The 47742-nt window shown below is 54.6% G+C and carries 45 protein-coding genes; 21 read left to right on the top strand and 24 right to left on the bottom strand.

Features of this window, described 5'->3' with window-relative positions; genetic code table 11:
• Nucleotides 1–226 precede the first annotated feature (226 nt).
• A complete protein-coding gene (locus tag HY788_00410) occupies nucleotides 227–1669 on the top strand; it encodes a purine/pyrimidine permease (GenBank protein ID MBI4772636.1) in 1443 nt (480 codons plus the stop codon).
• Here the strand turns inward: HY788_00410 and HY788_00415 are convergent.
• The 9 genes from HY788_00415 to HY788_00455 all read right to left on the bottom strand — a co-directional run bounded on the left by HY788_00415 (nucleotide 1614) and on the right by HY788_00455 (nucleotide 8722).
• On the bottom strand, nucleotides 1614–2144 hold the full coding sequence (locus HY788_00415; protein ID MBI4772637.1) for a Slp family lipoprotein: 531 nt from the start codon (nucleotides 2142–2144) through the stop codon (nucleotides 1614–1616). The two genes, HY788_00410 and HY788_00415, sit on opposite strands and share 56 nt — an antisense overlap.
• 8 nt (nucleotides 2145–2152) lie before the next feature.
• Nucleotides 2153–2674 (bottom strand): Slp family lipoprotein, encoded by a 522-nt coding sequence (locus tag HY788_00420; GenBank protein MBI4772638.1) that lies wholly within the window; start codon nucleotides 2672–2674, stop codon nucleotides 2153–2155.
• Between the two features lie 65 nt (nucleotides 2675–2739).
• Nucleotides 2740–3300, bottom strand: coding sequence for an HDIG domain-containing protein (locus HY788_00425; protein ID MBI4772639.1), 561 nt, complete (start codon nucleotides 3298–3300; stop codon nucleotides 2740–2742).
• Nucleotides 3301–3307: 7 nt separating this feature from the next.
• Complete coding sequence (locus tag HY788_00430; protein ID MBI4772640.1) at nucleotides 3308–3643, bottom strand: transcription termination factor Rho; 336 nt, start codon at nucleotides 3641–3643, stop codon at nucleotides 3308–3310.
• Between the two features lie 62 nt (nucleotides 3644–3705).
• A complete protein-coding gene (locus HY788_00435; GenBank protein MBI4772641.1) occupies nucleotides 3706–4467 on the bottom strand; it encodes a slipin family protein in 762 nt (253 codons plus the stop codon).
• A gap of 161 nt (nucleotides 4468–4628) precedes the next feature.
• The gene (locus HY788_00440; GenBank protein ID MBI4772642.1) at nucleotides 4629–5954 is read right to left on the bottom strand and encodes a nodulation protein NfeD; all 1326 of its coding nucleotides are present in this window, start codon (nucleotides 5952–5954) and stop codon (nucleotides 4629–4631) included.
• Nucleotides 5951–6655, bottom strand: a complete 705-nt coding sequence (locus HY788_00445; GenBank protein MBI4772643.1) for a uracil-DNA glycosylase — start codon at nucleotides 6653–6655, stop codon at nucleotides 5951–5953. The genes HY788_00440 and HY788_00445 overlap by 4 nt, the downstream gene beginning before the upstream one ends.
• A 144-nt stretch (nucleotides 6656–6799) precedes the next feature.
• Nucleotides 6800–8020, bottom strand: coding sequence for a bifunctional phosphopantothenoylcysteine decarboxylase/phosphopantothenate--cysteine ligase CoaBC (gene coaBC, locus HY788_00450; protein ID MBI4772644.1), 1221 nt, complete (start codon nucleotides 8018–8020; stop codon nucleotides 6800–6802).
• A 3-nt stretch (nucleotides 8021–8023) separates the two neighbouring features.
• On the bottom strand, nucleotides 8024–8722 hold the full coding sequence (locus tag HY788_00455; protein ID MBI4772645.1) for a potassium transporter: 699 nt from the start codon (nucleotides 8720–8722) through the stop codon (nucleotides 8024–8026).
• A 103-nt stretch (nucleotides 8723–8825) separates the two neighbouring features.
• On the opposite strand from HY788_00455, the gene HY788_00460 reads away from it, so the two are divergent.
• From HY788_00460 to HY788_00475, 4 genes are all read left to right on the top strand, one after another.
• Nucleotides 8826–9824, top strand: a complete 999-nt coding sequence (locus tag HY788_00460) for a ParB/RepB/Spo0J family partition protein (GenBank protein MBI4772646.1) — start codon at nucleotides 8826–8828, stop codon at nucleotides 9822–9824.
• 156 nt (nucleotides 9825–9980) lie between these two features.
• A complete protein-coding gene (locus HY788_00465; protein MBI4772647.1) occupies nucleotides 9981–11111 on the top strand; it encodes a radical SAM protein in 1131 nt (376 codons plus the stop codon).
• A 39-nt stretch (nucleotides 11112–11150) separates the two neighbouring features.
• Nucleotides 11151–11708, top strand: coding sequence for a flavodoxin family protein (locus HY788_00470; protein MBI4772648.1), 558 nt, complete (start codon nucleotides 11151–11153; stop codon nucleotides 11706–11708).
• 1230 nt (nucleotides 11709–12938) lie between these two features.
• Complete coding sequence (locus tag HY788_00475) at nucleotides 12939–13289, top strand: hypothetical protein (GenBank protein ID MBI4772649.1); 351 nt, start codon at nucleotides 12939–12941, stop codon at nucleotides 13287–13289.
• A 176-nt stretch (nucleotides 13290–13465) separates the two neighbouring features.
• On the opposite strand, the gene HY788_00480 is transcribed toward HY788_00475, so the two are convergent.
• From HY788_00480 to HY788_00490, 3 genes are all read right to left on the bottom strand, one after another.
• Nucleotides 13466–13693, bottom strand: coding sequence for a hypothetical protein (locus HY788_00480; protein MBI4772650.1), 228 nt, complete (start codon nucleotides 13691–13693; stop codon nucleotides 13466–13468).
• 439 nt (nucleotides 13694–14132) lie between these two features.
• A complete protein-coding gene (locus HY788_00485; GenBank protein ID MBI4772651.1) occupies nucleotides 14133–14477 on the bottom strand; it encodes a HigA family addiction module antidote protein in 345 nt (114 codons plus the stop codon).
• 163 nt (nucleotides 14478–14640) lie between these two features.
• The gene (locus HY788_00490; protein MBI4772652.1) at nucleotides 14641–15063 is read right to left on the bottom strand and encodes a MaoC family dehydratase N-terminal domain-containing protein; all 423 of its coding nucleotides are present in this window, start codon (nucleotides 15061–15063) and stop codon (nucleotides 14641–14643) included.
• Between the two features lie 433 nt (nucleotides 15064–15496).
• Between HY788_00490 and HY788_00495 the strand changes: the two genes are divergently transcribed.
• The 3 genes from HY788_00495 to HY788_00505 are packed head-to-tail and all read left to right on the top strand — an operon-like array spanning nucleotide 15497 to nucleotide 17196.
• Complete coding sequence (locus tag HY788_00495; protein MBI4772653.1) at nucleotides 15497–16060, top strand: DoxX family protein; 564 nt, start codon at nucleotides 15497–15499, stop codon at nucleotides 16058–16060.
• Nucleotides 16061–16062: 2 nt separating this feature from the next.
• A complete protein-coding gene (locus tag HY788_00500; protein ID MBI4772654.1) occupies nucleotides 16063–16599 on the top strand; it encodes a rhodanese-like domain-containing protein in 537 nt (178 codons plus the stop codon).
• A 42-nt stretch (nucleotides 16600–16641) separates the two neighbouring features.
• Nucleotides 16642–17196: a C_GCAxxG_C_C family protein gene (locus HY788_00505; protein MBI4772655.1), complete on the top strand. Its 555-nt coding sequence runs from the start codon at nucleotides 16642–16644 to the stop codon at nucleotides 17194–17196.
• A gap of 206 nt (nucleotides 17197–17402) precedes the next feature.
• Here the strand turns inward: HY788_00505 and HY788_00510 are convergent, their stop codons facing one another.
• Together HY788_00510 and HY788_00515 are read right to left on the bottom strand one after the other, a co-directional pair.
• Nucleotides 17403–20195 (bottom strand): hypothetical protein, encoded by a 2793-nt coding sequence (locus HY788_00510; GenBank protein MBI4772656.1) that lies wholly within the window; start codon nucleotides 20193–20195, stop codon nucleotides 17403–17405.
• A gap of 414 nt (nucleotides 20196–20609) precedes the next feature.
• Nucleotides 20610–22187 carry an ABC transporter substrate-binding protein gene (locus HY788_00515; GenBank protein ID MBI4772657.1) on the bottom strand — a complete coding sequence of 526 codons (1578 nt, stop codon included), beginning with the start codon at nucleotides 22185–22187 and terminating at the stop codon, nucleotides 20610–20612.
• Between the two features lie 331 nt (nucleotides 22188–22518).
• On the opposite strand from HY788_00515, the gene HY788_00520 reads away from it, so the two are divergent.
• The 4 genes from HY788_00520 (at nucleotide 22519) to HY788_00535 (ending at nucleotide 26550) form a co-directional block, all read left to right on the top strand.
• Nucleotides 22519–23634, top strand: coding sequence for a PAS domain-containing sensor histidine kinase (locus tag HY788_00520; protein ID MBI4772658.1), 1116 nt, complete (start codon nucleotides 22519–22521; stop codon nucleotides 23632–23634).
• A 434-nt stretch (nucleotides 23635–24068) separates the two neighbouring features.
• Entirely contained in the window at nucleotides 24069–24689 is a 621-nt protein-coding gene (locus HY788_00525) for a hypothetical protein (GenBank protein ID MBI4772659.1), read from the top strand.
• Between the two features lie 72 nt (nucleotides 24690–24761).
• Complete coding sequence (locus HY788_00530; protein MBI4772660.1) at nucleotides 24762–25370, top strand: isoprenylcysteine carboxylmethyltransferase family protein; 609 nt, start codon at nucleotides 24762–24764, stop codon at nucleotides 25368–25370.
• A 397-nt stretch (nucleotides 25371–25767) separates the two neighbouring features.
• Entirely contained in the window at nucleotides 25768–26550 is a 783-nt protein-coding gene (locus tag HY788_00535) for an enoyl-CoA hydratase/isomerase family protein (GenBank protein ID MBI4772661.1), read from the top strand.
• Nucleotides 26551–26602: 52 nt separating this feature from the next.
• On the opposite strand, the gene HY788_00540 is transcribed toward HY788_00535, so the two are convergent.
• The 7 genes from HY788_00540 to HY788_00570 all read right to left on the bottom strand — a co-directional run bounded on the left by HY788_00540 (nucleotide 26603) and on the right by HY788_00570 (nucleotide 31494).
• Nucleotides 26603–26983: a hypothetical protein gene (locus tag HY788_00540; GenBank protein MBI4772662.1), complete on the bottom strand. Its 381-nt coding sequence runs from the start codon at nucleotides 26981–26983 to the stop codon at nucleotides 26603–26605.
• Nucleotides 26984–27040: 57 nt separating this feature from the next.
• Complete coding sequence (locus HY788_00545; GenBank protein ID MBI4772663.1) at nucleotides 27041–27328, bottom strand: hypothetical protein; 288 nt, start codon at nucleotides 27326–27328, stop codon at nucleotides 27041–27043.
• Entirely contained in the window at nucleotides 27325–28458 is a 1134-nt protein-coding gene (locus tag HY788_00550) for an aminotransferase class V-fold PLP-dependent enzyme (protein MBI4772664.1), read from the bottom strand. Before HY788_00550 ends, HY788_00545 begins: the two co-directional genes overlap by 4 nt.
• Before the next feature lie 34 nt (nucleotides 28459–28492).
• Entirely contained in the window at nucleotides 28493–28855 is a 363-nt protein-coding gene (locus tag HY788_00555; protein ID MBI4772665.1) for a roadblock/LC7 domain-containing protein, read from the bottom strand.
• 79 nt (nucleotides 28856–28934) lie between these two features.
• A complete protein-coding gene (locus HY788_00560; GenBank protein MBI4772666.1) occupies nucleotides 28935–29513 on the bottom strand; it encodes a hypothetical protein in 579 nt (192 codons plus the stop codon).
• 12 nt (nucleotides 29514–29525) lie between these two features.
• On the bottom strand, nucleotides 29526–30041 hold the full coding sequence (locus HY788_00565; protein ID MBI4772667.1) for a hypothetical protein: 516 nt from the start codon (nucleotides 30039–30041) through the stop codon (nucleotides 29526–29528).
• 70 nt (nucleotides 30042–30111) lie between these two features.
• Nucleotides 30112–31494, bottom strand: a complete 1383-nt coding sequence (locus HY788_00570; GenBank protein ID MBI4772668.1) for a response regulator — start codon at nucleotides 31492–31494, stop codon at nucleotides 30112–30114.
• A 1332-nt stretch (nucleotides 31495–32826) separates the two neighbouring features.
• Between HY788_00570 and HY788_00575 the strand changes: the two genes are divergently transcribed.
• The 5 genes from HY788_00575 (at nucleotide 32827) to rnhA (ending at nucleotide 38990) form a co-directional block, all read left to right on the top strand.
• The gene (locus HY788_00575) at nucleotides 32827–33768 is read left to right on the top strand and encodes a universal stress protein (GenBank protein MBI4772669.1); all 942 of its coding nucleotides are present in this window, start codon (nucleotides 32827–32829) and stop codon (nucleotides 33766–33768) included.
• 43 nt (nucleotides 33769–33811) lie between these two features.
• Nucleotides 33812–34495, top strand: a complete 684-nt coding sequence (locus HY788_00580) for a CBS domain-containing protein (protein ID MBI4772670.1) — start codon at nucleotides 33812–33814, stop codon at nucleotides 34493–34495.
• Between the two features lie 155 nt (nucleotides 34496–34650).
• On the top strand, nucleotides 34651–37320 hold the full coding sequence (locus HY788_00585; protein MBI4772671.1) for a bifunctional acetate--CoA ligase family protein/GNAT family N-acetyltransferase: 2670 nt from the start codon (nucleotides 34651–34653) through the stop codon (nucleotides 37318–37320).
• A 324-nt stretch (nucleotides 37321–37644) separates the two neighbouring features.
• On the top strand, nucleotides 37645–38220 hold the full coding sequence (locus HY788_00590) for an amino acid synthesis family protein (protein MBI4772672.1): 576 nt from the start codon (nucleotides 37645–37647) through the stop codon (nucleotides 38218–38220).
• 335 nt (nucleotides 38221–38555) lie between these two features.
• Nucleotides 38556–38990 carry a ribonuclease HI gene (gene rnhA / locus HY788_00595; GenBank protein ID MBI4772673.1) on the top strand — a complete coding sequence of 145 codons (435 nt, stop codon included), beginning with the start codon at nucleotides 38556–38558 and terminating at the stop codon, nucleotides 38988–38990.
• A 101-nt stretch (nucleotides 38991–39091) separates the two neighbouring features.
• On the opposite strand, the gene queC is transcribed toward rnhA, so the two are convergent.
• The 3 genes from queC to polA all read right to left on the bottom strand — a co-directional run bounded on the left by queC (nucleotide 39092) and on the right by polA (nucleotide 43267).
• Nucleotides 39092–39790 carry a 7-cyano-7-deazaguanine synthase QueC gene (gene queC / locus HY788_00600; GenBank protein ID MBI4772674.1) on the bottom strand — a complete coding sequence of 233 codons (699 nt, stop codon included), beginning with the start codon at nucleotides 39788–39790 and terminating at the stop codon, nucleotides 39092–39094.
• 37 nt (nucleotides 39791–39827) lie between these two features.
• Nucleotides 39828–40247, bottom strand: a complete 420-nt coding sequence (locus HY788_00605) for a pyridoxamine 5'-phosphate oxidase family protein (GenBank protein MBI4772675.1) — start codon at nucleotides 40245–40247, stop codon at nucleotides 39828–39830.
• A 332-nt stretch (nucleotides 40248–40579) separates the two neighbouring features.
• A complete protein-coding gene (gene polA / locus HY788_00610) occupies nucleotides 40580–43267 on the bottom strand; it encodes a DNA polymerase I (GenBank protein MBI4772676.1) in 2688 nt (895 codons plus the stop codon).
• Between the two features lie 332 nt (nucleotides 43268–43599).
• Between polA and HY788_00615 the strand changes: the two genes are divergently transcribed.
• From HY788_00615 to HY788_00630, 4 genes are all read left to right on the top strand, one after another.
• Entirely contained in the window at nucleotides 43600–44955 is a 1356-nt protein-coding gene (locus tag HY788_00615; protein MBI4772677.1) for a sigma-54-dependent Fis family transcriptional regulator, read from the top strand.
• 269 nt (nucleotides 44956–45224) lie between these two features.
• The gene (locus HY788_00620) at nucleotides 45225–45842 is read left to right on the top strand and encodes a response regulator (protein ID MBI4772678.1); all 618 of its coding nucleotides are present in this window, start codon (nucleotides 45225–45227) and stop codon (nucleotides 45840–45842) included.
• A gap of 259 nt (nucleotides 45843–46101) precedes the next feature.
• Entirely contained in the window at nucleotides 46102–47529 is a 1428-nt protein-coding gene (gatB, locus tag HY788_00625) for an Asp-tRNA(Asn)/Glu-tRNA(Gln) amidotransferase subunit GatB (protein ID MBI4772679.1), read from the top strand.
• A 39-nt stretch (nucleotides 47530–47568) separates the two neighbouring features.
• Nucleotides 47569–47742, top strand: a 174-nt coding sequence (locus HY788_00630; GenBank protein MBI4772680.1) for an S-methyl-5-thioribose-1-phosphate isomerase, incomplete at its 3' end; no start/stop codon positions are given.

Raw genomic sequence — 47742 nt, forward strand, 5'->3', positions numbered from 1 at the left:
ATAATGATCGGCATGCGCTGCATCACCGGGCCCGAGGGAGAAACGACCTGATGGAAGTATCCGGCGCCGGCGGCGGGGACCGGGAAGTGGGATGCAAAGGGCAGACACTCCTTTTGTTTCGTGGTAATAAGGAACGTCGCTATGCGGCCGAAGGGAGGCCCAACGTCTTCCGCCGGTGCGCCCAAGAGTTGTCAGCACGCCACGTCCGTCCCCTTGGAGCAGATGGTTGGCAGAGAACCGAAAAATGGCCTTTCATGACTGTAGTCAGCTCGATACCGCGAAACGCCCATCCGGCAAGTATGAACTTCTATTTGGCCTGGAAGACCGACCGCCTCTTCTAAAGATGTTGCTGTATGGCGCGCAGTGGGCCCTGCTGTTTCTGCCCATGATCACGGTATCGGCCGGTGTCGTTTCTTCTTATCTGGGATTCGGCCCCGCGGAAGAGACGGCTTTCTTGGGACGCATTCTTCTCATATCCGGTGGAATTATGGTCCTGCAGACCTTGTTCGGCCATCGACTTCCGTTGTTGGATGGACCATCATCGGTCATCATGCTGGTGCTCATCGCGCTCGCCCCGCTGGGGCTTGCGTCGATTTCCGGCGGATTCATTTGTGGTGGCATCCTTACGGCGCTTTTGGGGTTTCTGGGATTGTTCAGATACATCAAGAACCTGTTTACCGACCTTGTGGTCGGTGTGATCACTTCCCTGATAGCCCTTTCCCTGATCCCCTTCATGCTGCCTCTGATCCTGGGTCGAAGCAGCGGACATCCCCACGGGGATCCGTCTGTGTTGCTGGTCTCGGCGCTGATCATGGCGACTATGATATTGTTCACCTACAGATTGAAAACGATTCACCGAACCTATTCTTTCTTATGGGCCATTGTCCTGGGCGCCGCACTCATGATGGCGATTGGAAAGTTCTCTCTGCCGGATACGGCTTCCCAGACCTGGTTCCGTTTTCCCCGACCGTTCTGGGGCCCGAAACCTGAACTCGATGCCGTAAGTATTGCCACGTTTATGATCGCTTATCTTGCGGTGGTGGCGAACGAGGTGGGCAGCATTTACAGTATCGCTGAAGTGGTGGGCAACGAAAATCTTGAGAGCAAGTTGCATCGAGGTATCGGATTCACCGGATTGGGAGGGGCTGTTTCCGGAGTGGTTCCAACCTTGGGCACGGTGAGTTATGCTCTCAGTCCCGGGGTCGTGTTCGCAACCCGAGTCGGTAGTCGATTTGCGCTGACCGCATGCGGGGGGATCGTCCTGGTGGCGGCTTTGTGCGAAAAGCTTAACGCGTTCCTGGCGGCCATTCCCCTTCCCGTGGTCGGGGCGGCTTTGATGGTGGCCATGGGGTCGCAATTGATGGTGGGCATGTCTATCGTATTTCGAAAAAAGGGCGAGCTATCATCACGCGATTACTATGTAGCAGGAGTCCCACTGATTCTGGGGACCGCGGCGTCCATTTTGCCTCAGCCGTTTCTTGACTTGCTTCCGCTTTGGTTGCGAGTGATGGTCGGCAACGGAATGGTGGTAGGGATTGTTTCCGTGTTGCTGTTGGAGCATGTGCTGCTGCGAAATGGGAAGGAACACCGGCGGACGGAGGGGGAAATCCCCGTCAAAACCGGTACGGCGGGTAATAAAACGGATAAAGATCAAAATAGTAAGGTATGAAAGGTCCTTCGTAGTACCGCTCCCTGAGCCGAGTGTAGTCCGGGTGCAGAACGATCTGTTCCCCGCTTATGAGAGGAACCACTAGCGTCCGGGTTCCCACCTCCACTTGCCGGCTCCCCAGAACGCTCCCCGCCGCTGTCACAAGCCGATCCTTTGCGTAGATCTCCGGATCCAGGTACCTGTCGCTCCGGACAATGAATCGACCGCGAGACTGATCCCGGTCGCCGGGCAGGTCGGAAATATCGAGCGGAGTCTGAAGGACATGTATATAAGAATGCGTGGCCGTGATTTCGGTCTCGATAATATATCCGCCCAAGATGACCGTCCTACCGATATAACGATCGGGTTCGCTTTTCAGTGCCTCGAAATCGACCCTGGGCTCGGCTTCCTGCCGATACTCCCTGGACACCGAGGAGCAAGCCGCAATCAACAGAAGCACGAAAAGCAGTCCGCAACGGGTCACACCGGAAGGCATGACGTCTCCTAAAATTGGGTGCCAAAGCCGAAACCGAAGTGGAACATGGGTGTTGCATCCTGTTTCGGTTCCCAGACTTTTACCTCTTTCGGCTCGATCACCGGGTAGATATACTCGCGTTCCCCGATGTTGGACACCTCCCCGTCCATCAGGGTCCCCACAACGCTGACCATCAGGTCTTTGTTGAATACCGCCGGGTCTAAGAGTTCCGGCGACCGGACGATAAACCGGCCGAGGTAGTCGTCGGAAGAGAGAGGCCTGTCATCCAAGTCCAGCGGCTGTTGCAGAACATAAACATCCGTACGCTCCTTGAGAACCCGGGTTTCGATGATTCGACCGCCCCACAACACTACTCTTCCCATGAATTCTTTTGGCGATTGTTGTACGTCCAAAGCCGTACCGTCATAGTCCACCAGAGACTTCGCATCCCTGCTCAAGCCGTGGGCGCAAGCCACTGCGCCCGCCAAAAGAAACACACACAAGACCGTTTTCCACTGTGCGCCCGAGTGGTTCACCCTGGTCTCATACACGCAAAGATCCGCTGTTTTCATATAATTGGGGTGAGGGTACGTCGTATGTCGATACGGTTCCGGAGTTACAGACCCAGATCGTCGGAGATCCCGTTCATCGCTTGCACGCTTAACTGCGCGAACTCGTTCAGGGGAATGCCGATTCGCTCGCACAGTCGTATATGGTCCCGATTCACACTACGGGCGAACTGCTTTTCTTTCATGCGCTTGATGACGGATTTCGGATTCACGCTCCGGATCTTTTTATCCGGATACACGAGCGTTGCGGCAATGACCATTCCCGTCATGGTTTCCGCGCAGGTAAGGGCCAAAGCCATTTTCGTATCCCGAGCGATTCCCAGCGCTTCCGCATTATGAGCTTTTACGGCCTGGATCATTTCATCATCCACTCCGGCATCCCGAAGGATCGGCTCAGCCACCAGCGTATGCTTTTCAGGACGGTCTTTCGTCTGGTCGTAGTCCACATCGTGAAGCAAACCGGCCATGCCCCAGCGTTCCGGGTCTTCGCCCAGACGCTCCGCCAAGGCGCGCATGATGGCCTCCGAGGCCAACGCGTGCTTGAGCAGGTTCTCCTCGCTGGTGTGTTGCTTCAGCAAATCAAGGGCCTGTTGTCGGTCGATGGCCATCGCCGCCTCACGCCGCTCTTCGTGTCTTTTTCCTCAACTTGTTGATTTTTCTACGTATAATATTGACTTTCTTTCTGTCGTTGGCGGTGCGTGCTTCTTCCTTCCGTCCCTGCAATTCCCTGATCCTGGCTTTGAGCTTCCGGTTCGTTTGAGACCGGTACTCGTTCGGGGTCGTTACATCCTCGATCCCCTTGATCTCTTTAATGGCTTTCAGCAGTTCATCTTTTTTCATCGCATGAACGCCTGTGATGCCACCGATCTGAAGCGCAAGGTTTCGCAAGTCCTTGACGGTCATCTTTTCGAGCGAACTTACGTCCGTCGCTTGTTTGGTTTCTTCAGCCATTCTTTCCTCCCTGTCACGTTCAAATTCGATAGACCCTGCCACGGGTCCTCATGGACCGCTTATTAGTCCTTTTTGTTTCGATCTTCAACCATTTTAATAAAAGGCGTCAGCAGATCGATGGGAATCGGAAACAGCGTAGTGGAGTTGTTCTCCGCTGAAATCTCCTTCAATGTTTGCAGGTAGCGAAGTTGAAGCGCTATGGGATGTTCCGCGATGATCGCCGCCGCCTCGGTCAGTTTGGCGGATGCCTGGAACTCGCCTTCGGCCGCGATGATCTTCGCGCGTCGCTCGCGCTCCGCTTCGGCCTGTCTCGCCATTGCGCGCTGCATCTCCGTTGGCAGGTCGATATGTTTTACTTCAACGTTGGAGACCTTGATGCCCCATGGATCCGTGTGTTTGTCGAGTATACTCTGCAGTTCCTGATTGATTTTCTCCCGCTCGGCCAGAAGTTCGTCGAGCATCGCCTGACCGCAAACGCTCCTCAAGGTGGTTTGCGCCAATTGAGACGTTGCGAAGAGAAAGTCCTCCACTTCGACGATCGCCTTGTTCGAATCCATGACCCTGAAGTAAACCACTGCATTGACCTTCACGGAAACATTGTCCCGGGTGATCACGTCCTGCGGCGGCACATCCATGGCCACCAAGCGAAGGCTGACTCTTACCATGCGGTCGATAACCGGAATCAGAATGATCAAGCCGGGTCCTTTGGAAGCGATGAGCCGTCCGAGTCGAAAAATGACGCCGCGCTCGTACTCCCGCAATACCCTCAGGGCCGAACTGAGAAACATAATCACGAGGACAAGAATCAGAATCAACGCATACATGTTCATGGCAACCTCCCAACGCGGGCAACCGGGGTCCGGTCCGCTCGTTTTATCGACTTAGGAGAAACGTTTGGCGGTCACCCGTCGGATTCCCGGCTTTCCGCCATGGAAAACAGGTGAAGCCCCCAAAAGGACCTCACTACAATGAATGGTTCGTAAACTCAGTCCCCCTGTGATCGTACGGCCTTCTTCACTTGAAGAAAAAATTGCTTTTTCCCGACTACCCGGATCCGATCGCCCAACTCGAGCCTCTCATCGCTTTCCGCGTTCCAGGTCTCTCCATGTACGAACACTTTGATTTCGCCCGAATCCGCCAGTTGCGTTACCTGGCCTTCTTCTCCGAGCAAGCCTTCTAAACCCGTGGTGGGTTTGTGCAGCATGGCTTTGACGATCAACCCAAGAACGACCGTGAAGAACAGAGTTACAACAGCCACCGTAGGCACGAGCACCTGCCAGGACACGCGAACCAAACCCAGGCTGTCACTATGAAATAGAAACATGGATCCCAAAACAAGACAAGTCAGTCCTCCGATCGTGAGCATCCCGTAGCTGGCGATTTTGATCTCCAGGATAAAGAGGATGAGGCCGAGGATAATCAACAGGACGCCCGCGTAATTGACCGGCAAGGTCTGAAACGCATAAAAGGAGAGGATGAGCGATATGGCTCCTACGATTCCGGGAAAAACCGCGCCGGGGTTCGCCAGCTCGAAATAGAGTCCGACCATTCCCAGCATCATCAGGATATAAGCGATGTTCGGGTTCGCTATAGTACGCAGAATCTTCTCCCGAAGGCTCTCCTCCTCATACGTCACGGTCGCGCCGGCGACGTCTATCACCCGTTGCTTCCCTTTGACGAGCACGGTGCGCCCATTGATTTTCGGCAGCAATTCCTCGATGTTGCCGGCTACAAGATCGACAACCTTGTTTTTCAAGGCCTCATCTGCCGTGATCGACACGCTTTCACGTACGGCCTTTTCAGCCCAGTCCGCGTTTCGTCCCCTCTCGTCGGCAATGCTTCTGGCGTAGGCTACCATGTCGTTTTCCACTTTTTTGGCCATGGCGCCCTCGATTTCCTTACCCATGGCCACCGGATGCGCAGCGCCGATGTTCGTGCCGGGAGCCATGGCGGCCACGTGGGCTGCAATGGTTATGATCACGCCTGCGCTGGCCGCTCTGGCTCCGCTCGGGGCCACGTATACGACCACCGGCACATCGGATTCCATAATGGATTTGACAATCGAACGCATGGAGTCGGCGAGTCCTCCGGGCGTGTCCAGCTGGATTACGAGGCACTCATCGTCGGCTACGTGAGCGTCCTTGATGGTCCGCTCGATAAAAAGAGCCACCCCTGGGTTGATGCTGCTGTCCACTGTGGCGACTCGGACCGTTTTACCAAGTGCATAGGAGGTCGAGAAGAGAGTGCATAAAAAGACCAAGATAAAACAAGCCGGAAAGGCTCGGCTCGTGTACACGCAGGTGCCGTTCATGCTGAACTCCGTGGCGATGTTTTTTTCATCAGGTCCAACGCCCCCATGATCTGCTTCATGTCGTCCCAGACATCCTTTTTCTTCGATGGATTTCTGAGCAGGTAGGCCGGATGATACGTGGGCATGACCCTGATCTCGCCCATGGAATGAAACCGGCCCCGTAGAATGGAGATGGGGGCGGCTGACTGCAAAAGGGTTTGCGCCGCGGCCAGGCCAAGGGCGCAGATGATCTTCGGCCTGATGATCCTGATCTGGCTCCTCAAACACGGATTGCAGGTTTCGATTTCTTCAGGGAACGGGGTGCGGTTTCGGGGGGGGCGGCATTTGACCACGTTTGTTATGTATATCTCTTCGCGCAACAAATCCATGGCCCGTATGATCTTAGTGAGCAGTTCCCCCGCCAATCCCACGAAGGGCCGGCCAAGACGATCTTCATCCCTGCCCGGACCTTCTCCCACGAACATAAGATCCGCGGTTTCGTTTCCTTCACCGAACACAAGCAGGTGACGATTCTCGGAGAGATTGCAGCGGGTACAACCGGCCCATTCCTGTTGCAACGCGCCCAAGGTCTCGGGCCTGCCCGGAGAATTTTTTCGCACGGAACCAGGTCCGAGGGCGTCCGCAAGATCGGGAGGAACAAAGATCTCCCGAATTCCGATGGATCTGTAAAAATGTAAAAGGCGATTCAGCTTTGGGTCCATATATCCCGCGCCAAAGGTCCGGGCGCATCCCTCATACGTCAATTGCCTTGTGGCGTCTCCGGCAGGCCGGCGCCGGCCTGAAAGTTCTTGAAGGGGCGCCGGGAAAAAGCTCAAAGAATAGCGCCGGTGAATCATTGCCGTGAATTAAGGGTTCATTCCGGATGCGTCTCTTTCCAGGATCCAGGTTCGCACGCGATCCAGCACCATATGGGCCGTCTCGATCTTTTCCAGAAACGGGATATCATCGACCCGACCGTCCCTGTGAATGATCTTTACTTTGTTTGTGGAACACCTGAATCCGCAGCCGTCCTGGGTTATGTCGTTCGCAACGATGAAATCGAGGTTCTTGTTCTTCATCTTCCGGTTTGCATGCATCAAAAGGGCTTCCGATTCCGCGGCAAAGCCGACCAGACACTGGTGCGTCTTCTTCTGGCCCAATTCCCGGAGTATGTCCGGATTTTCCGTGAGCCGGATCTCCGGCTCCGTGGCCTCCCGCTTTATCTTCTGGGCCTTCGGCTCCCTGGCGGGCCTGAAGTCCGAAACGGCCGCCGTTTTGATCACCACCTGACTCGCTTCGTACTCGGCCAGCATGGCCTCTCTCATCTCGCGGGCGCTGACCACTCGAATCGTTCGAACCCCTTTTATATCCGCTTCCTCCGACGGTCCCGTAACCAGACAAACCTCTCCGCCTCTTCGAAGGGCGGCCTTTGCCACGGCGAACCCCATGCGGCCTGAGGAACGGTTTGTCAGGCAGCGAACCGGGTCCAGATACTCCTCCGTCCGGCTGGCGCTGATCAGAAAGCGGATGCCTTGAAAGTCCTTGGGAGAAAGAAGATGCTCGATTTCGGCCAATATGTCCTCAACTTCGGCCAACCTGCCGGGTCCTTCGGTTTTGCAGGCCAAATCGCCCGTGCCCGAAGGAAGAATCGAGTATCCGAGAGCGATCAGCGCGTTCAGGTTCTTCTGCACGGCCGGATGCAACAGCATGTTCGAGTTCATGGCCGGGCAAACCAGCAGTTTGGCCCGTGTGGCCAGAGCGAGTGTGGTCAGGAAGTCGTCCGCAATGCCGTTGGCCAATTTCCCGATGATATTGGCGGTGGCCGGAACAACGGCGACCAAATCGGCCCACTCGGCCATGGCCACGTGCAGAACGTATCCCACGGTCTCCTGGAAGGTGTCCGTTATCACTTCCTCCCCGGACAAGGTCTGAAACGTCAACGGGGTCACAAACTTCTGGGCCGCCGATGTCATGGCGACCTTGACCAGGGCGCCCCTTTTCATCAATTCCCGCAGGAGAAAAGCCGACTTATACGCGGCAATGCCTCCGGAAACTCCTAACAGTATTCGTTTCCCTTTGATGTGCACAAGTTACTCCGCCGGATGGGATGTTTCATCGTTGCCGGACGTCTTCCCCCGGGCCGGTTGAATGCGTTCGAAAGGGGTCAGAACGCCGTGACAGCGGCATGCCGTACCGATGAACAGGCGGCCTCGAGCGTTCTCGACCCGGGACAACAGTTCGAACAGAGCCGCCGGCCGGTATCCTCCTACACCGGGGCCGAGTTGGTGGCTCCGAATGACCAGCGCTTCGAGATCGGGTAAACGGATTTCGCCGAGCAGGTCGAACATGTTGCGTTGCCTTGGCTTTTGTGTCACCGTACACAGGTTCGCGGGTTCGGGACAGTGGTCCGGACACCGGAAATCGGCATGGCTGACATATATATTTCCGTTGGAGCCACGGATGGGGTGGGGCAATAACGGCTCGATATCGGACGAAAACGTGATTCGACGCAGTCTATTCGGGCCAAGCCGGCCCAGAACCCACTCCGCGGCCAGATGAACGGGCACTGCGGGAATGATCCAGTCGGGACCCCGATCGTGCTCGAGATGCTCGAGCACGAAGGCCACTCCGTCACCGGGATGCAGCGTACGGTTGGGCCCCCGGCCCTTGTCCAACTGTTCCTGAAGGGGGTCGATCAGCACAAAGTGCGCGTCCGTTCGGCTGGAAGACAGACTCCGAAGGGCGTGTAGACCGAATTGGCCTATTCCAATGATCCAAATCGTTTCCATAAATTTAAGTATACCATATTGCCATCTTGGGCACCAACGGATTAGAATCCCGGAGCAACTGATTCGTAACCATAAACCATACGTTTCGTCTTGAAAGAAGAACATGAGTTCGCCCCTATCCGATGATTTCGTACATGCGTCCACGGAATCCGTGCCTCTATCCCGGCTGGATCTCTCGGAACGTTCTCACTGCCTGTCGTTTGGACGGGATTTGGAACCCTTGCTTCGCTCCATTCAGGCCATCGGCCTCGTTCAACCCCCGGTTGTCTGCCGCGGCAAGGATGATTTGCTTACGGTTCTGAGCGGATTCCGCCGCATCGAGGCGTTGGTCGATCTGGGAGTGGAAATCCTTCCCTGTCGAGTGTTGGACCGGTCCCTCGATCCGATGGACCGGCTCTCACTGGCGTTCTGGGAAAACCTCTCGCACCGAGGCTTCAACATCGTGGAAAAAGCCAGGGCCGTGGATGCCTTCAGTTTGCTTCAAGGATCGGAAAAAACCATGGAGAATGTGATGCCGGCCTTGGGGCTCCACCCGCATCTCAGGGAGCTGGAACGCATGAAGAAGACCGCCGGTCTGCCTGAGCCGGTTCTTCTGGCTTTAGTGGACGGGCGGATTTTTCCGGATCCGGCCATCTACCTGACCGAGTTCCCGGAATCAGATCGAATGCCCGTGTTCGAGTGTCTCACGTACCTCAACCTGAATCTGAACCAGCAGAAGGAATTCCTCGAGATGCTGCGCGACTTGTGCCTCCGGGACGGAGTGTCGGCCCGCCGGGTCCTCGAGGACGAAGACGTCCGGCGGTTGCTGGATCACCCTGCATGGAGCAGGCCGCAAAAAGCCGATCGAATGAAGCGGTGGCTCAAGGATCAGCTCAACCCTCGCCTGAAAGCCGCGGAAACCGCCTTTGACGAGCAGCTTCGGGAGTTGCGTCTGCCCGGCAGAGTACGCATTGCCCACGCGCCTTTTTTCGAAGCCGAAGGGCTGCGCGTGACCATGGACGCCGCCAACGGCGCGGAGTTGCTCGAGACGGTTAGGGAATTGAACCGGGTGTTCGAAAGCGGCGGTGTGGAAAAGCTGTACGACATCGTGGACGGGCTTTGATCGTCGAGAGGAAGGACGTTTGATATCCGTGCGAGGCGGATTTCCCTGTGTTCCTTTTCAAGACGTTTTGACCCGGCGCCGACCGGCCGGGCGCTGCGGAGCCCTTTCCCCATCAGAAATGCTCTCTGGTCCGGATGCTTCCGGACAGCGAATCGATTGAGCGTGCGAACCGTGTTCAAACCCACGAAAAGATATGTTGAACCGAGCGTTGAATCTTCTCCACTCGCCTCGAGAGTCGGGGCGAAACCACTGGTCCAACCACCGGCGCTGGACGATCTTGAAGCCAAACGGACCCTGGTGCTGGCGGAAAACAAAGGACCCTTCCTCCGGCCGTGTCCGGGAACTCAGAACTACATCTGCTGCGGGTATCAAATTCTTCATGTGGGCACCGGGTGCCCGCTCAATTGCTCATACTGCATACTCCAATCCTATCTGAACGACCATCGCCTGCGCGTTTTCGCGAATCAGGACCGGTTGATTGAAGAGCTGAAACAGGAAGCTCGATCCCACCCGGACCGCCTCTTTCGATTGGGGACCGGGGAATTCACGGACAGTCTCTATATCGAGCACCTGGTTCGATTCGTGGACCGCATCGTCCCGGTGATCCAGGGCGAACCCAATCTGATGATCGAATTCAAGACAAAAACGGATAACATCGGTACTCTGCTGGAACTGGATGATCCGGACCGCATTGTGGTCTCGTTTTCCATGAACAGCCGTCGTATCGTCCGCTCCGAAGAGCACGGAGCCGCAAGCCTCGAACAGCGCCTTCGAGCGGCGGAGCGATGCCGGGCCCGCGGCTTCAAGCTGGGGTTCCATTTTGATCCCATTATTCATTATCCCGGCTGGGAGGCGGAATACGGGGAAACCATCCGGATGATATTCGACCATGTGGATCCGGCCGGGGTGATCTGGATCAGTCTCGGGTGTCTTCGATATATGCCGGACTTGAAAGTTGTCGCCCGAAAGCGGCACCCCCAATCCGCCATATTTTCAGAAGAATTTATCCGGGGCTTGGACGGAAAGACACGGTATTTCAGACCCATCCGGCAAGAGATCTACGCCGGCATGGCGGCGCGACTCCGCCGGGCGGATCCGGACTTGTGCGTCTATCTTTGCATGGAGAGCGATCTGGTGTGGCGTTCGGCCCTGAACCATTCACCTGAAACCGGTGAAGGGTTGGCCCGGATCTTGGATCGGCGGGCTTTTTCGTTTTTCCCGTCTCTGCGGGTTCAGGATTCGAAAAAGGCGGAGGCGGATAGGACAACGGGACGCCAACCGCTTTAATCTACGGCTGATCCATGGTCTTTTTTTTGAAAGGACATCATGGTCTGCAAGCATTGCCAATGGTGTATCGAAAACCGAAAACCCTGCAAATACAAAGACGACGCCAATTGGATCATCCGGAAAATGATCGAGGCCGATGGGCTGATCTGGGGCACCCCGGTGTGGACCCATACCATTCCTCCGTGGATGATCAATCTCATGTCCAGGGCCCGCTACATGGTGTTTCTCAGCGGCGAGCTTCGCGACAAGGTGTTGGGAACCTATGTGGTGTCCTGGTTCGGAGTGGGCGAGGAAATGGCGTTGATGACGCTCGAAGCCTTGGGGCACAATTACCTCATGTTGCCCGTTTTTCGCGGCTGGGCGCGCGTGAGCACCGCGGCTTTCGGTCAAAGGCCGGACTATCTCGAAAACGGCGCACTGGAGGATACCGCAGGCATGCTCCGGATTCGAACCATGGCAAAACGAGTCGTTGAGATCACCCGAAAAATGAAATTTGCCACACAGGCCGGAGTCGGGATCCCGAAAGAAGAGATTCGCAGCATCACCTGCGGCCGCTTTCCCTTCTGGGGTAAAGCTCAAGACATCGAATCATCCTGAGCCACGATGCACCGCTCGTTGGGAAGCCTCCGGGCTTCCCAAGGATTTCAACAACCGCGCATGATGAACGGCCGGCGAAAGGGCATGAAAGAATAGATGCGCGGATGGAGATCGAACCGGAAGCTCATCGGATTCCGGAGCGCTGGAGAAACCCTTCATCATAGAATGGCTTGTCCGTCCTTACGGCCGCTCCTCCCATCACGACGACCGTGTCGAGCCGGCGACACGATGACAGGACGAAAAGCGATCGCCAAAGGGAGGACGCGCCAAATCCGAGGGCTCATCGTTCACCGTTTCGTCCGATATTTCGCACTTATTGGACTTGCCGATTTGGGCCAGATCATAGCAGTATTCGTTACTTTGAGGGCAGGAGGGGCGGATACTATATGTTGTAGGCGGCGATACGGACACCGACTCTTCGCTGCGGTTCATCCTGTGATGTTGGCCTAATAAGAGTCAAAACGAGACTTGATCCTTTTTTCCCCGGGAACGCCGAGCCCCAGCTCGGCCCAACTTCGTGCCCGGAGCGAGGATCGACCCCGAACGGCCACGAGGACTAAGTCATCTTAAGTTCGGAATTTCTTGCAATAATAAAGAAATAATGGGGACGTCCATACCTTTATACCATCTTTCTCCAATCAAACTGGATCATTATTCTATTTGTTCACCCCATTCCGACAAGAGACTTGCCGACGGTAGAAAGATCTTGGGCCTCCCGGCTCTCTCGGAGAGGGTCCCCCCAAACTCTCGTTTAGCCCGATAGTATAAGAGCGCCCGAACCTTGAGGGTTTGCGGCGATGTACCGAACTCCGTTACTTCCTTAGCTGTCCGTTGAAGAGTAGAAACGCGCAAAATCAACCCCGTCCCCTTTTTCCCACGTGAAAAGGGTTCCAAACAGGTTTGGAGAATGCATCAGCGGTGTCTTGAGCGGCTTTGCACCCTTTTCGTGCTTTCGAAACATGGGAAGGACTTCAAAACAGCGAAAAATCCGTGCGGAACCTCTTTTTCAAGGAGGTTGCCGTATAATCTGGGGTAACATCTTTTTTACACTTGCCAGGAATCGGCGATCGCCCCTATAATAAGACAAATCCATAAACGAGCATTCCAGCATGGATACCCCCCTCAAAATGGGCCTAACAACGCCCTGACGGTGTTTTTTTCCGTCAGGGACTGTTGCGTTGCCGGTCATCTACCAAAACAAACCCGAAAAAATCCGGAAGGAGGACAATCATGGCGGACAGAGTACTGTTCCTTGGATGGAACCGTCCCGTCGCCGGCAGGGAAAAACAAGCTGCGCAACTGTTTCAGAAGGCGATGGAGACCTATGGCAAGCTGCAGGCAAACGGACGTATCGAGAATTTCGAACCGGTTATTCTCGCTCACCACGGGGGCGATATGAACGGTTTCATTTTGATCAGGGGGGAAGCGGACAAGCTCGCTCAGCTTCGGGAAGACGACGAATTTGTGAACATGATAATAGAATGTGGTTATTGTCTGGAGGGTTTTGGACTGGTCAATGGATACACCGGTAACGGCGTAGCGGAAGTAATGTCACGTTGGATGGCGCTCATCAACAAGTAGCTCACACCCAAGAAGCCGCCCGGAAAAGGCACAGATCCGCCCTCGAACGAATTCTCCTGCTTGACGTTCTTTCCTGCTAATAATCTGTCGGCATGCGCCCTCGATAGATTCTTAGTCGTCTTCGTTTTCGCTGCCCCGGGTGGCTCGACGAAAAGCAAAAAAACGCCTTTGAACGATCACTGGAATACGAAATCGTCGTGATCGCCCCTACATACGTCGGTAATAACGATAATCCCATGCATATGATTGGGCATGATCATCCATTCATCCAATTCCACATAACCGTGACGCGTCGCCAACCATTCCCACGACTCGGCAACCATTTCGCCGAACTGCTTCAACGTCCTTTTTCCCTTCACGGCGTTGCCGAATAGACATTCCCGGTTCCAGGCGCAAATAGTCACGAAATACACCCCGGCCTGCGAATAATCGTACCCGTGCAATCGGATGGACCGCGGTTATGCCGCGTCGATTTCCATTGCGAGGGAGGTTCTTGCCGAGCTGGGGCTCGGCGTTCCCAGGGGAGCGGTAGGAGCAGAAGCGTGATCATATGTAGCGGCGGTCGGGCCACGGCATAGCACAGCGAAGCCTCGTCGCAAACCGCCCCTCCGGACCGGCCCTTATTCATGTTGTTCTTCCCTGACCAAAAGGGCCACGTCTCCCCCTGTCTTTCGCCAAGGCATCTTCTTCATCATTGTCGGAGTCGGATGCCAGTAGCCCCGTGTTCTTTTGTCTTGCTCCCGATCCAAAGAAATACGCGAGTTGCGCTGCAGCGGAAGGTTGCGCATTTCTGTATTACAAATTATATGCAGTTTGCGTGCCAATTGCAATAACAGACTTATGTTATGTCCCGGAATTTGGTTCTAGTTGAGACGTTGGCTCTTTTGCTCTGTTTACGGGGATAATTCGCTGTTCAATGTCATTCCCAATCTTGCGTTTGATCAACCTCAAGTCGAACTCAGATTGCAGATTCAACCAAAACTGGGCCTCAACTCCAAAATACCGCTCCAGCCTTAGCGCCGTATCAGCGGTTATGCTCCGTTTGCCGTTGACAATCTCACTGATTCTATTCAGTGGTACGGCAAGATCCCGCGACAACCGGTTTATGCTGATGCCCAAGGGTTCCATGACATCTTCTCGTAGGATTTCACCCGGCGTAATGGGATCCAGCAAATCTTTGCTGCTCACTATTGCACCTCAATGATAATTGATCGAGGAAATGTGCGCTTCCCAAGGGCCGGCCCGTACGCTCGCGCCGTTGTAACAGGTTCCTTTCTTCCTCGTCCACGCCCGCGGCAAGAAATCGATTCCAATTTCTACAGTTTCCGACCGGAAACCGCAATCAGCACATTCAGGCATTCTGGGCTTCAAGCACGGCAAGGCCGTCTTGGTTATACGTTTTGTACTTATAGATGATCACGTTGCGGCTGCCGTCCTTGATGGGACGTTTTTCAATGAATTCCACTTCCACGTGTATGGTATCGCCGACGTACACCGGCGCAAGGTAGCGCAGCTTATCCGCCCCCATAAAGGCAATGACGTCGTCCAGAAATCCGGCCTGCTCGAGCAGTCCGATGCTGCACGACATGGTCATTACGCCGGGGACCATGCGTCCCGACCACCCTTTGGCTTGGGCGGCCTCGTCCGTGAGGAAAATCGGGAGGGTATTGGCTGTAATTTGACAGAATTGGCTTTGCTCCGCTTCGATGATGGTCTTGTAATCGGTGACGAATTTTTCGCCGGGTTTACCTTGAGAGATGGTCTTGGGCTGCATGAGTACTCCTTTGTTTGTATGGAATAAATATTCTCCCACGATATACGTTCGCGCGGAATTAGGCAAGCCGTCCAAACCCAACGGCTTCGATCGGGGGACACCATACCTATTTCCGCCGTGCTTTTGCAATCAGGGGACATCATACAAGATAAAGCCTTGCGTTGTGTTCTACGCTGAAGCCTGTTCGCAAATAGGTAAGATGTCCCTGGAATCGGAGGCATACCTCCTTAGAACGGTATGGATCCGCTCTCCAAAAAGCGTTCTTTCGCGCTTTCAAACCGAAATCGGATTCAAACAACAGCTGCCCTCACCCCCGCCCCGATCGGCCCGGCGAAAAAGTCTGGTTGCTACAGGCTGCTGAAAAACGATGACATGCAAGGCGCGCAAATCCCGAGGAATGAGTCGTACATAGAGTACGTCGCAGTGACGAGGGATGAAGCTCAACGCAGCAGATCGCGTTTTTCAAGAGCCTGGTACGGAACCTGCGATTCCTCCGGTCGTAGTAAGGCGAACCGTGCATTCGGTCTGGCTGTACCGGTCGATCAAATGGATCCTGGCCGGGCTGTTCCTCGCGGCGGGAATCCTCAAGCTGCAAGACCTCAAAGCGCTCACGCTCACCATCGGCGCGTTCGGTCTTGTACCCAGTCCGGCGATCGAGCCCCTTGCGGTCCTGTTGCCGGTTGTGGAGATCGTGGCCGCGGCGGGCCTGATCCTCGAGGTGCGCGGTTGTCTCGGTACCATCACCGGACTCATCCTGGGCTTCATCGGTGTTCTGTCCTACGGAATCGCTCTCGGTCTTGACATCGACTGCGGCTGCTTCGGTCCCGGTGACCCTGAAGGAGAGGCGTTCCACGGCCTCCGTTCGGCCCTGGTGCGGGACTGCTTTATGCTGGCGGGCGTGACGTTTCTCTATGGGTGGCGGTTCCTCCATCCGGTCCGGTTTTTCAGACCCTGGAGCCGGGTGCAACGAAACGGAATCAAACGGAAGGGGAGGTAAAGATGCGCAGGTTCAAATGGATGTGGGTATTGACGATCGCGGCGGTGTGGGCTTTGGCCATGGCGCCCGGGGCTCAAGCGTTATTCGACGACAAATTCGAGCAGGAATTGGAAAAGGAAAGGGAGGCCGTCAAGCTGGTCCGGGAGGTGCAGCGGGGCGGTTACGACGTCGTGACCACGGACGAGCTGAAAAAGTGGATGGACGAGGGCAAGGACATGCTCATGATCGACACCATGCCGTACGAGGACAGCTACAAGAAGGAACATGTTCCCGGCGCCAAACAGTTTCTCTTTCCCATACCCGACATGAACGCGTGGGACACGAAGGAAACGGGGGCCAAGACCCAGGAAGACTTCATCCAACTGCTCGGACCCGACAAGGACAGACTGATCGTCATCTACTGCGGATTCGTGAAATGCACCCGCAGCCACAACGGCGCGGCATGGGCTTTAAAGCTCGGGTATAAGAACGTGGTTCGGTATCCGGGCGGCATCTTTGCCTGGAAGGGCGCAAAATATCCGATGGAAGCGGTGGAATAGCGGCGTTGCATTCGTTGCCGCTGTGGCTGAAAAGCGGGGTCCATGGGAGGGGTTTCGGTGAGTGAGCAGGTGGAAACGGTGGTCCTGCAAATTCGGGAACGGGCGGAGAGTCTTTACCGCACGAGACAGCTCCTGTGTACCGAAGCGGTGTTGGTGGCCATGAACCGGTCTTTGGGGGGAGGATTGACCGAAGCTCAGGCGGTGGGCTTGGCGTCGGGTTTGACCGTGGGCCTGGGGGAGAGCGGGTGTCTGTGCGGCGCTTTGAGTGGGGCCGTCCTGGCTCTGGGCTTACTCCTCGGCGGCGCCAAGCCGTACAAGCAGCGCAAAGAGGTGCGAACCGCCGCCAAGGAACTGCATGACGCCTTCACGAGCAAATTCAAGAGCAGTTGCTGCCGGATCCTGACCAGAAAAGTGAAAGGGAACGACAAGGCCCACTTCGATCAATGCGCTCAGCTTACGGGTGAAGCCGCGGAGATGGCCGCGCGTCTGGTTTTGAGCCGCCGGCCTGAACTCCTGGCCTCTGCCGAGACAGAATACCTGTCCCGGAAAGATTCCCCGGCATTCGGGCTCATCAGAAGCCTCGTAAGGCGGTTGTAACGTAATCGGGCGATCAGCAGCCCTTTTTGAAAAACGGGTTCCCAAATCACCATCAAACTGTTTGGGCGGCGCATTTGCCGTCCGCCGCACAAAGAACCGGAAAGGCCCCGATCGATGGGCCTTTCCGGTTGCTTGTTTTCTGCGCCGGTTTCTATAAGGCGAACCGGGTGGCGATGGCTCCGCAGGGATCGGCTACGCCGTCGTGATCAGAAATCCTTCAGGTCATCGTCATCCATTGGGATGATGTCTGCGGGAGTGACCTCTTTTCCATTTCCGCGGATGGCCGGCTCGTTACCTGATGAGGTTTCGGCGGAGGTTCCCGCTTCCCGACGCACGCGGGATTTGGAGGGCCCCCCTGGGCTCGGCCGTTCGCCGGTTCCGCCTGCCCGGACTTTTCCTCCAACAAGCGCGGTCAACTGGCCCACAAAATCCTTTAATTGTTCGGCCTGACTACTCAACTCTTCCGAAGCGCCGGCCGATTCTTCCGCATTGGCCGCGCTTCTCTGAATGACCTTGTCCATTTCGTTGACGGCCTTGTTCACCTGCTCGATGCCTTGAGACTGCTCCCTGGAAGCAGTGGCGATCTCCTCGACCAGCGCACCGGCTTTTGCCGACCTGGTCGCCACCTCGCCGAAAGCCGTGTTGGTCGAGGACACGAGTTGTGTCCCGTCCTTGACCTTATGGATGGTGACTTCGATCAGGCCGGTGGTGTCTTTTGCCGCATCCGCCGCCCGCATGGCCAGATTGCGGACTTCGTCGGCCACCACGGCGAATCCGGCGCCCGCTTCTCCGGCCCTGGCGGCTTCCACGGCGGCATTCAGGGCGAGCAAGTTCGTCTGAAAGGCGATCTCGTCAATGGTTTTAATGATTTTGGAGGTTTCGACACTCGCTTTGGATATCTCGTTGATGGACACCGTGAGTTTTTTCATCGACTCGTTGGCCGATTTTACCACCTGGTCGGTTTCTTTGACCAGACGGTTCGCCTGATCCGCATTCTCGGCGTTCTGGCGGGTCATGGAAGACATCTCTTCGAGGGAAGACGAGACCTCCTCGATGGACGCCGCTTGTTCCGACGTTCCTTCGGCCAGCGACTGGCTCGAAGATGAGACCTCGCTGGCCGCGGCCGCGACCTGTTCTCCCGAATCTCTCAGCCCCGCGATGAGACGATTGATCGGTTTAGTTATGGATCGGGTGACCAGAAAGGCGACCAGGATAATGGCGGCGATACCGATGACGGCAATGAGAGCGGTCAGCCATTTGATTTTGCCCACGGCCGCGAATGCTTCATTTTCGTTGATTTCCGCCAGCATGGCCCATTTGACATCGCCGAACTGCAGCGGCGTATAGGCGGAAAGCACTTGTTGCCCGAGGAAATCGGTGATGATTCCCCCGCCCACGTTGCCGGCCAGAGCATCCCGACTGGCCTCCGTGTCGACGCTTCCCTTGGAGGGATCGGTGAACGAAGCTTTGACCGAGTGGTTCTCCGGGTCCATGGTGGAATCGGAGCGCATGAGCTTGTCGCTTCCGATCAGGTAGGTTTTCCCGGAGTCGCCCATGCCTTCGCGCTGGTGCATGACCTCGTTGATTCCGTCCAGGGAAAGGCGACAGGCCACGACCAGGTCCACCGCGTCTCCGCTGACAAGGGCTTGCGCCGCGAAGCCGGCGATCTCGCCGTTATCGGCAGCATAAGGCGCGAAATCCTCGAAACTGAACTTCTGCGACCGGGTCGCTTTTCCGAAGACTTTGCCCAGTCCGGAGGAAGCATAGTCACCGTCCACGAGATTGGTCCGATAGTCCGGTTTCTTCTCCACGCTATAGAAGCAATAGCCGTCCGGATTAATCAGAAAGATGTCCTTATACCCGCTCAATTGTCTATACTTGGCAAAAAACTCGACGCCCTGGGCGTCCTTTGGGCAAAAAGCTTCGCCAACGTCCATTTCTGCTATGATGCACCATTTCAACCCTTCAATCTCGAGGGGTGCATACGCGGATAAGACCTGCTTGCCATGGTAGGAAACGACCACATTGTTTCCCGATTTTCCCGACAAGGCCTCGTTGCCGGCCACCGTGTCCACGGTTCCCTTCGTGCGATCGGCGAAAGAGGCCGCTACGGAATGATGGGTGGGGTCCATAAAAGAATCCGAACGCATCAGTTTGTCTTCGCCCACCAGATAGGTTTCACCGGTCTCCCCCATTCCCTGCCGTTCCTTCATGACGGCATTGATGGGGTCCAGCGAAATCTCGAGAGCCGCCACGGCCAGCAGCTTTCCGCTCAGATCGAAGATCGGTGCGCCTATGAAGGCAGTGGGTTCTCCGTTCCGAGGTGTGTAGGGATGAAAGTCTTCGATTTTTATGTCTTTGGACTGGACTACCTTTTGCCACAATGACGCCAATCCTTCATTGCTGTACGGGCCGGTTTTCAGATTCGTCCCTAAGTCTTGCAATTTCTTTGCCGTATACATGACATGGCCGTGATCCGCACTGATAATGAATGAATCCGCATACCCGTAAATGTCCACATACCCGACTAGCGTCTTGCCCTTCTCTTTCCATATTTCTTCATATTCGTACGTGTCGGTCAGGAAGGGCTCGTCCGCTCCGATGCCTTCCTCATTCTGGTAATGTCGAAAGGCGTTGTACAGATTCTTCGAGTCCTCGCCGGCCGATAGAACGGTAATGTCCTCTACGGCGCGCTTGAAAAACGCCTCAATCTGGTTCTTCTTTATCCTCTGAACGCCCTGCAGCTTCTCAAATCCTTCTCGTCTGAGCGTGTCCGCCGTTTCGATGAGCTTGGCCATGTTGCCTTGAAGATCGTTGAAAAAACCTTCAATTTGAGCCTTTTTGATGCCTCTCAGACTCAATAGCTGGCCGAACGCCTGCTTCGATAACGCGTCGCCGGCCGTGGTAACCGAGATAATTCCGATGAGGGCCAAAGGAATGACTCCCACGACCAGGAACGCTACAAGCAGTTTAGTTCCAAGTTTCATGTTCTTGAACATGCTGTGCCTCCTCCAATTCGACCTCGCGTTCATCCTGAAGCATCCATTGCGCAGGCCTATTACCGGCCGACCGGTCTCTTCCTCCACGCTTATCCGTGCAGCCGGAACATAGATCCCATGGCCGCCCGATGTCTCCGAGACCATGGGTGATCGAAGACACACTGATCATGCTCACCCAAGACCGATCGCCGATTCGGGGAAAACGCGGGCAACGTCAGTCCGTTCTCCCTTGCAGATCCTTCCGGATCATTGGACGTCCGCCGGATCCTGTGGAGAATGCGTCTCCTAAGGAGCGACCTCTGTGCGTTAGATGAAATTGGGGTTCGATTGGGCGCGTTCGAAAACCGGCATTCCGGTGTTTTCGGACGCGCCCTTTCGGTCCGGTTTCAGCCGCTGTACGGCTGAACATCAGGCCTACTTTTTTACAGACCAGTGGTTGTCGGTAATTTCGATCTCCCATAAAGGCATGGACGCCATTTTGTATGGCTTGAAGATGACTTCCTTGTTTACGGCGAGAACCTTGTTGGGAGCGGGCACGAACAGCATGTAGGCGTTATCGTACACATGCCGCATGATCTTGTCACAGATGGCCGTGAACTCGGGAGTTCCCACCGTCAGCTTGAACATGTCGTCCACGTAGCCGTCCAACACCGGATCGGGGAAGATGGTGCTCCAGAAGTTATGAGTCCTGTATACCAGAAAGGCGGACCAGGGGTGGTTATAGTACCAGTCGTCGCATCCCCACACCAACAGGTCCCATTCTTTCGTGTTTTTTCCGGCGTTGGTAGTCAAGAGCTGAGCGAACACGTCCTTTTCACTCGTGGTGATTTCAAAGTCCAGCTTGACGCCCACCTTCCTCAGATCGCGTGCAATGCCCTTCCAGATGAACATGAATCGATCCTGCGTGTACACCTTCAATGTCAATCCGTTCAGAATGGATTTCAGTTCGTCTTGCATTTGTTCCGGCGAACGAACCTCGGAATACGGGCGCAGCGTTTTTACCACCTCGGCGACGCCGGGAAAGAGGGGCGAAGCCAGTGTTGGCTTGGTTATGCCCTCTCCATCATAGGACTTCTGGAGAAGCACGGTCTGGTCGATGGCCTGGTTCAGGGCCACTCTGACCTTCTTGTCCAATAACTGCTTGTTGCCGTTCCGCAAATTGAAATGAATGGCGATGTTGTTTGTAGAGGGAGCAGTCACCACCTCCGCATAGGGCGATGTGTTGGTTCTGGCTTTTTCGGAGAAAGGCATCGGCATGATGTCCAGCTCGCCAACCTTGTCCAGCACGTTTTCGAGCGCGACCTTGGTGTCCAATTCCGTGTAAACCGTTATTTTCCGGATCTTCGGATATCCCTTTTCCCAATAATAGGGATTGGCCTCCAAGACAGCCACCGGAGTCTGGCGGTCGCCCTCGATATACCCCTCTTTGAGGATATAGGGACCCAGCCCGTATGGTCCCGCCTCGGCGAGATTGGGACAGGTCGCCTTTCCGTTCCATCCGAATTTCTCCAAATAGGCCGGGGTGTAGAATTGCATCCAGATCGTATCGTTCAGAAACTGGCCGTATTTCTCCTTCAAATGAAATCGAACCGTATAGTCGTCGATCTTTTCCACGCGATCGAATACCTGATCGATCTTGGTGAAGAGAATCGGTTTCTTGGCGAAGTATTCCATGTTCAGAACCACGGAGTCTGCATTGAATGGGCTCCCGTCCTGAAAACGAACGTCTTTTCTCAATGTGAATTCGTACGTTTTCTCATCGATTTGATTGTGGCTTACGGCCATATCGTACTTCCAGCCGCGCTCGTTGTCCGCGGGGCGCAGTAGGGCGCCGTTAATGGCATGGGAAATGTAGATGTAGGGAAGGCTGGGGATAAAGACTTTCAGGTGGGAACCTTCCGCCAGCTCTTGGGTGGGGGCCTTGGCGACCGCACCCGTTACGAACGTCAAACCGATCAGTCCGGCGACTACCAACAATAACGCCTTCTTCATTTCTTACTCCTCGTTTCTCGAAACAGTCACAATGACCATGTCCCGGCCGTATCCCCCTCTTCAACATGTCTCCAAGCCTGCAGCATCCGCGGCCCGAAGACTCCGGCTCCTGTGGTGACGGGCTTTTTCGGATCGGATTTCATTTAGGGGGGTCCGCCGGCTCCAAATCTGAAGCCCATCGGGTTCCAAAGGTGGTGTATAATGTACCTTATCGGGTTCTTGGAGCGGAACTTTAGTCGATTCTGTTACAAAGAACGGGTTTAGACGTCTATATAATCCTTTAGAATGTCATACAAATCCGTGCAATCCGGTCATTCATACGTTCCAATGCTTGTGCCGGTTCAATAATAAGGATCAGAAGACGAGCAATCAGACGTTCCAAAGCCATACCGATCTGGCGTTCTACAAATGGGTCATTGATCTCGTGCCGGTTGGCGTGATGACGGTGGATTCTCATCTGGAGATCACGGGCCTCAATCCCCGGGCATTGGAAATCACGGGTTTTACTGAGCAGGAGGCCTTGCATCGTTCTTGCGGGGATATCCTGCAAGGTGGAATGTGCGACATGGAGTGTCCATTGAGATCGGTTCTTAAACGGGAAAAACCGATGATCGGAATCGAAACCACGATCCGACGCAGGTCCGGAGAAACCATACCCATCAGAATGCATGCGGCCGGATTGTTTGACACGAAGGGGAATCTTATCGGCGGAATCGAAGCCTTTCAGGACATCCGTCGTATCAAGTCCCTTGAAAGAGAGCGCGATAACTTCATATCCATGATTGCCCATGATATGAAGTCACCGATCATCGGCATTCACGGCTTCGCCCACCGTCTGCTGAAGAGGCCTCAAGAGCAGCAAGAAATGAGGGAGTACCTCGAAATCATACAGAGGGAATCGGAGAAATTGGAATCTCTGATCAATCAATTCCTGGAAATTTCCCGGTTGCAGGCCGGGAAACTGAACTTGAATTTGAGCGCCACTTCGCTGGATAAAGAGCTTCACGAGCTGTACGACACGTATCGTTTGCTAGCGGCCGAAAAGGGACTCCATCTTGAACTTCATGCAGACGAGCCTCTTCCGATCATCGAGGCGGATTCGGCTGCACTGCGCAGAGTATTCACCAATCTGCTGGACAATGCGATCAAGTATTCCAAAGAAACCGGCGCCATCTCCATCTCCACGTATGAAACCGGGAACGAGGTTGTTGTCGAGATCAAAGATCAGGGTATCGGGATCGGGCCTGCCGATCTGCCATACATATTTGAGGCATTCTATCGATCCACGGGCGAAGGAAAGGAAAGCGCCGGTTTTGGGCTTGGCCTGGCCGGAGTCAAGGCCATCGTGGAAAGACACGGCGGAGGCCTGCGTGTGAACAGCACGCCGGGGGAGGGCTCGACCTTTATAGTCCTGCTGCCGAAGGCCCGGCATAAGGTTCCGGAATAAGAGTTTCCCATTTTCCCCGCTCGGGGATCTCCCGGCAAAGAATTGCCCTCCTTTTTTTCGGAAAAGCCATTTCGGACAACCCTGTCATTCGTTCGTTCGATCACGCGGACCGGTGGGGGCCGTCACGGCCGTGGGGCCGGCGCGTGGAAGCTCCGGGGTGAACGCGCGCAAGCCGGTCAATATTTTCACCGTCCGGGTTTTGACCTTGCCCATCACAGGCTTGACTTCCGCGGGCTTTTTCCTGCTGCCAAAAGCCATATTCCTATAGAGCGCCCGGTTCTTTTTTGGGTTGATTCCTCCGTCACCTCGTGTAATCAATGGCCTGGGCAGCCAAGAGCGAGACAACCAGGTGCGGCAAAGACCTACTATCGGTCCCGGCCGAAACCACGCGTGTTCGTCTGCCCGCGAAGTCATTGGAATAAGGGAGGACGAGCATGAGATGCACGAAGCTTCTGAATGTTGGTATCAGGTACCGGTTGCAGGTATGGGCTTTGCTTGCGGCGGCGGCGGTGGTCCTCGCTCTTGCGATGTGCCCGAAGGAGGCCTTATGCGGGAGTCTGTCCAAGGATGTTCCTTCCTTGGCGATTTTTCCGTTCTATCTGCCCGGCGTCACCGAGACTCGCGCGCCCTTTTTCGTGGCCGCCCTCTATGATGTCTTGGAAGAATCGAAGGCGTTTATACCGAAATATTCCTGGTACCCGGGAGACGATCGCTTCAGGCCCGATTCCATGCGACCTCTGATTGGATTGAAGGACCTGTCGAAACGAATATGGAAGCAAACGGAGAACGATCCGAAGAAGGGTCCGGACCGGGAGGTCGTTTTCAAGGTGGGTGAACAGTTGGGCGTGGATGCAGTGATTCTGTACGCTTTTCACGTCAGCGGCTATGGAAATGACCTTGTCGAAGGGTACCTATTCGACGTAATCCGGAAAAGGGTCTTTGTGGAGAAACGAGACGGTAAGATGGTGTATGTTTTTACGGGCGAAATCCTGGAGACGGCGTTGGCTGAATGGATTCACGATATTACCAGACAGCTCTTTCGCATGGAGGATTAGGCCGCTGCGGCGACCTCCTGTCGTATGAGCCATTCCTTCTTTCTCTGCCTGATGTGATCCGCTGGAGACAACATGAGCACCAAATCCGAAAAGTATCGAATACTTCTTTCTCGTATTGCGGCGGCCGCCGGTTTTTTTCTTTTTTGCGTCACAAGGAGTTACTGGGAAACAAGTAATGAGAAGTTCACCTTAGCTCTATCTTTTTTGGGGACATTTCTGGTCGCTATTTCCGCATTAGGCAGGTTGTGGTGTTCACTCTATATTGCGGGTTACAAGGACAACCGTTTAGTTACGGAAGGGCCTTACTCGATCAGCCGAAACCCCTTGTATCTTTTCAGTGCGATAGGAGCCGTGGGGATTGGATGCGCCACCGATACATTTACTTTTCCGCTCGCTTTAATCGTTCTGTTTACACTGTATTATCCATTGGTCATCAAGAGCGAAGAAGTTCGTCTCAGACAGCTGTATGGAGCCAAGTATGAAGAGTACATGAAACGAGTTCCTACGTTTTTCCCGAAATTTTCGGCGTTTCATGAACCGGAAGATTACACTGTGAAGCCCATCGTCTTCAGGAGGCATATTTTTAGCGCAGTATGGTTCATTTGGATTATTGGAATTATCGAGTTGATCCAGCGACTGAGACAAGCCGGATTGTGGTCGGCTCAGTGGCCGTTGTATTAAGCGAGGAGACGGCCGAGATGTATGGGCTTTCCGGGAAACGGACCTCCTGACAGCGGCTCAAATCCGCGAGCAGCAGGCGCTGGAGGCCGGTCGCGCCAAAGACTATATCGCGTCCGCCGGTAAATGGGATATTTCCCGCCAAGACTTCGACACTGAACTCAACCGCGCCCGGAACCGGCACGCGGAGATGTATGGTAAAGTAATAGTTACGACCGAGCGTATGAGAGGATGTTGCACTATTCTACAGGCGCTCCTGCGTGAAGGCCGTGGCGTAACCTCCGGCACCCCGACCGTGACCAATATCAATCTACCCGGGACACGCTCGACTGCGCCTCTTCAAAACCGTTTCCGCCGATAACCTCCAAAAGCATGTAATTGAACCGGAAGGAGAAGTGGAATGACAAGATACGAAACCATCATTGTTGAAAAGGATGAAAAGTACATTGGAGACATCACATTAAACCGCCCTGACAAGTTAAATACGTTCAGCAGCGAAATGGCCGGGGAACTGTACGACGCTCTCGTTGCCTTGGACGCGGATTGCGACGTTCGGGTAATTCTAATCAAGGGAGCCGGCAAGGCCTTTTGCGCAGGCATCGATGTAAATGAGCTTTCCAATAAGACCGCGATGGAATATCGGGAATGGATCGAACGGATGGAAAGACCGTTGCTGGCGATTTCCAAATTGAAAAAACCGGTCCTTGCGCAAGTACACGGCGTTGCCGCTGCAAATGGCATGGGGCTGGCCGCGGCCGCGGATCTGGTCATCGCCTCGACGGATGCCCGCATGGGACTTACAGCGATCAATGTAGGATTGAATTGCGTCGGCCCCGTGATTCCTGTCGCCAGATGCGTCGGGCGAAAGAAAGCATTGGAGTTACTGCTGTATGGTGATTTGATTGACGCTCGAGAAGCGCTCGCTCTGGGGCTGGTGAACCGGATCGTCCCCAAAGAGGACCTGGAAGCGGAGGCGCATCGTTACGCGGAAACATTGGCCCAAAAGAGCCCCATAGCCGTCCAGATTGCGAAACGAGCGTTTTACGCATCCGAGGATATGGACTATGAGAAACAGTTCGGATACATGAACGAGGCATTTGCCCGCCTGTGCACCACGGATGACGCCAAAGAGGGGGTTCTTGCTTTTCTTGAAAAGAGAAAACCCGTATGGAAGGAGAAATAGAACATTAGGGGACGTCCTTGAGCGTTTGAACGGACGTCCCCTGATTCATGCGCTATTTTCCTTCCAGGATCCGAATGATTTCAGTTTCATATTTCTTAACCCTAAGCCTTACCCTGCCCAGCCATTCGTTTCTTTCGGTCATAATGAAAAGAAAGTAGGGCTTGCCCGGCTTGTGCCTGATCAGGAAATAGTAATCGTTCGTGGTGATAAGGATGTCATCGGTAACCTGGTCTTGGCCGACGAGCTTCAGAGCCTTGAGATTGGATTGAACGATGCTTGTCATATGGGCGGATATGGCCTCCGGGTCGACATCCGCGCGCTTGCTCAACCCCGCGATGGGGAGACCGTCCTCCACCAGGACCGCCGCCGACGCCACAAAGCCGGGGAGATCGTCGGCGATGGTTTCCAGAACGGTCTTTATGTCATATATCATGCAAAAGGCCTTTTATTGTTACCCAGGACAGGTCGAAGCATGGTCGCGGAAAGGCTGTTATTTGAATACCTGGTTGACGGTTCGGTGAATCAGGTATTCCGCTTCCACCGAATAGTTGACGTAAAAGACCCGGACGGTCCTGTTTCCTTGAACCCCTTTAATACTGAATGCGCCGGGTTTTCTAACACGGAAAAAGGGTTTTGGAAAATGAGGGAAATATTCAAGTGTTCCGAGTTTTTCCAGGCCCCGGATGAACGTTTCGTCGACCGGCGCATCAAAGAGAAGTTCCTTGATGACGAGCCCGTCGATACATTCCTCGACATCCTTTGTTTCCAGCAATTTCAATGTTGGTTCGTGATGGTTCTTAAAGCCTGAACGAAGGTTTCGATTTCATCGTGTGTGTTGAAGCAGGAAAAACTCGCTCGCACCGCGCCGAGTGGGAATGTCCCCATGGCCCGGTGGATCAGCGGCGCGCAATGAAGACCCGTTCGGACTCGAATATCGAAAGACTCGTTTAAGATGTACCCTATTTCCTCGCTACTCCATCCATTTACATTAAAGCATACGATTCCGCAATGATTCTGTTCCGGTGGCTCGGAGAAGATCGTGACGTCGTCGAGTTTTCCGAGTTCTCGAACCATGTGGCGCACCAGCTCCTCTTTGGTGTTTCCCAAAAAGGAAAGTCCTTTTTGAAGGATATATCCCACGGAGGACGCGAGGCCCGCGATACCCGGCTGATTCAGTGTTCCCGCTTCGTATTTGACCGGCCACATCTCCGGCATGGATTTCAGGTCGCTTCGAATACCGGTTCCTCCTGATTTCCAGACGCGAGGATTCAATCGATCGCCCACCAGAAGACCTCCCACGCCCTTGGGGCCCAGAAGACCTTTGTGTCCGGTGAAGGCGAGTACGGCCCGGGACATGCCCGACATATCCACATCCAGGGATCCGGCGGATTGGGCCGCGTCGATAACGAGCGGTATTTCGTGAGCATCACAGATGTCGTAAATGTCGGAAAGGCATAACCGGGCGCCGGTGACGTTCGAAGCGTGATTGACGACCGCGAGGCATGTGTGTTTTTTCAAGGTATTCTTGAAGTCCGAGGCGGACGGATATCCGGGGAACCGGCACGGGAGGACGTCCACGTCGCAGACACCGTTCGTTTCGAGATAGTGAAGCGGGCGAAGAACCGCGTTGTGCTCCAACTGAGTGGTAATGATATGGCCGCCCTTGGAGGCCAGGCCGTGGATGGCCATGTTGAGTGCTTCCGTGGACCCGGAGCAGAATAAGACCCTGTTCGGGTCCGGGAAATGAAACAGCCGGGCAATTCTTTCCCTGCATGACGAAATAACGGACTCTCGCGTCACGTTCTCACGGTATGGATTGGTCGGCGGATCCGTCAGGCTTTTCGTAACCGCCTCGGCCACGCCGTCGGGCTTCGGATAACTGGTGGCCGCGTTATTGAAATAGATCATGCCGGAGCGTTCTATTCAGGGATATTCGACAAGGTTAGAAGAAATCAGCCAGAACGGGAACGAACTTCTTGACATACAATCGAATCATTCCCAAGGTCTTGGAATCCGGCGCCAATATAACCAGAAGCGCATCCCCGACCGGGACGCACATGATCATGGCGTCCGGGGCTTCGAACGTCAGCGTACTGAAAGCCGAGATGTTCAATTCGTCGGCCATCTTATCGGTACCCATGATGACCATGGCCACGGACGCCCCAATGGTATCCATGTCCTGTGTCCCAAAAGAGCCCGCGGATTCAATGACAAAACCGTCTTTCCCGACGACGATAATTCCCCTGACTCCGGGCACCTCGAGCATTTCCTGGAGTATTTGAGTTGAAGTTCTTTTAACGACCATTGAGAGTCTCCCTTCTGATAGCCTGATGGGAATCGTTCAAAAGGATTGGAATCTTCCAGTCCTTGTGTCCCCGTGCCTTTCATTCAGAAACGACAAATTCGCCAAAAGGGTCGCCAACCTCGATACCCTGAGTCTGTTCACACTTGAATTTGCCCATGCCGTCGGGGTAGGGATCGCTGTAAGCGAGGTCAAAGAAGGCGGAGCTGACGCCTCGGATCATGAACGCGCATTTGTAGCCGGGCTCCATGTCCGCTTCGTAATAGTCCTGGGCGCGAACGACCATTCTCTTGCCCTCTTTGATTTGGGCGATTCCGGACTTGGCCCATCCCCAGGCCGTGAATACCGCGTACGCTCCTCGAAGGACATCCTTGGCCCCTTCGGTGATCATGGGTTCGACCACGGATTTGAATTCTTCCGAGGTAATGATGCCATATCCCGTGTTGTACCCGCACTCGAGCGCGCAGTTGACCAGAGCGTCCTCCAGCTCCCGGCGGCGTTCCTCCGGGGCGGCGTCCATCATTCTTGCGGTAAATGTGTTCCAAAAAGCGACGGGAAGGTTATTCACCAACACGTTGTAAGCGGGGATAAGACCCTCATCGTCCCCTTGCACGCGTAATTCCGCCAGCTGTTTCACAACCAGATCTCGCTGAACCGTCATCAGTACTTCTCCCTATTTCAACCTAACGGAAAATTGGCTCGACTTATCTCCAACGACCATGCTTGAATTCTCGATGACCTCGTAGCTTCGGGGCGGCTTGTTTGAAGCCGAAGCGAACATGGCGGAGATGTATCCCTGGGTCCAGAAGTTAACAGGTCCGTCGTTCCTTCCCCATTTCTTTATCCACCCTTGATCCACATGGGATCGGGTCAACGTGACCTCACCTCCCTCTTTGCTTCCACCGGCGTGCATCAGTCCCATTCCCATGACGGAATAATAGGCTCCGCCCACCTCGAGTCTGTCTTCAAACGATACGATGTGGTTCTTGGCGCAGTAGTCGTCGATCATCGGTCTGACGGAGTCTTCGACGGATTCCCGGAGTATTCGAACGCCTCCGAAGTCGTCAAAATCTATAGCCAGCTTGGAAAGCAAGGTCATGTAATGGTGGCAGTGCATAACGGTCAAGAATCCGTTCGTAAAATGCCGGTAGGTCTTCTCGTCAAATGAAAATTCGACATGTAACGCCATTAAATGGGCTCCTTTCATTCGAACTAAGGGTTCGGGATAGAACCTTTATATGGTTTGGTCCGCACGGGGTTCATCGGTTTTTGAAATGGATTTCCATGTCGGGTATTCTTTTCTTCATGCGTAGCCGGATCATTCCCAATCTTTGTGAGTCGCGCGCCACCAGAACGAGAAACACGTCTCCGACGGGTGCGCAGACGATGGCGGCGCCTGCGGATTCAAGCATCAGGTGTTGGAACGCGGATATGGCCAGTTCGATCCCCATCCTTTCGGCCCCCTGCAAAACCATGGCGACCGAAACGCCGACCTTTGTCCTGTCGATGTCGCCGGAGCTTACGGAAGACTCTAAGACGGAACCGTCCTTTTCGACCAACATGACGGCCTCAACGCCGGAAATCTCCAGAAATTCCCCAAGGGCCTTGGAAAACGGATCCGTAGTCTCAACGATCCGGATTTCCTCTTCCGCTTGTTCCTGTCTACGCTTTCCTTCGGATTCCCTCTCGATGCGCTCCAACGAATAGAACGTTTCAGAATCTTCAAAGGCCGAGTCCGGTTTCTGATCTCGATCCGTAACAGCCGGAGCTGTTTCCACGGCAACGACCGGTTTTTGCCGAAAAGACGATTTCTCGTCCCTGTGCTTCATGGCCGCCATGATCAAGCTCATCAGCCCGGATTCGATTCTTTTTCGGATCTTCTTTTTGGGGAGGTTCTTGAACAGGATCTCGGCCCTTTCCCACCCGATGATTTCAATGGCCGCTTCTTTGCCCGTCAAGGCTCCCCACATCGCGTCCCATAGCTCTCCCTTGTTAAAATACAAGTAGCCCGGTTTGGATATCTCCGTTCTGGCTTCCACGAGGCAGGTCTTTTGATCCGAATCCACCATTTGGATGAAACTGGCAATGGATACCCCGCTGATGGAGCCTTTGCCGTGCTCTTGCTGCAGGCTATACAGAATGGCGTCTTCCAATTCTTTGAATTGGAGCGGTTTCTTTATGAAAGGAAAACTCCCGAGGCGCTGCAGTTTTTCTTTTGTTTCGGGGGTTTCGTATGTGCTGACCACGATAACGGGTGTGGAGGGAAAATGATCGTTGAGGTAGGCCAAAAGTTCAAAACCATCCATTTCAGGCATCATGAGATCGGTGACCACCAGGTCCACCGGTTCGTTTTCAATGATTCGGATGGCTTGCTTTCCGTTTTTGGCCGGGAAAAGCCCAAGATCGCACGAAGAGGCCTCAAAATAGTCTTCGAGCGCTTTCAAAAAAAGGTCGTCGCCATCAACGATGAGAATACCAGGCATCGGCGCGTTCCGGTAAGACGGCTGGAGGTTCTTCCTGAATTTCTTCCCCGGCTCCGCTTCGACTCGGATGGACGCGGACGAAGGGTTCGAGGATCGTAATCGATTGAAAAGAGCCGGCCGGGTGGCTTCTCTGCCCGAAACATGCAGGTCCCGCTCCATGTCAGCCCCCTTGTCCGCTCACCGAGATTACGATGCGTACGTTTCCCGTGCGGCCGCGACCGTCGAAGGCGGATTTTTACATCCGTGGCTTTCCGCTCCTGCTTCGGGACGGAATTCAGTTTTCCGTGGAGAACGAATCCCGACTTGATGACTTGAATACTTGTTAAGTGTATGTCTGTTGCAATACTTTGTCAACAATATATTTTTCCACCTAAAATACCAACCCGCTCTCATTGTGATCGGATTCGGTGGGTCGAGCGGATGGGGATGGAACCCGCGACCTCGTGAATACCATTCACATGATCATCAAGACCCTGCACTCGGATTCTCCGGGTCCGAATCCCACCGGGTAGGGTTACAGATGATGTATTCCCGGATACGGTTCAGTTCCTCATCATTGCGAATGATGTGTTTGTAATAATTTCGTAGTCCTATCTTCGCGCCGGGGGTGTTGCGTCATTCATTGATCTGTTTGGTGGTGGCGGATTTAAATCCGCGTAGGATCGCGCCAATGGTCTGCGAGGGTGACCGGGGTTCCGTAGGGGCGTATTGCAATACGCCCCTACCACGTTCCGAAATGATCACGATACCGTGTATATGGGTCGGCATTACCACGAATTCATCCAACGCCACATTGGGTCGCAATTCCGGTGTATTTAACCATAGGTTCTTAACAGTCCGACCTGAATCATCCAAAACCATTTGTCCGTTCACCACATGTCGGAACAGACATTCCCGATTCCGGGCGCACATGGTCACTAAATACACCCCGGCCTGCGAATAATCGTATCCCCGCAATCGGATGGACCGGCGGTTATGCTGCGTCGATTTCCGTTGCGAGGGCTGTTCTTGCCGAGCTGGGGCTCGGCGTTCCCAGGAGAGCGGTGGGAGCAGAAGCGTGATCATATGTAGGGGCGCGACCACGGCTGCCTCTGTGCTCCTTCTCGACTCAGGAGATCTTTACAATATGTAAAGAAATCGAACATCCCTTCCTGGGGAACTCGTCAACGGACCTGACGCCGACCCTTAAATGGCTACAGTTTGCAGCGTTTCCGGCGTTTCCGAGGCTTATAGCTTGTGGCACGTTCATTGCTTCTCAGAATTTGCGATAGCCTCTTTGTCAAATGAAACGGTTTATGTGGATTTCGACTTTCATTCGATACGAATATAAGACGATGTATGATCGGCACGTGAAAGCCCGTATCTCTCGTGTTTGATTTATGTAATAGAAAGAGATGCTTATACTTGAATCATCGATCGTCCATTTAGAATCCAAGGTTTCTGAGTCTATGTACCTATTATGATTGGCTTAATTATGGAGGTATTTCGGATATGGGAAGGGAGTACAAGAAAGTATTGATCTGTGTGGATGGATCGGACAGTGCGCTGGAAACGATTCAGTACGTAAGCAATATGTTACCTCCTGAAATGGTGGATATCGTATTATTCCATGTGAGGACTCCCATTCCCGAGGATCTCTGGGATTTGGAGAAAGGTTCGGAATTTCATTCACAACTGGCGCCTGTGGCCGCCTGGGCCATGCAACAAGAGAGTGAAATCCGATCTTTCATGTCTAAAGCGAAACATATTCTTACCGAAGCCCACTTCCCTGAAGAAAAGATTATTCCAACAATACGGGACAAAAGAGCGGGTGTTGCAAGAGATTTAATCCAGGAGAGCCAGGAAGGCTACCATGCGGTTGTGGTGGGCCGACGAGGATTCAGCAGGCTGAAAGAGCTCATACTGGGCAGTGTGGCCACAAAGCTCATCGAGCGCGCCTCCAACGTCCCGATCTGGGTAGTGGGCAAGACTCCCAAAACGGGCAAGATTCTTCTGGCCGTCGATGGTTCCGGCGAGGCGGTGCGGGCCTCGGACTATGTGGGCGCCCTGATGGGCGGCGCCGATGTCGAGATTACGTTGTTTCACGCCATCAAAGGCATCGGTATGACGGAAAAGAAATACAAAGAGCACTCCATAACGCAGATCGACGAGGAGTGGATGAAAAAGGCCGGCACGGCCACAGACCCCGTCTTTCACGATGTGAGAAATCGTCTGGTGGCTGCGGGACTGAATCCGAACAAGATAACCACAAAAGTCATGACGGGTGTCAGCAGCAGGGCCGGAGCCATCGTGGGAGAAGCGGAAGAAGGCGGCTACGGCACCATTGTCATGGGAAGACGCGGCAAACACAAAGTCCAGGAATTCAGCATGGGGCGTGTCACCAATAAGGTGATTCAACTGGCCCGGGAAATGGCTGTGTGGGTGATCAACTGATTCGACAAGCGTGAGATAACGAACCAAGCGAAGGGAGGTACCTATGCTTGTCAGAAATTGGATGTCGAGAAACGTGGTTACCGTCGAGGCCGACGATTCCATGGCCAAAGCCGGCCGCCTGATGAAAGAGAACAAAGTCAGCAGGCTTCCTGTTATGAAGAAAGGCAAGTTGGTAGGTATCGTGACCAACGGGGATATCAGAAGGGCTTCGGCTTCGGACGCCACTTCGTTGGAAATTCATGAACTGCTCTATCTGCTTTCCAAGATCAAGATCGGCAGCATCATGACGCCGGATCCCATCACAGTGCCACCCGACTATACGGTTGAAGAGGTTGCTCAAATCCTTCGAGAACGGGGCATTTCCGGCGTTCCCGTTGTCGAGACGGACGGCCGCCTGGTGGGAATCATCACCAAGAACGATCTCTTCAATGTCATCGTCTCATTGACCGGATTCGACAAGAAGGGGATTCAATTCGCCGTACGGATCGAAGACCGGCCGGGATCCATCAAGGAAGTTACGGATATCATTCGCAGTTATGGGGGACGGCTCGCGAGTATTCTGAGTTCCTACGAAAAAGTACCTGAAGGGTATCGCAATGTATTCATCCGTACCTACGACGTAGATCGCGCCAAGGTGGATTCATTGGTCAACGACTTGAGAGCCAAGATTACCCTGCGTTACTATGTGGATCATCGCGAAAACAAACGAATGATCTACGATGCCTGACAGGGAGGTTGAGCGCAGCTTTCATGAATGACGGCCCGGTTTGAGCCCTCTCCGGTTTCGGGCGGTCACCGGCAGGCCCGAAAAAGCGGATTTGCAGGCCGGGCGATCGGTCTCGGGTATTTGAATTTCAACGTGGGGAAAGGAGCTTTCCGCGGATGGGCATCTATCATCTGGACTATCTGTTCAATGCGACTTACATCGCCGACGTGGGGGCGAGTGAGAAGACCGGGACCATAGGTCACGCCGTCATGCAGAATCTCCTTAAGTCGGGGTACGAGGGAAGACTGTTTCCCATCAACCCTCACTACTCGAATGTGTTTTCCATCCCGGCTTACCACTCTCTAAAAGACCTCGAAGGCCCCATCGATCTGGCTGTGGTCGCCATACCCCTTACCCATGTTCCCGAACTCATCAAACAGTGCATCAAGGTGGAAGTAAAAGGGCTCGTTGTGATTTCCGCCGGAGGCAAGGAAATCGGCAGTAAAGGAAGGGAGATCGAAGAGGAGATCCGGCAGGAAGCCAAGAAGGGCGGTATTCGGATCATGGGACCCAATTGCCTTGGTTTCTTCTGCGCCGGGTCCAAAATCAACGCCAGCTTTGCCCTGGATTCCATTTTGCCCGGCAATATGGCGTTTATCTCCCAGAGCGGCGCCATTTGTACGGCCATTGCCGATCTCTCCGTACAAGAACAGATGGGGTTCAGTCACTACGTCAGCATCGGCTCCATGTTGGATATAGACTTCGGGGATCTGATCGACTATCTCGGCAACGATCCCCGCGTCAAAAGCATCATCCTGTATGTGGAGAGCCTGACCAATTTCCGCAAATTCATGAGCGCGGCCCGAGCCGTTTCCAGAGTGAAACCCATCGTGGTGTTAAAAGCCGGAAAAAGCGCGGCGGGAGCGCGGGCGGCCGCTTCGCACACCGGGGCCATGGCCGGAGAAGACGCCGTGTATACCGCCGCTTTCAGGCGCGCCGGCATCCTGCGGGTCGACACCATTGAAGAGTTGTTCGATTGCGCCGAACTGCTGGCCAAACAGCCCCGGCCGCTGGGTCCGAGGCTCGCCATTATCACCAATGCGGGGGGACCGGGTGTCATGGCTGCCGACGCCTTGTCGTCCTATGGCATCGAACCGCATGCCCTTGGACCGGATACGAAACAAAAGCTGGACGAATTCCTCCCCCCCTTCTGGAGCCGAAACAATCCCATCGATATTCTAGGCGACGCTTCGCCGCAGCGATATCGACAGGCCCTGGACGTGTGTGTATCGTCCTCGGATTTCGACGCCATCCTGATTATGATGGTTCCCCAGGCACTGACGGATGCGGCGGCCGTGGCCGCCGAGCTGACGAAAACGCTCGGGGATCGAAGGCATCTGTTGCTCACTGTTTGTATGGGCGGCGCGTCCATGGTTAAGGCTCGGGAGATCTACAACAAGGCGGGCATCCCCACCTTCGAAACTCCGGAACGCGCCGTACGGGCGTTCATGCACATGGTCTCGTATACTCGAAATCTCGAGATGCTTCAGGAAATCCCTCCGTCGCTTCCCCGTTCTCTGACATTCGATGTTTCAAAGGGCAATCGTGTCGTCCATGCGGCTTTGGATCGTCCCAACCATCTGCTCACCGAGACGGAGTCGAAAACGCTCTTGGCGGCGTACGGTATTCCCGTCAATCCGACCAAAGAGGCCGCCAGTGAGGACGAAGCGGTCCAGTTGGCCGAGACCTTGGGATACCCCCTCGTGATGAAGGTCAATTCCCGCGATATCACTCATAAATCCGACGCCCATGGAGTCATCCTGAACCTGAAAAACACCGAGGATATTCGATCGGCCTACCGAGCGATCATGTCGGCCGCCCACGATTATAATCCCAAAGCCGAATTGCTGGGAGTGACATTGCAGCCCATGTTGCAGCGCATCGAGCATGAACTGCTCGTGGGCGGCATCAGGGACAAGGACTTCGGACCGGTCATTCTGTTCGGTTCAGGAGGAACCCTGACGGAAATTCTCAGAGACCGCTCCCTCGCTCTACCGCCCCTCAACCGGTTGTTGGCTCGCAGGCTTATCGAAGACACCCGGGCCTACGTTTTCCTCAAAGGGTACCGCAACCGCCCGCCGGCCAATCTGGATCTATTGGAGGAGGTCTTGATACGCGTTTCCCAACTGGTCACCGATCTCCCTGAAGTCGCCGAACTCGACATCAATCCATTGGTGGTGTCCGGAGATCGGATGTATGCCGTCGATGCGCGGGTAGTTGTGAAATCTTCGGACGTTTCTTCGCCCTATCATATGGTGATCAGTCCTTACCCGAATGAATATGAAACCTACTGGCATATGAAGGACGGCACGGAAGTGTTTATCCGCCCCATCAAACCCGAGGATGCGCCTCTGCTGGAGAAATTGTTTTCTTCCCTGTCTCCTAAAAGCATCTATTTTCGATTCTTCAGTCCATTGAAGCACCTGCCTAAAGATATGCTGGCGCGCTTCACACAGATCGATTACGACCGCGACATGGCTTTTGTGGCCAGCCACACACTGGGTGGAGAGGAGCGCTTTCTTGGCGTCGGACGTTTGATGAGTCTTCCGGATTTCACAACAGCCGAATTCGCTATAGTAGTAGGGGACCCCTGGCAAGGCAAAGGCCTTGGCGCCCAGTTGCTGAGTCTCGTGATATCCATTGCCGCAAAGCGTGGCATAAAGAAGCTGGGAGGAAGAGTGCTGGCTGAAAACACGACCATGTTGTCCCTGTGCCACAAAACCGGATTCACGGTTAACAGAATACCGGATACGGGCGAGTATGAAGTGGAAAAGCGCCTGAGCTAAGCCCGGTCTGTTGCGGTTACGGAATCTTTCCGCGACTCCCATTCCGGCAAGACCTCGGTGCACTCCAATTCCGCATGTGTGAACCATCCTCACGGGGCATCCACTTTCCCGTGCGCATGAACCCTTGTCTGCCGGACGAGGAACGGAGCGCCGTGCATTCCCAACGCCATCGGCTATAAAGCGCCATCACGAACAACGCGCGCGGAGGCGGACTCCTCCCGTGGTTGACTCATACGTGCTCGTGGGATACAGTTTCAGCATCACATATGACTCCTGAAGCGAGACTCCGATACGGATTCCAACGGGTGACCGAAAGGAATCCGCATGCGTCCGCTGGGGGAGGCCACAAAGCATTTTGCCGATTGCGAGGGCATTAAGATGATGATTCGCAAGTTTGTGACGATCTTGGAAGAATGTTGCATGGAATCCGGTCAACTCGTAGACCCACCCACACGGCGCGCCGCCGCCGCTGCGGTTGTGATGAATCCCTATATGGATGAATACGAGGAGGAGGTAGCGCCGCGCCTGGCTTTTGAGGGAGATTTGGGAATTCTGCTTACCCGAAAATGCACGGACATTCTCGGCATCGGTCCCGGGCAAGCTGAATGTTGCGGCACAGCCGCCCTGGTGGGCTCCCAAGGCGAACTCGAACACGCATCGAGCATTCTGAGAAGCAACGTGTGCAAACCCGTCGGCGAAATTGCCGGCGATGCGAAACCCGCCGCCCCATCCACTAAGAAACTGGGCATTCCGGGATCTGAAATCGATGTTCCTTTGCACCGCAGGAACCCCTCGGACGTTCGGGCGTTTTTCGACAGCATGCTGGTTCGAATACCGGATGCGCCTCGTGAAGACGAAATCGTGGTGGTTCTCGCCATGTCCATCACCAACCGTCCCTGAAACAAAATCCCCGCTCCGGAAAGCAAGAACCGGGAAGGGAGACCTTTACCTTCGCTATTCGTGGCGAGTAAAGCGAAACCGACAGAACCGGAAAGGACCTCTGATTGCATATGGAACCACTGACGCCGGAAGAGATTGATGGGATGGAGCGCCGCCTGCAGGCGGGCGAGAACGTATCCCTCGAGGAGGCGCGCCGGCTCCTGCTCAGCCTGCGAATAGCCCTGGGAAACAACAGCGCCGGCCCTTCCGCCGAGGAATCGGTGCGCCGGCGTACTCCCCCTCGAAAGACAACGTTGGCGGAAAACCAACGTCAGGCGCCGGACACCGAGCAGAACATGGACCTTGTCGAGATTTACACGGACGGTGCATGCCAAGGAAATCCGGGACCCGGCGGCTGGGGGGCCGTCCTCCGTTCTAAAGGCCGCGAAAAGGAAATATCCGGCAATGAACGGCTCACCACCAACAACCGAATGGAAATGAAGGCGGTCATCGAGGCCCTGAAACAGCTCCGCAAGCCGAGCAAAGTGGTGATTCACACGGATTCGCAATATGTGAAGAATGGAATAACGAGTTGGCTTCCCAAGTGGAAACGAAACGGCTGGATCACCAGCACGAAACAACCGGTGAAAAATGCCGAATTATGGAGAACCATGGAGGCGCTTTGCCGTAAACACTCCGTGCGCTGGGTGTGGGTTCCGGGGCATTCGGGCCATCCGGAGAACGAACGTTGCGATCAACTGGCGAGATCGGCGATCTTGAATTTGAATTGACTGCATCGGACAGGACGGTGTTTCGGCATCCCCCGCGCGCCAACAGATCTCCTTATTCCGGAATCATGGATGAGAGCCTCCGACCTCGACCTGACCACACCCTATCCGTTTATATACTTCGTGGGATCCTCGATCCCGGCTTCCGCGAACCCGCTCTTTCGAATCTGACAGCTGTCGCAGCGACCGCATGCCCGGCCGTCCGGCGCCGGGTCGTAGCAACTGTGAGTCAGTCCGTAATCAACCCCGAGCTTTACCCCTGTTTGAATGATCTCGGATTTCGTCATGTGAATCAGCGGGGCCCTGATCCTGATGCGCAGGGCGCCCTCGACGCCCGCTTTGGTGGCCAGATCGGCCATGCGCTGAAACGCTTCCAGATACTCGGGGCGGCAATCCGGATATCCGCTGTAGTCTATCGCGTTGACACCGATAAAAATATCCGATGCCTGTAACACTTCCGCCCAAGCCAATGCAAAGGACAGGAAAATCGTATTGCGGGCGGGCACATAGGTTACCGGAATTTCGGACCCCTCCGCACCTGGCCGCCGGTCTCTTGGAACCTCGATATCACTGGTAAGCGCCGACCCTCCGATGGCTTCGAGTCCGATTTCCATGACCACCCGCCGCCTGACCCCCAAAGCCTCGACAACCCGGCGGGCGGCGTCAAGTTCGGCGGCGTGCCGTTGCCCGTATTTGAAGGTCATGGCGCATACTTCGAAACCTTCCTGCCGGGCGATGGCCGCAACGGTCGTGGAATCGATCCCTCCACTCAACAGTACAACCGCTTTTCTTTTCCCGTCCATTCCATCCAGCCTCGCGCAACGCAATATCCAGCCGCGTTCACAAGTCTACTTTTTCTCGGAATCCAAAACGGACTCGATTGTCCAGATAATACACCCGTTCGGGGATAAAAGCATATAGGCGAACATTGAAACGCTGTTTGAAATCCTCTACCTTCAGAGGCGCACCCGAGCTGAAAAACTCGCTGGTAAACGGGAACTTCTTCAGATACGCGGCTAAAGCCCTTGCCGACTCCGGGCCGATGGATACGCGCCGAATGTGACCGGACATCTGAAGTCCCCGGATGTCTTTCCAAGTATTCGCGGCAACGTGAACGGATGCGGCGGACCTGCCGGAGGCTTGAGATTCGACGATGTGTCTGGACCTCGGATCCGAAAAGAAATAGAAGCCGCCTTCCTGATACACATAATACACGGGCGCGGCCCAAGGCGTATTCTCCTCGGCCGTGGCCACCGTCATCGTGGTCTCTCGAAGCGCCAGTTCCTTGGCCAGACCTTCGAGTTCGTCACTGCTCGGACCGTCCGAAACGTTGATCGGCAGAGATGCGCTCCTTTGGGGTCAGCGTGATCCGGGGCTGACCCCGTTTTTCGCTGACAGTCTATTATGCTTGCTCGATTCTTCTCTTTCAGCGGGCCTAACCATCCGCCCGCGCCTCCAAGTCCGACTCCTTCCCCCCCCTGTCGCGGAACTCGAGCTTGTCGAGGGAAGAGAAGACCGGAATGAGGGCGTGTGACATTTCAACCCTTTTTCGGCATCATTCCTCGACTCATCGGCTTCAAGGAACGGTTCGCCTAGTCTCGCTTGGACCAGGTGTCTCCGATACTCACATCCACAATCAGGGGAACGTTCAGATCAACGGCGGTTTCCATCTCCGTACGAATGATCGGTTCCAGAGCATCGAGTTCATCTTCCGGCACTTCGAACACGAGTTCGTCGTGGATCTGCAGAATCATTTTGGTGTTCCGTTTCTGTTCCCGGAGAATCCTCCACATCCGTATCATAGCCACTTTTATGATATCGGCGGCGGAACCCTGAAACGGCGCGTTCGTGGCAACACGTTCCGCATTCGATCTGAGGGCGTTGTTCTGGCTGGTCAGTTGGGGTAGATAGCGGCGTCGATCCAGAAGCGTGGTCACGTATCCCTGTTTCCGGGCGCGCTCCAAATTCTCCACCAGAAACGACTTGACCCCGGCGAATCGCTGAAAGTAGGCGTCGATGAACCTTTGAGCCTCTCCTCTGGAAATACCGAGTTCACGCGCCAGACCAAAGGCCTGCATCCCGTAAATAATGCCGAAATTAACCACCTTGGCCCTTCTGCGCATTTCGGGCGTGACGCCCTCGGGGTCCACTCCAAACATCCCGCAAGCCGTTTCCGTGTGAATATCCCGCCCCTTTTTGAACGCCTCGGTCAGCACCGGATCCTTCGAATAATGAGCCAGGACCCGCAGCTCGATCTGGCTGTAGTCCGCCGACAGCAGCTTGCAGCCTTTTTCCGGAATGAACGCACGACGGATACGGTTGCCCAATTCCCCCCGAATCGGAATATTCTGAAGGTTCGGGTTGCTGCTGCTCAACCGTCCCGTGGCTGTCACCGTTTGATTGTACGACGTGTGCAACCTTCCCGTTTCGGGGTGGACCAGCCCCGGCAACGCATCTACATAGGTCGATTTCAGCTTGCTCAGGATGCGATAGTTTAGGATCTGCTCGGCTATGGGCTGGGTCTGCGCAAGGATGGTCAACACTTCCATGTCCGTGGAATAGCCGGTTTTCTTTTGAGTCTTTTTGACCGGGTTGAGCCCCATTTCCTCGAACAGCACCACTCCCAGTTGTTTCGGGGAGTTTAAGTTGAATCTGCTGCCGGCTAATTCGTAGACTCGGTCCTCGATTTCCTGCAGTTGTCCGGAAAGCTCGTTGGACATGTCCCGCAGCAGGGGGCGGTCGATCTTGACCCCCCACATTTCCATGGAAGCCAGAACGGAAATAAGCGGGACTTCTACGTTCTTGAGAAGCGTGTCCAGCGATTTCTCCCGGAGTTCGCTCTCCAATAGGGCATAGAGGCGAAAAGCAACATCGGCGTCCTCGGCGGAGTATTCGCAGGCCGTCTCCAATGGAACCATGTCAAACGTCGCTTCGTTCTTTCCCGAGCCCACCACCTCCTTATAGGTAGTGACGCGCTCGCCGAGAAATTCCCAGGCCACTTTGTCCAGGCTGTGCGCGTGACGGTCGGGATCCAGAAGGTAGGAGGCCACCATTGTATCGAAGACAATACCCTTCAACACGATACCATGCCGCTCGAGTACGATGGCGTCGTACTTGATGTTGTGACCGATTTTGAGCGGCTTCGCGCCCTCGAGAAGCGGGCGCAGGCATTCGATGCCGTCCCTCAGTCCCACCTGCTCCGGCGCCGCCAAGCGCGAATGCGCCAAGGGCACATAGTAGGCTTCTCGAGGCGAGCCGCACAGAGAAATTCCCACCAGGTTTGCGCGCATAGGCTCCTGGGACGTGGTTTCCGTGTCCACCGAAAGGACGGGAAGGCTGCTCAGGCGTTCCACCAGAGCCTTCAGATCCTCCAGGCGAGTTACAGGCCTGTAGACATGATTCGGACTCTTGTCGGACCCGGATTCCTCGAGAAATGAATGGAAATCCAACTCGAGGTAAAGCGCCTTGAGCGCTTCGCTATTTCTCGGGTCGATCTCGAGGTTGTCGATGGACAAATCCAAAGGGACATCCGTACGGATCTTCATGAGTTCCATCGCTTCAAGGGCTTGATCTCCGCAGCGGAGCAGGTTCTCCCGTATCTTTTTTTGTTTGACGGATTCTTTGTTCTTGAGCAGATCTTCCAGGCTCCCGTACTCCTCGATCAATTTTACCGCTGTTTTTTCACCGATTCCGGGAACCCCTGAAATGTTATCCGAAGTGTCACCCATGAGGCCCATCACTTCCAGAACACGGGACGGTTCCAGGCCGAATCGCTCTTTAATGTCCTCGGGCCGCAGGACCGTGTCTTTCATCGTATCCCACATGACCACGCGATCCGAGAGCAGCTGAAAAAAGTCTTTATCCGACGATACGAGCACCGCCTCGCCCCCTGATTCGGTTGCTATCCGTGATAGGGTTCCGATGATGTCATCCGCTTCGAATCCGACCAACTCCAGTTGTGAAATTCCGGAAAGACGGATAAATTTTTTTATATACGGGATCTGTGTCACAAGATCTTCAGGAATCACGTCCCGCTTGGCCTTGTATTCCGGATAGCGCTCGTGTCTGAAGGTCGGAGCTTTTGTGTCAAAAGCCACCAGCATATGCGTAGGCGATTTGGTCTTTAGTATTTTCAGGATCATGTTGACAAAGCCAAAAACGGCATTCGTTGGGAGACCATTGCGATTCTGCAATCCCCGAACGGCAAAAAAAGAACGGTACATATACGAGCTTCCGTCCACAAGGTACACGGTCGGTGCTTTGGCTTTCTTATCCGGCATCGAGGAATCCTTACGTTGTAAACGAACGAACCACCGATGATCTCCCCAAGAATCGTGATCCTTTTCCATCTAATTTTATGCCAAACCCCTTGTCAAGTAGGAAAGGCCCGCGTCGATCCCCGCGGCGCAGCCTGAAGGAACCCCCAGGAGACCTGTGGCAACGTACCGGGGCGCCGGTCGTATGCGGTTTTCGGCAACAGGGTGAGGATACCCTGCTTTTCGAGAGCGATTGGGGCTCCTTTCTCGAAGACCGTTTAGCCATTTGACATTTTCGTTCCATACGTTCAAGATAGGGCTTGTATCTTGAGAAAAAATTTACATGGAGCAGCACATTGGTACCAAGCACTAGAATATTGATCATAGATGATGAATTTCACATTGGTGACTCATGCATCCAGGCCCTCTCGAGCAACGGGTATGCCGCCGAGTGGGCCGACAGCTCGAAAAAAGGGCTCGAACTCATCGATCGCTATTCATATGACATGATTATCCTGGACCTGAACATGCCCGATATTCACGGCATCGATGTTTTGAAGAAGATCAAACACCAGGATCCGGATGCGATGGTCATCATTCTTACCGGATACGGTACGGTGCAAACCGCAGTAGACGCTATGAAACTGGGGGCATACGACTTCCTGTCAAAACCTTTCACTCCTCAGGAAATCAGAGCGGCTGTCCGCAGGGGGGTCGAGCAAAAACGGCTATCGAGAGAAAATATTTTTCTCAAACAGGAACTTGAACGGCAACGGCGGGCGGCGACTCTTATCGGAGACAGCAAGGTCATGGCGCGCGTGAAGGAGATTATCACGCTGGTTGCTCCCACGGACAGCACCGTTTTGATTACAGGTCCCAGCGGAACCGGCAAGGGACTCGCGGCCCGCCTGATTCACGGGTTTTCGCAGCGAAGCAACGCGCCTTTCATCTCCGTGGATTGCGGTTCACTGGTCCCGACCCTCTTCGAAAGCGAACTGTTCGGACACGTTCGGGGCGCTTTCACCGGCGCGGAACAAAGCAAAATGGGAAAGCTGGAGATGGGGCAGGGTGGCACCGTCTTTTTCGACGAGATCAGCAACATTTCTTTGGAAATGCAGGCCAAGCTCCTCAAGGCTGTCGAGGAAAGGAAATTCTCCCGCGTCGGCAGCCACCGAGAGATCGATGCGGACGTGCGCATCATGGCTGCCACAAACAGTGACATACGATCGGAAATCGATCGAGGCCGGTTTCGAGAGGATCTCTACTACCGGCTGAATGTGGTGTCTATAGATATGCCTCCCCTGAGAGACCGCATGTCGGATCTTTCGAATCTCATAGCTCATTTTCTGAAGGAGCATGGCGAGCGCTCCGACGGACGCTTTCTGACCGTATCACCCAAGGCCATGGAAATACTCACGAGCCACAACTGGCCCGGAAATGTCCGCGAACTCGAGAATGCGGTGAAACGACTGGCCGTGCTTTGTCGTTCCGATGAGATTCGGCCTTCGGACATCTATTTTGCCGGAGTTGCCCTCGACAAAGGAGTGGACAGGGATTCCCTGACACTCGACGATGCCGAGTGCAGGCATATTCGGAAAGTGTTGACTCTTTTCGGCGGCCATCGGTCCAAGACGTCGGCCGCTTTGGGAATCGATCGTAAGACCCTCCGTGAAAAAATCAGAAAATGTCGTCTGGAGTCCGTGCCGGATTGAACATATATTCCCTCGTCCCTTTGTCGAAACATAAATGAGGACCACGCAGAAGACGATCTGAACGTTTCCCATGGGGTCCGGGTTCAAAACTCCCCGGTATGCGGCGGATTGCCCCAAGTCATCCTTGAGACGGTCTTTTCGGTAAGGCCTGTGGGTGTTACCATGGTTCTGTCTGCGCAACCGCCATCGGGACCAACGAGGTTCAGCCTGGCGGTGGTATGGAAATTGCTCCGATAAAACGGTTCAAACCCCTTTTGCCGAGGAAAGCCATGACACACACTGTCCAACCCATCCGAGTCCTGGTCATCGATGACGAAGAAGCGATGCGGGACTCCTGCAGCCAGGTATTGACCAAGGACGGTTATGATGTCCATTCGGCCGCCGATGGGAAAACCGGACTGGAGCTTGCGAAAGCGCTGAAACCAAATCTGGTTCTGGTGGACCTTAAAATGCCCGGTATCGGAGGACAGGAGGTGCTGGAACAGGTCCGGGACCTGGATGCTTCCATCGCTTTGGTGGTTATTACCGGGTATGCGACCGTGGGTAGCGCCACGGAGGCTATGAATCGCGGCGCTCTCGATTTTCTTCCAAAGCCGTTTACTCCCGCCGAGCTGAGGAATGTGGTTCAGCGAGCCCTCGAACGGTGTCACTTGATGACAAGGGCCACACTCGAAAAGGGCAATAAGAACGAGCAGCAGCATTATCTGGCTTCCATGCTGGAACACGAGGTATTGGTTCCCCTCGCCGAGCTGAAGAAGCAACTCGAAATCATATCCGTGGAGTTACCGAACCCCATTTCCCATAGCCTCCGATCCGCCGTGGCGGACTCCCGGCGCAAAGTTGACCAGTTGATGATCCTGATGGAGAAATGGCGTCAATTGATGTAAAGACGGGTTTTCGGACCATCCTCTTATCGGCTCGGCGCATATAGAAGCGTCTGTTGGATCTCCGTTTTCCTCTTGCCTGCCTCGAAGCGAGCGCACTCTCCCGCCCGCGTCGGCTCTGACGGGTCGTTCTCGGCAAAACGAACGTGTTTCTCTTTGCCCGTGGGGCTATTCCGGCGCCTCGGGCGATTCCAACTTGACACCATCGGTAAGGAATCCTATACAACGGACAATACGAAAGGCCACGGAGGGACGACCCCATATGGAATACGAAGCGGTTATCGGACTTGAAGTCCATGCGCAACTCTTGACCAAAAGTAAGACCTTTTGCGGATGCTCCACGGAATTCGGCGCGTCGCCAAACAGGCATACCTGCCCTGTGTGTCAAGGAATGCCGGGCGCCTTGCCCGTGTTGAATAAGAAGGTCGTTGAGTTCGCAATGATCATGGCTCTTGCCACTGGATGCCGTATCGCTCCTTATTCCCGTCTTGCCCGTAAGAACTATTTCTACCCGGATCTCCCCAAAGGGTATCAGATTTCCCAATTCGAAGAACCCTTGGCTCAACATGGGAACGTGGAAATCGAAGTCAACGGAGCAACCAAACGGGTCGGGATTACACGAATTCACATGGAGGAAGACGCCGGCAAACTCATTCACGACGATTTCAATCCTGTTAGCTACGTGGATTTCAACCGCTGCGGCGTCCCCTTGATCGAGATCGTAAGCGAACCGGATATGCGATCCAGCGAAGAAGCTGTTCAGTATTTGAAGAAGCTGCGTCAGATACTCCAGTATGCGAACATCTGCGATGGAAACATGGAAGAAGGCAGCTTTCGATGCGACGCCAACGTTTCAATTCGTCCTTACGGTCAAGCCGAACTCGGTACAAGAACAGAGTTGAAGAACATGAACTCGTTCAAGCACGTTCAGCAGGCCCTCGACTTCGAGATTCGCCGTCAGCGTTCCTTGATTGAAGCCGGTGGCCGGGTCGTTCAGGAAACCAGGCTCTGGGACACGGCGCACAACCGCACGCACTCTATGCGAGGCAAAGAGGAGTCGCACGATTATCGCTACTTTCCGGATCCGGATCTGGTTCCCGTTGTGGTCGACGAGGCCTGGATCGAGGAGATCCGTCAAAGACTGCCCGAACTCCCCGACGACAGGAAAGCTCGATTTCAGAGAGAATACGCTCTCTCGGACTACGATGCATCGGTTCTGACCGCCCGGAGGCCCGCCGCCGATTACTTCGAAGAGGTAGTCCGGCTTGTTCCGGACCCCAAATTGGTGGCCAACTGGGTCATGGGAGAGCTGATGTTTCATCTGAACAAAACCGGCGTGGAAATCGAGAATTCCCCCATATCCTCCACCGCATTGGCGGATGTGCTGAAGATGATCCAAGCCGGGACCATAAGCGGGACCATTGCCAAGACCGTTTTCGAGGAAATGTTCGCAAGCGGGAAACCGGCCGGTGTGATCGTGGAGGAAAAGGGCCTCCTGCAGGTCAGCGACACCAGTGCTATCGAGTCCCTGATCCGGACTGTTCTCGAGGAGAACCCGGCGGAGCTTCAGGCCTACAAAGGGGGTAAGAAGAAGCTGTTCGGATTTTTTGTAGGCTGCGTCATGAAGAAGTCCCTGGGCAAGGCGAACCCCCAGGTCGTAAACGAAACCCTGCGTAAACTGCTCGACTAGGCATGTCGGTCTTCGCAGTTCATTCTTTCAGGTACTGATATGTTAAAGACCATCTACTTCGAAAACGACCACGTATACATGCTGGACCAACGTAAGCTCCCTTGGGCCGAAAAGTATCTGGTATGTCGCACCTACAGAGATGTGTCCAATGCCATAAGCCGCATGGTGATTCGTGGAGCGCCCGCCATAGGCATTGCCGCGGCCATGGGAGTG

The organism is Deltaproteobacteria bacterium (genome assembly GCA_016208165.1).
Lineage (GTDB): Bacteria > Desulfobacterota > Desulfarculia > JACQYL01 > JACQYL01 > JACQYL01.

Bases quoted from the DNA above. Each gene is read 5' to 3' on its own strand.
- HY788_00415 (MBI4772637.1), bottom strand. From the start codon at position 2,144: ATGCCTTCCGGTGTGACCCGTTGCGGACTGCTTTTCGTGCTTCTGTTG.
- HY788_00425 (MBI4772639.1), bottom strand. From the start codon at position 3,300: ATGGCCATCGACCGACAACAGGCCCTTGATTTGCTGAAGCAACACACC.
- HY788_00430 (MBI4772640.1), bottom strand. From the start codon at position 3,643: ATGGCTGAAGAAACCAAACAAGCGACGGACGTAAGTTCGCTCGAAAAG.
- HY788_00435 (MBI4772641.1), bottom strand. From the start codon at position 4,467: ATGTATGCGTTGATTCTGATTCTTGTCCTCGTGATTATGTTTCTCAGT.
- HY788_00440 (MBI4772642.1), bottom strand. From the start codon at position 5,954: ATGAACGGCACCTGCGTGTACACGAGCCGAGCCTTTCCGGCTTGTTTT.
- HY788_00445 (MBI4772643.1), bottom strand. From the start codon at position 6,655: ATGGACCCAAAGCTGAATCGCCTTTTACATTTTTACAGATCCATCGGA.
- HY788_00455 (MBI4772645.1), bottom strand. From the start codon at position 8,722: ATGGAAACGATTTGGATCATTGGAATAGGCCAATTCGGTCTACACGCC.
- HY788_00460 (MBI4772646.1), top strand. From the start codon at position 8,826: ATGAGTTCGCCCCTATCCGATGATTTCGTACATGCGTCCACGGAATCC.
- HY788_00470 (MBI4772648.1), top strand. From the start codon at position 11,151: ATGGTCTGCAAGCATTGCCAATGGTGTATCGAAAACCGAAAACCCTGC.
- HY788_00475 (MBI4772649.1), top strand. From the start codon at position 12,939: ATGGCGGACAGAGTACTGTTCCTTGGATGGAACCGTCCCGTCGCCGGC.
- HY788_00490 (MBI4772652.1), bottom strand. From the start codon at position 15,063: ATGCAGCCCAAGACCATCTCTCAAGGTAAACCCGGCGAAAAATTCGTC.
- HY788_00495 (MBI4772653.1), top strand. From the start codon at position 15,497: ATGAAGCTCAACGCAGCAGATCGCGTTTTTCAAGAGCCTGGTACGGAA.
- HY788_00500 (MBI4772654.1), top strand. From the start codon at position 16,063: ATGCGCAGGTTCAAATGGATGTGGGTATTGACGATCGCGGCGGTGTGG.
- HY788_00505 (MBI4772655.1), top strand. From the start codon at position 16,642: ATGGGAGGGGTTTCGGTGAGTGAGCAGGTGGAAACGGTGGTCCTGCAA.
- HY788_00510 (MBI4772656.1), bottom strand. From the start codon at position 20,195: ATGTTCAAGAACATGAAACTTGGAACTAAACTGCTTGTAGCGTTCCTG.
- HY788_00515 (MBI4772657.1), bottom strand. From the start codon at position 22,187: ATGAAGAAGGCGTTATTGTTGGTAGTCGCCGGACTGATCGGTTTGACG.
- HY788_00525 (MBI4772659.1), top strand. From the start codon at position 24,069: ATGAGATGCACGAAGCTTCTGAATGTTGGTATCAGGTACCGGTTGCAG.
- HY788_00530 (MBI4772660.1), top strand. From the start codon at position 24,762: ATGAGCACCAAATCCGAAAAGTATCGAATACTTCTTTCTCGTATTGCG.
- HY788_00535 (MBI4772661.1), top strand. From the start codon at position 25,768: ATGACAAGATACGAAACCATCATTGTTGAAAAGGATGAAAAGTACATT.
- HY788_00540 (MBI4772662.1), bottom strand. From the start codon at position 26,983: ATGATATATGACATAAAGACCGTTCTGGAAACCATCGCCGACGATCTC.
- HY788_00550 (MBI4772664.1), bottom strand. From the start codon at position 28,458: ATGATCTATTTCAATAACGCGGCCACCAGTTATCCGAAGCCCGACGGC.
- HY788_00555 (MBI4772665.1), bottom strand. From the start codon at position 28,855: ATGGTCGTTAAAAGAACTTCAACTCAAATACTCCAGGAAATGCTCGAG.
- HY788_00560 (MBI4772666.1), bottom strand. From the start codon at position 29,513: ATGACGGTTCAGCGAGATCTGGTTGTGAAACAGCTGGCGGAATTACGC.
- HY788_00565 (MBI4772667.1), bottom strand. From the start codon at position 30,041: ATGGCGTTACATGTCGAATTTTCATTTGACGAGAAGACCTACCGGCAT.
- HY788_00570 (MBI4772668.1), bottom strand. From the start codon at position 31,494: ATGGAGCGGGACCTGCATGTTTCGGGCAGAGAAGCCACCCGGCCGGCT.
- HY788_00575 (MBI4772669.1), top strand. From the start codon at position 32,827: ATGGGAAGGGAGTACAAGAAAGTATTGATCTGTGTGGATGGATCGGAC.
- HY788_00580 (MBI4772670.1), top strand. From the start codon at position 33,812: ATGCTTGTCAGAAATTGGATGTCGAGAAACGTGGTTACCGTCGAGGCC.
- HY788_00585 (MBI4772671.1), top strand. From the start codon at position 34,651: ATGGGCATCTATCATCTGGACTATCTGTTCAATGCGACTTACATCGCC.
- HY788_00590 (MBI4772672.1), top strand. From the start codon at position 37,645: ATGCGTCCGCTGGGGGAGGCCACAAAGCATTTTGCCGATTGCGAGGGC.
- rnhA (MBI4772673.1), top strand. From the start codon at position 38,556: ATGGACCTTGTCGAGATTTACACGGACGGTGCATGCCAAGGAAATCCG.
- queC (MBI4772674.1), bottom strand. From the start codon at position 39,790: ATGGACGGGAAAAGAAAAGCGGTTGTACTGTTGAGTGGAGGGATCGAT.
- HY788_00605 (MBI4772675.1), bottom strand. From the start codon at position 40,247: ATGACGGTGGCCACGGCCGAGGAGAATACGCCTTGGGCCGCGCCCGTG.
- polA (MBI4772676.1), bottom strand. From the start codon at position 43,267: ATGCCGGATAAGAAAGCCAAAGCACCGACCGTGTACCTTGTGGACGGA.
- HY788_00620 (MBI4772678.1), top strand. From the start codon at position 45,225: ATGACACACACTGTCCAACCCATCCGAGTCCTGGTCATCGATGACGAA.
- gatB (MBI4772679.1), top strand. From the start codon at position 46,102: ATGGAATACGAAGCGGTTATCGGACTTGAAGTCCATGCGCAACTCTTG.